The sequence below is a fragment of the Cupriavidus sp. FW305-27 genome (assembly GCF_058787995.1).
Genome location: NZ_JBYTAG010000057.1, coordinates 1 through 47,537 on the forward strand (window position 1 = coordinate 1; position 47,537 = coordinate 47,537).

Below are 47,537 nucleotides of genomic sequence, written 5' to 3' on the forward strand. Positions count from 1 at the left end.
GTCCTGCGCTGCCCCGTCCTGCCCTGAATTTCCCCCACCCCCGCAATCCGATGCAACGACTCACCCAACCCGCATCACTCGCTTCAGGAGCCTTCGATGGAATGGTTGCATGAGATTTTCCAGAAGTCGCCCGAATCGGCGCTGTTCCTTGCGCTGTCGGTCGGCTACGCCATCGGCAAGATCACCTTCGGGCGCTTCCAGCTAGGCGGCGTGGCTGGCTCGCTGCTCGCCGCGGTGGTGATCAGCCAGGTCGGCGTCGAGATCGACAACGGCGTCAAGGCCGTGATGTTCGCGGTGTTCATCTACGCGGTGGGCTATGAAAGCGGTCCGCAGTTCTTCAACTCGCTGAACCGCAGCTCGCTGCGCGAGATCGCCATGGCGGTGTTCATGGCGGTGTGCGGCCTGGTCACGGTGGTGGTGCTGGCCAGGCTGTTCCACCTCGACAAGGGCCTGGCCGCTGGCCTGGCCGCCGGCGGCATGACCCAGTCGGCGATCATCGGCACTGCGGGTGATGCCATCACCAAGCTGGGCTTGCCGCCCGACCAGGTCAAGACGCTGCAGGCCAATGTGGCGATCGGCTATGCCGTGACCTATGTGTTCGGCTCGCTGGGCGCGATCATCGTGTGCGTGAATATCCTGCCGCGCTTCATGAAGTCGGACCTGAAGACCGACGCCAAGAAGATCGAAGCCCAGCTCAGCGGCGGCCTGCCGCAGTACGGGCCGGGCCAGCGCGGCGCCCTGCCGCGCCTGGTGGGCCGGATCTTCCGCGTGACGGGTGCGGCCGGCAAGACCGTGTCGCAGATCGAGATCGGCGGCGAGGACCTGGTCACCGTGGAAAAGGTGCAGCGTGGCGGCAAGCCGCTGGACGTCAAGCAGGACCTGGTGCTGCAGGCCGACGACCTGGTGCTGCTGGTGGGCCGGCGCGATGCCATGGTGCCGACTGCCGCGCAAATCGGCGAGGAAGTGGCCGATGCCGAGGGCATGGGCGTGGTGATGCAGTCGCGCAACCTGGTGTTCACGGCCAAGGGCATGAACAACATGACCGTGGCCGAGATCGTCGACACGGTCGGCCGCGACGTGCGCCACGGCGTGTACATCGAGCGTATCGAGCGCTTCGACCATCCGCTGCCGCTGCTGCCGGACCTCAAGCTGCAGCACGGCGACATCATCACGCTCTACGGCACCCCCGCCGACACCAAGCGTGCCGCCGAGATCGCCGGCTATGAGCTGGTGCCCAGCGAGAAGACGGACTTCGTCTACTTCGGCGCCGGCGTGCTGGTGGGCCTGCTGATCGGCCTGCTGGTGTGGCGCGTGGGTGCGATCCCGCTGACGCTCGGCGCCGGCGGCGGCGCGCTGCTGTCGGGCCTGGTGTTTGGCTGGGCGCGGTCCAAGCACAAGATGTACGGAGCGATGCCGACCGCGGCCTGCCAGCTGCTGAAGGACTTCGGCCTGGCCGCGTTCGTGGCCATCGTCGGCATCAACTCCGGCCTGCAGGCGGTGACCACGCTGCGCCAGAGCGGCCTGACCATCTTCCTGCTGGGCGCGGTGGTGACGCTGCTGCCGCTGTTCCTGACCATGCTGTTCGGCCGCTACGTGCTGAAGTACGACAACGCCGCCGTGCTGGCTGGCGCGCTGTCAGGCTCGCGCAGCGCCAACCCGGCCTTCGGCGGCATCCTGGACAAGGCCGAAAGCCCGGTGCCGACGGTGCCGTTCGCCATCACCTATGCCCTGGCCAACGTGCTGCTGACGCTGCTGGGACCACTGGTGGTCGGGCTCGTCTAGCGCGCGTTTCCTTCGATATCCCTCCTGCTGCGCGGGCATTCCCTCTCCACCGGCCCGCCAGCCCTACCGACAAGCGTCCACACAGGAGCAAGCCATGAGCAAGTTCGATATCTCCAAGCTGTCCAGCCTCTCCCCCTTCGAGCTGAAGGACGAGCTGATCAAGCTGGCCAGCAGCGACGCGGAACGCCTGATGCTGAACGCCGGCCGCGGCAATCCCAACTTCCTCGCCACCGTGCCGCGCCACGGCTTCTGGCAACTGGGCCTGTTTGCCATGCGCGAGTCCGAGCGCTCGTTCTCCTACATGCCCGAGGGCGTGGGCGGTTTCCCACGCCGCGAAGGCATCGAGGAACGCTTCAACCTGTTTGCGCGCGAGTTTGCCGACACCCCGGGGGTGAAGTTCCTCGCCGGAGCGGTGTCGTATGTGCGCGACCAGCTCGGCCTGAGCGCGGGTGATTTCCTCTATGAAATGTGCGAAGGCATCCTGGCCTGCAACTACCCGGTGCCGGACCGCATGCTGAAGCTGTCTGAGGTCGTGGTCGGCCAGTACATCCGCAAGGAAATGATCGGCGACCATCCGTTCATCGGCGATTTCGATCTGTTCGCGGTTGAAGGCGGCACCGCGGCGATGACCTACCTGTTCAACTCCATTCGCGAGAACCACCTGCTCACGGCCGGCGACACCATCGCGCTGGGCATGCCGATCTTCACGCCGTATATCGAGATCCCGGAACTGAACGACTACCAGCTGGTGGAAGTGTCGGTCAATGCCGATCCCGAGTCGCACTGGCAGTATTCGAAGAAGGAGCTCGACAAGCTGCGCGACCCCAAGGTCAAGGCCTTCTTCCTGGTCAACCCGAGCAACCCGCCCTCAGTGCGCATGAGCGACGAAAGCCTGGAGTACCTGGCCTCGATCGTCAAGGAGCGCCCGGACCTGATCATCCTGACCGACGACGTCTACGGCACCTTTGCCGACAACTTCGTCTCGCTGTTCGCGATGTGCCCGAAGAACACCATCCTGGTGTACTCGTTCTCCAAGTACTTCGGCGCGACCGGCTGGCGCCTGGGCGTGATCGCCACGCACCGCGACAATATCTTCGACCTGCAGATCGGCAAGCTGCCCGACGTGCAACGCCAGCAGCTGAACCAGCGCTACAGCTCGATCACCACCGAGCCGCAGAAGCTCAAGTTCATCGACCGCCTGGTGGCCGACAGCCGCACGGTGGCGCTGAACCACACGGCCGGCCTGTCGACCCCGCAGCAGGTGCAGATGGTGCTGTTCTCGCTGTTCTCGCTGATGGATACGCCGGACAACTACAAGAACGCGATGAAGCGGCTGATCCGCAGCCGCAAGGCCGCGCTGTACCGCGAGATCGGCATCGCGCCGGAAAGCGACGACCCGAATGCCGTGGACTACTACACGCTGCTCGATATCGAGCAGCTGGGCGGCAAGGCGATCGGTCCGGACTTCGTCAAATGGGTGATGAACTCGGTCGAGCCGAACGAATTGCTGTTCCAGCTGGCCGATGAGGCAGGCGTGGTGCTGCTGCCGGGCCGCGGCTTCGGCACGCGCCACCCGTCAGGGCGGGTGTCGCTGGCCAACCTGAATGAAGCTGACTATGCCAAGATCGGGCGCTCGATCCGCAAGTTGTTCGAAGCGTATGTGGAGAAGTACAACGCGGCGACGGGGAGCAAGGCCGACAAGAATGTCGTGAAGAAATAGGCCTTCGCTGGCGTGGCTCGCAGCCCGGCTTCAGGCCGGGCTTTTTTGTTCAGTGTTGCGTTATGCCGGGGCCGAGATGCGATCAAACCCTCAAGCGGATCCTGCGCCCGATGACACCGCAACGTTTTCCAGAATCCCCAAGCGATAACCTGAGGTAAATCGGAGATTCGATCATTTGATTAGAAGCATATTCCAGCCATTGCTATAGTTGTCTCCACTTTCCTGCGCGCAGGCCATTGGCTCTACAGCAGGCTCAAGCCGCATTCTGGTTGCGCGGCGCCGCCAATTACCCATTCCAATAAGATCACCGCCCTTTGAAAGGGCGGATGGAGACATTCGGTCATGCAAGCTGCTGTCCCACTCAGTTCAGGCGTATCACACGCGGCGCCGTTGCTGGCCGCCGCAACCGCCATCTAGCTGCGCCCGTCCCGCCAGACAAGGGTGGCGGCACAACACCGGCCACAGCGTGTCGCCAGCACGCGGGCGATCCCGGTATAGCGAAACCTCGCCACCGCTATCCACCCTCTGTCCCATTCAAAGGAATTCTTCGCGCATCAGGAGATCGGAAATGCCACCTGCGCTTCCCGCGGCCGTGCGCTGGATATTGCCGCTCGGCCTCACGCTTTGCCTCTGCATTCTCGGCGCGCGGGCCGCGCCCGGCTGGCCCGCGCAATGGCTGAGCCGCCCGATTTCCGGTACCGCCGCCGCGCACCACGTCGTGCCCTGGGTAGCCTGGCATGGGCGCCTGATGGTGCTCAGCTGGGGACTATTGCTGCCGCTCGGCATCCTGGTCGCCCGCTTCTTCAAGGTGACGCCGTCGCAAGCCTGGCCTGCCGTGCTCGATCGCAAGACCTGGTGGCGCGCCCACTTGTGGATGCAGGGCAGCGGCGTTGCGCTGATGTCGGTGGGCGTGCTGCTGGTCCTGGGCCACGGCGGCGGCATGCCCGATACGCTGGCGCGCTGGCACCACCTCGGCGGCTGGGCACTGGTAGCCTGCGCCGCGCTGCAGGTAGGCGGCGGGCTGTTGCGCGGCAGCAAGGGCGGGCCCACCAGCAACTGCCTGCGCGGCGACCACTACGACATGAGCGCGCGCCGGGTGGTGTTCGAGTGGCTGCACAAAGTCATTGGCTGGAGTTCGCTGCCGCTTGCCATCGCAACCATCGGCATCGGCCTCGCGCTGGCCGATGCGCCGCGCTGGATGCCGCTGCTGCTGGGCGCCTGGTGGCTGACGCTGGCGGCGCTCGCGCTGGCATTGCAGCGCGCGGGCTTCTGCATCGACACGTATCAGGCGATCTGGGGCCCCGATCCCAGGCACCCGGGCAATCGACGACGGCCCATCGGCTGGGGCATCACCAGCTTTCCCTCACAGCCGGCATCGTCGTCCGGCACGCACCGGCCGCAGGCGTGGCCGGCTGAACACAAGGATTAGACGTGGCAATACTGATATTCGGCGGTGCGGCAGCGATCCTGCTGTTGCTCGCCCCGATCCTGATCGCAAAGCTGCACCCCTTCCTGGCACTGATCCTGGTGGCCACGGGCGTCGCCGTCGTGGCCGGCGTACCGGTGAGCCAGATTGCCGATGCGGTCGAAGGCGGCCTGGGCAAGACCCTGGGCCATGTCGCCGTGATCATCGCCTTCGGCGCGATGATCGGACGCATGATTGAATTGTCGGGCGGCGCGCAGGTGCTGGCCAACCGGTTGATCGAGCGCTTCGGCGACAAACGCGTGCCGCTGGCCATGGCCTGTACCGCATTCGGCGTCGGCATTCCGGTGTTCTTTGAAGTCGGCGTCATGATGCTGATGCCGCTGGTCTACGGGCTCACGCGCACCCGCGGCATTCCGCTGGTGGTGATTGGCCTGCCGGTGTGCGCCGTGTTGCTGGTGGTGCATGCCCTGCTGCCGCCGCACCCGGGCATGGTGGCAGTGGCCGGGGAACTCGGCATCGAGATCGGCCGCCTGATGCTGATCGGCCTGCCGGTCGCGCTGGTCACTGGCCTGGTGACTTTCCTGGCATCGCGGCGACTGACCAGGCGGCCGTTCCATATGGCAGCCGATATCGCCGCCGAAGTGGGCCAGGCCACAGGCAGCGCCCCAAAGGTCCACGCGGCATCCGCCAGCCTGGGCAGCGGTGCGCCGCCGGGCGCCCGTCTCGTCGCCGGGCTGATCGCGCTGCCGATCGTGCTGATCCTGGCCGGGACGCTGGCCCAGGTGCTGTTGCCGCAAGGCTTCTTCGGGCGCTCGGCGCTGATGTTTCTCGGCATCCCGTACGTCGCGCTGTTGCTGGGCCTGATGCTCTGTGCCTACCTGCTGGGCACCCGTCGCGGCGCGCCGCTGGCGACGGTGTCCGAAGTGGCCGGCGCCGCCATCCCGACCGTATCGGTGGTGATCCTGATCACCGGCGCCGGCGGCGCTTTCGCCAAGATCCTGGTGTCGACCGGAATCGGCCCCGCGCTGGCGACGTCGCTGCAGTCTTCGGGTCTGCCGCTGGCCGTCCTCGCGTTCCTGCTGGCGATGCTGTTGCGCGCGGCACAGGGGCCCACCACCGTGGCGCTGATGACCACGGCCGGCATCATCGCCCCGCTGGTCGCGCAGGCTTCGCCCGGTCCCAACCATCTGGCCCTGATCGGCCTGGCGATGGGCGCGGGCGGCATGGCGGTCTCCCACGTCAACGATGCGGGCTTCTGGATCGTGACCCGGATGCTGGGCCTGAGCGTCGGCGATGGACTAAGGAGCTGGACGGTGCTGACGACGCTTGCCGGTATCGCAGCCCTTGGCCTGATCCTCTTGCTGTGGCAGTTCGTGTAAAGACCGCTTGGGTGTCTTTGCAACGGGATAAAGGAAGACCATGGATACAGTCCGGATATTCGATGAGCGCGCACGCGAGCTGCCGCTTGCAGGCGAACGGCTCGAGCGGCTGGCATGCAGGGCAACCTGGAGCGAGGGGCCGGTGTGGTTGCCCGACGAGGATGCGGTGCTGTGGAGCGACATCCCCAACGACCGCATCCTGCGCTGGAGCGCCGCGGATGGCATGTCGGTCTGGCGTACGGGCGCCGGGTTCACCAACGGCCACGCACTGGAGGCGGACGGCTCGCTGCTGCATTGCTCGCACGGAAAGCGGGCCATCGTGCGGACGCATCGCAGCGGTGCCCGCCTTGGCGAGGACGAACTGGTCGTCAGCCACTATCAGGGGCGGCGCCTGAATTCGCCCAATGACATCGTGGTCAAGCGCGATGGCACCTTGTGGTTCACCGATCCGCCGTATGGGATCCTGTCGGACCGCGAAGGCCACCGGGCCGATCCCGAGCTGCGACACAACTATGTGTTTCGCTACGATCCCGTCGTCGGTGCGCTGGAAGTCGCCAGCGACTTGATCGAGGAGCCGAACGGGCTGGCATTCTCGCCCGATGAAGACGTGCTTTATGTCTCCGATACCTCGGCGGCATTGCGCGACGATGGTCATCACCATATCGTCGCCTTCGACGTCGTTGCGGGACGGGTGCTGGCCAACCCGCGGGTCTTCGCCGTCATCGCGCCCGGACTGCCGGACGGATTTCGCGTGGACCGGCGCGGATGGCTCTTTACCAGCAGCGCCAGCGGCGTGCAGGTTTTCCATCCGGACGGGACGCGGCTTGCGCATATTCCCGTGCCGGAGAAGGTCGGCAACCTCGTTTTCGGCGGCGCCGAGGGCGATGCCTTGTTCATCGCCGCCAGCACTTCGCTCTACCGCCTGCGGCTTGGTCAGCGCTTGACGTGAGCTGGCAGCGCTGCGCGGCAGCCATCGTGCCGCGCCAGCGCCTTAGCGCGTTTCGACGAACTCCAGCACCGTCGCCAGCATCCCTCGCAAAGCCGGCTGCAACGCCGCCGCACGCGCCTCGTCGTAGGCGAACGGATACGTCTCGCTCATGTAGGCGATCTGCGACAGCTCGAGCTGCACCGCGTGCACGCCGTCCTGCGGCTTGCCGTATTGGCGCGTGATATAGCCGCCCTTGAAGCGCCCGTTGAGCACCGCGGTATGGCCGGCCACCGCGCCAGCCTGCTCAAGCAGCTGATGCGCAAGCGACGCGTCGCAGCTCTCGCCGTTGGCCGTGCCGAGGTTGAAGTCCGGCAGCCTGCCTTCGAAGAAGCGCGGCAGCACCGAGCGGATCGAATGCGCATCCCACAGCGCGATGGTGCCGTGCTCCGCCTTCAGGCGGGCCAGTTCCGCGGCCAGCGCCTGGTGGTACGGGCGCCAGATCGCATCGCGGCGCGCGGCGATTTCGGCATCGTCGGGGCCGTTGCCGTCGACGTACAGCGGCGTCTTGTCGAAGGTGTCGACCGGGCACAAGCCCGTGGTGTCCTGGCCGGGATACAGGTTGGCGTTATCGGGCGGTCGGTTCAGGTCGACCACGTAGCGCGAATGCGTGGCCACCAGCACCGACGCACCCAGCTCGCGGGCGAAGCTGTAGAGGCGTTCCAGGTGCCAGTCGGTGTCGGGCACGGTGCGCGCTTCGGCCGTCAGGCGCTGCGAGACCGAAGCCGGCAGGTGCGTGCCGACGTGCGGCATCGATACCAGCAACGGGCGCGTGCCGCGATGCAGGGTGAAGGCGGGGGTATCGGTGGAGAAGGACATTGTCTTTGCGATGCAGTGGGCGTGCGCCCGGTTTCAGTCAGTCGGCCAGCAGGCTGGCGCGCGCCGCGATGAACAGGCGCCCCGCATCCGCCTGCAGCGGATGCGCGCCATGCTGCACGCGGCTGCGCCCGGCGGTGCGGACATCCGCTAGTGTCTCATGACCATGACAGGCAAACACATGCGTGGCCAGCGCCTGCGGCCCGTCGAGGCCCGCCAGCGTCGGATGGGCGCCATCCAGCACCACGAAATCGGCCTGCTGGCCTGGCACAAGCCCCGCCACGGCGCGGCCGCTGGCACGCGTGCCGCCAGCCACGGCTTCGAGATACAGCCGGTCAGCCACCTGTGCATGCGTGTCGGAGGCCAGCACATTGCGCCGCTGCAGGCCGAGCCGCTGGCCGTATTCGAACAAGCGCAGCTCCTCGGCCACGCTGACGCTGGCATGGCTGTCGGAGCCGATGCCCCATGCGCCCTGCTGCGCCAGGTAGGGCGCGGCCTCGAACACGCCGTCGCCCAGGTTGGCCTCGGTGGTCGGGCAGATGCCGGCCACCGCGCCGCTGTGCGCCAGGCGCCGGCGCTCGTCCCAGTCCATATGGGTGGCGTGCACCAGGCACCAGCGCGCGTCGACCTCTACATGGTCGAACAGCCAGGTCACCGGGCGCGTGCCCGACCACGCGATGCAATCGTCGACCTCTTTCTGCTGCTCGGCGATATGGATATGGATGGGCGCCTGCGGGTCGATCGCCTGCAGTCCCGCCAGTGCGTGGGCGAGGCTTTCCTCCGGCACCGCGCGCAGCGAGTGCGGTGCCAGCCCCAGCCTCGCGCCGGACTGCGCGCACGCGGGGGCCAGCCGTTCCAGCAGCCGCAGCATCGCGTCGGTGTCGTGCAGGAAGCGGCGCTGCTCGGCCAGCGGCGGCTTGCCGCCAAAGCCGGCGGTCTGGTACAGCACCGGCAGCAGCGTCATGCCGATGCCAGTACGCCGGGCCGCGCGCAGCAGCCGCAGCGACATCTCGGCGGCATCGGCATAGGGCGTGCCGCCGGCATCGTGATGGACGTAGTGGAACTCGCACACGCTGGTGTAGCCCGCACGCAGCATCTCGATATAGAGCTGGGTGGCGATGGCCTCCAGCGTGTCGGGCGAGAGCCGCTGCGCGAAGCGGTACATCAGGGTGCGCCAGCTCCAGAATGAATCGGCACCCGCCGGATCGTCGCCCTGCGGGCGGCTGCGGAATTCCGTCAGGCCGGCAAAGCCGCGCTGGAACGCATGCGAGTGCAGGTTGGGCATGCCGGGCAGCACGGGACCGGCCGCATGCGGCACGCCTGCGGCTGGCTCCGTGCCGGGCTGCACGGTGGTGAAGCGGCCCTGCTCATCCCAGGCCAGCAGCACATCGCGCGCCCAGCCGGCCGGCAGCAGCGCAAACGGAGCGAAGAGTTGCGAGCCACTCATGCCGAGGCTCCTTCGTGCGCATGCACACGCCCTTGCCGCACCACCGTCGCGACCGGGTTGCGGCCGAACCAGTACGCCAGCTCGGCGGGCGAATCGATGCGCCACAGCGCGAAGTCGGCCACGCGCCCTGCTTCCAGCCGCCCGTGGCGATCCGATGCGCCCAGCGCACGCGCGGCGTGCACGGTCACGCCGGCAAGCGCTTCGGGCACGGTCAGGCGGAACAGGGTGCAGGCCATATTCATCATCAGCAGCAGCGAAGTGACCGGCGACGTACCCGGATTGTGATCGGTCGAGATTGCCATCGGCACGCCGTACTGGCGTAGCAGCGCGATCGGCGGCAGGTTGGTGTCGCGCAGGAAGTAGTAGGCGCCGGGCAGCAGCACCGCCACCGTGCCGGCCTCCGCCATCGCCGCGACGCCGGCCTCGTCGAGATGCTCGAGGTGATCGGCGGACAAGGCGCGGTGGCGAGCGGCGAGCGCGGCGCCGCCGAGGTTGCTCAGTTGCTCGGCATGCAGCTTGACGCGCACGCCATGGCGCGCCGCCGCCTCGAACACGCGCCCGGTCTGTGCAATCGAGAAACCGATCGATTCGCAGAAGGCATCGACGGCGTCGACCAGTCCTTCCCCGGCCAGTGCCGGCAGCATGGTGTTGCAGACCAGGTCGATATAGTCGTCGGCACGGCCCGCGTACTCCGGCGGCAATGCGTGCGCGCCCAGGAAGGTCGTGTAGACCGAAATCCCGAAGTGCTCGCCAAGCCGGCGCGCCACGCGCAGCTGCTTGCGCTCGGCTTCCAGGCTCAGCCCGTAGCCCGACTTGATCTCGATGGCGGTGACGCCCTCGGCCAGCAGCGGCTGCAGGCGCGCGGCGGCCTGGGCAAACAGCGTGTCTTCATCTGCGGCACGCGTGGCGCGCACGGTCGAGACGATGCCGCCGCCGGCGCGCGCAATCTCTTCGTAGCCGGCGCCGGCCAGCCGCATCGCGAACTCGTCGGCGCGCTGGCCGCCGTAGACCAGGTGCGTATGGCAGTCGACCAGCCCGGGCGTGATCCATGCCCCGTGAGCATCATGGCGCGCCGCGCCGCGATAGGCATCCGGCAGGTCCGCCGTGGCACCCAGCCAGGCGATGCACCCATGCTCCACCACCAGCGCGGCATCGCGGATCGCGTGCGCCGGATCGGCATCGGGCAGCAGGTGGCAGTTGTGCCAGACGCCGTCCGCGCTGGGCGCGGACGATACAGAGGGCAGCGTCATTGACCGGGCTCCGTCTCAAGGGTGACGCACAGGCACAGGGCCGCGTCACCCACAGGTTCAAACGATGGCGTGGATGGGGGTTCCGCAGCGCCGCAGAGCGCTCCTTCGCCCGCTTGCAGCAGCAGGCCGGCATCCTGCGCCTGCCATGCGCCGCTGACGGCCAGCAGGCAGACGGCATGGCCGCCGGTGCTAGGCACGAACCCCTGCCGGAACACCTCGACGCGCGCGCGGCAGTGGCCGCGCCGCGTCATCACGTTGAAGTCGCGCGTGACGCCGTCGATCAGCGTCGCCTGCAGGCTGGTATCGCCGGAGAAGGCGAACGGCTCGCCGATATGGTCAAGGCGATGGCTGAAGCTGGCGTCGTCCGCACGCAGCGTCACGCCGGCGCCCTCCAGCAGCACGATCTGGCGATCGATGCCGGGAAACGCCGAGAACGGCCCGTCCTGCCCGATATCGGCCACGCTCAGGCGCCACATGAAGTCATCCATGCCGGCGCCCGGCGGCCACACCGCGATCTCGCGCGTGTTGCCGCCGCCGTTCTTCCAGCGCGTGGGCGCGATCTCGGCCAGCGCGAACCGTTGAAATAGCGTCAGGCTCATGCGCCCTTCACCATCGGCAGGTTCAGGCCCTTCTCGTGCGCGCATTCGATGGCGATGTCATAGCCCGCGTCCGCATGGCGCATCACGCCGGTGGCCGGGTCGTTCCACAGCACGCGCTCGATGCGCCTGGCCGCGGCATCGGTGCCGTCGCACACGATCACCACGCCCGAATGCTGCGAGAAGCCCATGCCGACGCCGCCGCCGTGGTGCAGGCTGACCCAGGTGGCGCCGCCCGCGGTGTTCAGCAGCGCGTTGAGCAGCGGCCAGTCCGACACCGCATCCGAGCCGTCGCGCATGGCCTCGGTCTCGCGGTTGGGCGAAGCCACCGAGCCGCAGTCCAGGTGATCGCGGCCGATCACCACCGGCGCCTTCAGCTCGCCCGACTTGACCATCTCGTTGAAGGCCAGGCCGGCGCGGTGGCGTTCATCCAGCCCCACCCAGCAGATGCGCGCGGGCAGGCCCTGGAAGGCGATGCGGTCGTGCGCCATGTCGAGCCAGCGGTGCAGGTGCTTGTCCTCGGGGAACAGCTCCTTCATCTTGGCATCGGTCTTGTAGATATCTTCCGGATCGCCCGACAGCGCGACCCAGCGGAACGGGCCCTTGCCGCGGCAGAACAGCGGACGGATATAGGCCGGCACGAAGCCCGGGAAATCAAAGGCGTTCTTCACGCCCTCGTCGAACGCGACCTGGCGGATATTGTTGCCATAGTCGACCGTCGGCACGCCCATCTTCTGGAAGTCGAGCATGGCCTGCACGTGCTTGACGATGGACGGGCGCGCGGCGGCTTCCACCGACTTGGGATCCTGCGTGCGCGCCGCTTCCCATTGAGCGACGGTCCAACCGGCCGGCAGGTAGCCGTTGACCAGGTCGTGCGCCGAGGTCTGGTCGGTGACGATGTCCGGGCGCATGCCGCCGGCCTGCGCGCGCTTGACCAGTTCCGGCAGGATCTCGGCGGCGTTGCCGAGCAGGCCGACCGAGATCGCTTCCTTCTTCTGCGTGGCCTCGGCGATCATCGCCAGCGCTTCATCCAGCGTGGTGGCCTTCTTGTCGACATAACGCGTGCGCAGGCGGAAATCGATGCGCGACTCCTGGCACTCGATCGCCAGCACGCAGGCGCCGGCGAGCACGCCCGCCAGCGGCTGCGCGCCGCCCATGCCGCCCAGGCCGGCGGTCAGGATCCACTTGCCCGACAGGTCGCCGTTGTAGTGCTGGCGGCCGGCCTCGACAAAGGTCTCGTAGGTGCCCTGCACGATGCCCTGCGTGCCGATGTAGATCCACGAGCCCGCCGTCATCTGGCCGTACATCATCAGGCCGGCGCGGTCCAGCTCGTTGAACTTGTCCCAGTTGGCCCAGTGCGGCACCAGGTTGGAGTTGGCGATCAGCACGCGCGGCGCATCGGCATGGGTGCGGAACACGCCCACCGGCTTGCCCGACTGCACCAGCAGCGACTCGTCCTCACCCAGGCGGCGCAGGCTGTCCAGGATGGCGTCGAAGCACTCCCAGTTGCGCGCCGCCTTGCCAATACCGCCGTAGACCACCAGGTCCTGCGGACGCTCGGCCACGTCCGGGTCGAGGTTGTTCTGGATCATGCGGTAGGCGGCTTCGATCAGCCAGTTCTTGCAGTGCAGCTGGCTGCCGCGCGGGGCGCGGATTTCGCGCTGGCCGCGCTGGATGAATTGGTTTTCGTTGGCGTTCATGTCTTGTTCTCCTGCTGCGGGTCTGGTCTGGCAGTGTCGGCGCGGGGCGCGTTACGACAGGTTGGTCGGCAGGATCGCGCGCACGGCATCGGGCCAGCCGGCGCCGGCATCGCCCTGCACCACCCATTGCTTCATCGCTTCGATATCCGGTGCCAGGTAGCGGTCCTCTTCGACAAAGGCCACGCGCGCACGGATGCGGGCCAGTTCCTGCTCCACCAGCGGCGACGACTTCAGCGGGCGGTGGAACTCGATGCCCTGCGCCGCGGCCATGGCCTCGATGCCGACCACGACTGCGGTGTTGGCGGCCATCTCGCCCAGGCGGCGCGCACCGTAGGTGGCCATCGACACATGGTCTTCCTGGTTGGCCGAGGTCGGCAGGCTGTCGACGCTGGACGGATGCGCCAGCGCCTTGTTCTCGGAGGCCAGCGCGGCCGCGGTTACCTGCGCAATCATGAAGCCCGAGTTCAGGCCGCCGTCGCGCACCAGGAACGGCGGCAGGCCCGACAGCCCGGTATCGAGCAGCAGCGCCAGGCGGCGTTCGGAAATCGCGCCGATCTCGGCAATCGCCAGCGCGATGATGTCGGCGGCAAATGCCACCGGCTCGGCGTGGAAGTTGCCGCCCGAGACCACGTCGCCCTGCGCGGAGAACACCAGCGGGTTGTCCGAGGCGGCGTTGGACTCGATCTGCAGGATGCGCGCGGCGTGCTGCAGGTTGTCCAGGCACGCGCCCATCACCTGCGGCTGGCAGCGGATCGAGTACGGGTCCTGCACGCGGCCGCAGGTCTTGTGCGAGTCGACGATCTCGCTGCCGTCCAGCAGCGCGCGCACGGCGCCGGCCACGGCGATCTGGCCGGCCTGGCCGCGCGCCTCATGGATGCGGGCGTCGAACGGCTTGACCGAGCCCTTGATCGCTTCCAGCGACAGCGCGCCCGCCACCAGTCCGGCGGCAAAGGCGTCTTCGGCGGCGAACAGGCCGGCCAGCGCCAGCGCGGTCGACACCTGGGTGCCGTTGAGCAGCGCCAGGCCTTCCTTGGGGCCCAGCTCGAAGGCCTGCAGGCCGGCGTGCGCCAGGCCCTCGGCGGCGGGCACGCGCTTGCCGTCGACCAGCACGTCGCCCACGCCGATCAGCGTGCACGACATATGCGCCAGCGGCGCCAGGTCGCCCGAGGCGCCGACCGACCCCTTGGCCGGGATGCACGGCGTCACGCCGTGGTTGGCCAGCGCCAGCAGCGCCTCGATCAGTTCCGGGCGCACACCCGAATGGCCGCGCGCCAGGCTCACGGCCTTGATCGCCAGGATCAGGCGCACCGTGTCTTCGGCCAGGTCCGGGCCGGTGCCGACGCTGTGCGACAGCACCAGGTTGCGCTGCAGCTGCGCCAGCTTGTCATTGGGGATGCGGGTCTGCGCCAGCTTGCCGAAGCCGGTATTGATGCCGTAGACCACGGCATCGGCGTCGATGATGTCCTGCACCGTGGCCTGCGCGGCGCGCACGCCGGCCCAGGCCGATTCGGCCATGGCCAGGCGCACTTCGCCGCGGTAGATGCGGCGCAGGTCGGCCAGGGTGACTTGGCCCGGCTGCAGGGTCAGCAGCGGGCGGGAAGCTTGGTCGTCGTGTTGGCTGGCGCTCATTTGTATGTTCCTGTCTATACAGCTTAGAGTAAAAAGTTGAACCATGCGGCCGGATCCTGTGGATTCAGCCGAAAGCAGGGTTGCCGTCGGCGCGGAAGCGGCTGCCGAGGCGGTAGCGGTTGCCCGGATGCAGGCAGCGCACAAAGGTCACCGGCACGCCGTTGGTCCAGGTGCGGCGCGTCAGCATCAGGCAAGGTTGCGTGGGCGGCATTTCCAGTTGCGCGGCCTGCTCCGGCGTCGCGGCAATGGCATCGACCACGTGCTCTACCTGATCGTAGGGCACATGGCGCAGCAGGTATTCGCCGGGCTGGGTCTCGCTGAAGTCCTGGCTGATGAAGTCCGGCGCCACGCGCGCATTGACGTAGCGGTCCTCCAGCTGCACCGGCACGCCGTCCTCGCGATGCACGCAGACCGAGTGGTACACCGACTCGCCGGTGCGCAGCTCCAGCGCGGCGGCCACCTCGATCGATGCCGACACACGCTCCACCAGGATCACGTCGCAGGCATAGTCATGGCCGCGCATGCGGATCTCGTCCTGCAGGTTGACCACGGACAGCAGCGTCGACTGCGGCTTGTGCTCCGCCACGAAGGTGCCCACGCCGGCAACCCGCACCACCCGGCCCTGCTCCTGCAGCTCGCGCAGCGCCCGGTTGACGGTCATGCGCGAGACGCCGAAGCGGTTCACCAGCTCCTGCTCCGACGGCACCCGGTCGCCCGGCTGCCACGCGCCGCTCTGGATCTGGCGGGCAATGTACTCCTTCACCTGCTGGTAGAGCGCGGTGGGAGAGGCAGAAGCGGAAGAGGCGGTGCCGGCGGCGTGGTTCATGGCGTTGGTTGGATGCCTAGTGCTCGGCCGAGGCCATGGCCTCGGCGCGGATCTCCTCGGTCAGCCGCGCCTTGAGCGCGGAGAACTCCGGAGTGGTCTTGACGGTGTAATGGCGCGGATGCGGGAAATCCACCGCGATCTCGCTCTTGATCCGACCCGGCCTGGCAGAAAACACCGCCACCCGGTTGGCCATGAAAATGGCCTCGTCGATATCATGGGTCACGAATAATACCGTCTTGCGCGACGCCTCCCATATTCCCAGCAGCAACTCCTGCATCAGCACGCGGGTCTGGTTGTCGAGCGCGCCGAAGGGTTCGTCGAGCAGCAGGATCTTGGGATCGTTGGCCAGCGCGCGCGCAATCGCGGTGCGCTGCTGCATGCCGCCCGACAGCTGCTTGGGGAAATGGTGCTCGAAGCCGCGCAGTCCCACACGCTGGATAAAGAAGTCGCTGCGCTCCTTCTGCTCGGCGGCGCTCATGCCGCGCTCGCGCAAGCCGAAGCGCACGTTCTGCTCGATCGTCAGCCACGGGAACAGCGTGTACGACTGGAACACCATGCCGCGGTCCGCGCCGGGGGCGGACACCGGCTGGCCGTCCAGCAGCACGCGGCCGCTGGAGGGCGTATCCAGCCCCGCGACGATGCGCAGCAGCGTGGACTTGCCGCAGCCCGAAGGCCCGAGGATGGTGACGAAGTCATTGTCGCGGACCTCGAAGTCGACCGGCTGCAGCGCCAGGGTCTGGCCGCCGCGCGGGTTGGAGAAGGTGCGCGAGACCTGCTGGATGGACAGTGCGCTCATTGGATCGAACTCCACGGGAACAGGCGCTGGTTGGCGCGCTTGAAGACAAGGTCCGAGACCAGGCCGATGCAGCCGATCACGATGATGCCGAAGATGATCTGCCCGGTATTGAGCAGCGCCTGGCTGTCGGTGATCATGTGCCCGATGCCCGACGACGAGCCGATCAGCTCGGCCACGATCACGTAGGTCCAGGCCCAGCCCAGCACCAGCCGCAGGATCTCGGCAATCTCGGGCGCGGCGCCGGGGATCAGCACGCGCCGCACGATGCCGGCGCTGTTGGCGCCCAGCGTGTAGGCCGCCTCCACCAGGTCCTTGCGCGCGCCGCCGACGGCCACCGCCACCATCAGCACGATCTGAAAGAACGAGCCGATGAAGATCACCAGCAGCTTCTGGGTCTCGCCGATGCCGGCCCACAGGATCAGCAGCGGGATAAAGGCCGACGCGGGCAGGTAGCGGCAGAACGACACGAAGGGCTCGAAGAACGCCTCGGCCGCCTTGTACGCGCCCATGAAGATGCCCAGCGGCACCGCCAGCACCGCCGCCAGCACGAAGCCGCCGACCACGCGCCATACGGTCATGCCGATGTCGCCGATGAAGTTGTGCTCGGTGAACAGGATGAAGCCCTCTTTGGCCATCGTCATCGGATCGGCCAGGAACGTGCGCGGCACGAAGCCGCCCAGCGTTACCACGGCCCAGATGCCGAAGAACAGCACGAAGAAGGACAGGCCCAGCATCCAGCGCGTGTTGGGCGCCACCGGCACCAGCGGGGCCAGCCACGGGTGGCGCCGGCGCACCGGCGCCGCCGCTGCGGCAGGGACCGCCGCGGCAGCGGCCGGGGCGGGTGTTCCAAGTCTGGCTTGCGTCATGACGTCACGCCTCCTGAAGACTGTCGGTTACTTGAGGAAACGCGCGTCATACAGCGCCGTCACGTCCGGCACCTGGCGGATCACGCCGATTTCCAGCAGCACCGCCGCAGCTTCCTTGCTGAAGCTGGCAAGCTCGCCGGCAAAGAACTTGCGGTTGGCCTCGCGGTCCTGCCAGCGCAGGTAGGCGGAGGACTTGGCGAACTGCTCGCCGGTCTGCTTGACCGCAGCGCCCATGATGTCGTTGGCCTTGGCCGGCTCCTTCCGGATCATCTCCAGGGCCTCGAAGTAGCTGTCGACCAGCGCCTGCGCGGCCTTGGGATTCTCTTTAAGCCACTTCGGCGCGCAGCCCAGCGTATCGGTCACCATCGGGTAGTCGAGCGTGGTCGCCAGGATCTTGCCCTTGTCCGGGTTCTGGCGCACCGTCGACAGATACGGCTCATAGGTCATGGCGCCGTCGTTCTGGCCGGCCACGAAGGCCTGCGCGGCCGCCTGCGGCGACAGCGTGGTGGTCTTGATGTCCTTGAGCGTCATGCCGTTCTTCTTCAGCATCCAGGCCAGGCCGAAATACGGCGCGGTGCCCGGCGCATCGACGCCGATGGTCTTGCCCTTCAGGTCGGCAAAGCTCTTGACGTCGCTGCGCACGGCCAGGCCGTCGGCGCCGTAGGACTTGTCGAGCTGCACGATCTGGGTGATGGGCACGCCGTTGGCGTTCCAGGCCACATGCGTTTCCACCGTGGTGGCCGCGCACTGGATCGCGCCCGAGGCCAGCGCCAGGTGGCGGTCCTTCTGCGGGATCATCTTGATGTCGACGTCCACGCCATGCTTCTTGAAGATGCCGGCCTTGTCGGCCAGCGTCAGCGGCGCGAAACCGGTCCAGCCGCTCATGCCCAGCGTGACCTGGGTATTCTGCGCCTGGGCCGCACCGGCCCCCAATGCCGCAACCAGCACCGCGGCCTGCACTGCCATCCGACCGCGAATCCTGCTGTGATTCCTCATCTGTACGCTCCTTTGGTGTGTCCGTCGACGGCAGGCCATGCGTGTGGCCGCGCTCGTTTTCGGACATTAAACAGTACCTGTATATACAAGTCAACGTAGGGCTTCCACCAAGCATCCAGGCGGATAAACACCTTGAAAGGCGCTTTCCAGAGCGGGGAGTCCTCAACAGGCCTCGCACCACCCCGGTTCACGGATTGCAGTGTCGGCACCAGGCCGGGGCGATGGAAGTGCTGCTGTATAGACAGGACAAAAACGACGCAAAGGCACAGCAAACCCCGTGCCAGCCGCACTGGGACGCGCCGGCAAGGCGGTCAGGTGTCGAAGAAGGAGGTGACAGTCGGGTAACGCAGGCGCAGGCGCAGCTCGCGTTTCAAGCGGCGGTTGTCGAGGCGGCGCGATTCGCTCATGAAACTCAGCAGCGTCTTGTCGATCACTTCATGCGCCTGCCCGCGCGTGATGCGCGGCGGGCGCGGCAGGCCGCGGCGGTCCGCGACCAGGTCGAAGTAATCGGCCATGCGCAGCTCGGTGTCGTCGCTGGCATGGACCACGCGCTGCGCGCGGCCGCGGAACAGCGCCGCGACCATGGTGCGCGCCAGGTCGTCGGCATGGATATGGCTGGTGTAGACATCGTCCTGCGGCACCAGCGCGGGCGTGCCGCGGTGCAGGCGCGCCAGCGGCAGGCGGTCTTCGGCATAAATGCCGGGGATGCGCACGATGCTGGCACGCCAGCCGGCATCGCGGCCGAAGCCGCGCACTGCCTGCTCGGCGGCCACGCGGCGGCGCGCGCGGGCGGTCTGGGGCCGCACGGCGTGGAATTCCGAGACCCGGGCGCCCTGCCGGTCGCCGTACACGCCCGACGTGCTGGCGTAGACAAACGCAGCGCGGGGCCTGCCCCGGTCGGGTAGAATGGCGGGCTCGCCGGGAAGCATGCCGGCCGACGTCCTGGTCTTGCGCCAGGCCGCCCGGCGCAAGACGGCGAGCAAGGCACGCGTGCGCGGATCGCCTTCGCCCTGCCCGGGCGGCGGCGCCAGGTCCAGCACCTGCGTGGCCAGCCCATGCAGCCGTGCCAGCGTGGCCGGCCGGTCCAGGTCCGCCACCAGCGGCACCGCGCCGGCGGCGCGCAGTTCAGCCCGGCGCGCCGGCTGTGAGGTCACGGCAAAGACACGCATGCGCGACGACAGGATTCGCAGGCAGCGCGTCCCCACATCCCCGCAGCCGACGATCAACAGGCGCGGGCGGCCCAGCCCGCGCGAAGGCGCCGGCAGCCGCGGGACTTGTGGGAGGCGCGAGGGCTGCAGCTTCGACAGAATTTGGCTCATAGACCGATTATGGCTTATCAAGTAACCGTCATGCCCAGCGGCCACAAGTTTGAAGTGGCCGCGGACGAAACCATCCTCGGCGCGGCCCTGCGCCACAGCATCGGGCTGCCCTACGGCTGCAAGAACGGCGCCTGCGGCTCGTGCAAGGGCCGCGTGCTCGAAGGCACCATCGTGCAGGGCGACCACGCCCCGGCGGCACTGACCGCGCAGGAGAAAACCGAGGGCCGCGCCCTGTTCTGCTGCGCGAACGCCGCCTCGGACGTCACCATCGAGTGCCGCGAAGTCCACGGCGCGGGCGACATCCCGATCAAGAAGGTGCCGTGCCGCGTGACCGCGATCGAGCGCCTGGCCGACGACGTGATCGCCATCAGGCTGCAGCTGCCGGCGACCGAGCGCATGCAGTACCTGGCCGGCCAGTACGTGGAGTTCCTGCTGCGGGACGGCAAGCGCCGCAGCTATTCAATCGCCACGCCGCCGCATGAAGACGGCCCGATCGAGCTGCATATCCGCCATATGCCGGGCGGCGCCTTCACCGACTACGTGTTCGGCGCCAAGGAAGGCCAGCCGGCCATGAAGGAGCGCGACATCCTGCGCTTCGAGGGCCCGCTGGGCAGCTTCTTCCTGCGCGAGGAATCCGAGGCCCCGATCATCCTGCTGGCTTCCGGCACCGGCTTCGCGCCGATCAAGGCCATCGTCGAGCACGCCGCCTACACCGGCATCCAGCGCCCGATGACCCTGTACTGGGGCGGCCGCCGGCCCAAGGACCTGTACATGCACGCACTGTGCGAGCAGTGGGCGCGCGAGCTGCCCAACTTCCGCTACGTGCCGGTGATCTCCGACGCGCTGCCTGAAGACAACTGGCAGGGCCGCACCGGCTTTGTCCACCAGGCCGTGATCGCCGACCATCCCGACCTGTCGGGCCACGAGGTCTATGCCTGCGGCGCCCCGGTGATGATCAATGCCGCGCGCGGCGACTTCACCCGCCAGTGCAAGCTGCACGAGGACGCGTTCTTCGCCGACTCGTTCACCTCCGAGGCCGACATGCACCCGGCCACTCCCGCGGCCTGAGGCCGCCCGAGAGCCGTTCCCTCAGCGCAACAATGCCCGGGCCAGCCAAAATTCGTTTTGACACCCGGGCGCATGCGCCTTATATTTGCCCGCATGCACATGACCTTCAACCGACGCCGCAGCTTCCGTACGTCGCTCCCCGCTGGGGTGCCGCGCGGCTGACCGTCGACTGCGTCTGTTCATGTCAACGAGCCACGGGCAACCCCCGTGGCTTTTTGTTTTTGTCCCGGTTGTTACGCCCGTCCGTCCATCGTTTAAAGCCGACCCCTGGAGTCCGCCATGGCATTTGCTGAGTATCCCGTCCAATCCCTGATGTACATCACCAACCGGCCCGAGCTCGTGTTCACCGAGGGCAAGGGCTCCTGGCTGACGGATCACAACGGCAAGCGATACCTGGACTTCGTGCAGGGCTGGGCAGTGAACTGTCTGGGCCATTCCAACCAGGGCATGATCGACGCGCTGGTGGCCCAGTCGCACCGGCTGATCAACCCGAGCCCGGCCTTCTACAACGAGCCGATGCTCAAGCTGGCCCGGCAGCTGACCGACCACAGCTGCTTCGACAAGGTCTTCTTCGCCAACAGCGGCGCCGAGGCCAACGAAGGCGCGATCAAGCTGGCGCGCAAATGGGGCCGCAAGCACAAGGACGGCGCCTTCGAGATCATCACCATGGACCACAGCTTCCATGGCCGCACGCTCGCCACCATGAGCGCGTCGGGCAAGGCCGGCTGGGACACCATCTTTGCGCCGCAGGTGCCGGGCTTCCCGCGCGCCGATCTCAACGACCTGGCCTCGGTGGAGAAGCTGATCACCGACAAGACCGTCGGCATCATGCTGGAACCGGTGCAGGGCGAAGGCGGCGTGATCCCCGCCACGCGCGAGTTCATGCAGGGCCTGCGCGCGCTGGCCGACAAGCACAGGCTGCTGCTGATCGTCGATGAAGTGCAAACCGGCTGCGGCCGCTGCGGCACCCTGTTCGCCTACGAGCTGGCAGGCGTGGAGCCGGACATCATGACGCTGGGCAAGGGCATCGGCGGCGGCGTGCCGCTGTCGGCGCTGCTGTGCAAGGCCGAGGTCGCCAGCTTCGAGGCCGGCGACCAGGGCGGCACCTACAACGGCAACCCGCTGATGACCGCGGTGGGCAGCGCCGTGATCGAGCAGCTGACCGCGCCGGGCTTCCTCGACGACGTCAAGGCCAAGGGCGAATACCTGCGGGAACAGCTGCTGGCGCTGTCCGCCGAGTTCGGCCTGGCCGGCGAACGCGGCGACGGCCTGCTGCGCGCGCTGATGCTGGGCAAGGACATCGGCCCGCAACTGGTGGAAGAAGCCCGCGACATGGTGCCGCAAGGCCTGCTGCTGAACGCACCGCGCGCCAACCTGCTGCGCTTCATGCCCGCGCTGAACGTGACGCGTGAAGAGATCGACCAGATGATCGGCATGCTGCGCACGCTGCTGAAGAAGCTGGCCTGAGTCCTGGTCATTCGCCAGACGGAAAAAAAGCCTCGCGCGCGCGAGGCTTTTTTCTTTGTGGTGCCGCAGAGGAGTGAGGGAGAGAGCCAGCGCCGCAGAACCCGCGCACACCAGCCTGAGCAGGCGTTGCGCGGGGCCCCGCGGCAAGGGGAAAGGCCTTGCGCCTGCGTGCGCCTGCCCTCTCCCTCACCCCTCTTGCGGCGGGGTGGGAGGCGGCAGCGCGCGCCTTACTCGCCCAGGTAGGCGGCCCGCACCTTGGGATCGTCGAGCATCTGCTTGGCGTCCCCGCTCATGGTGATCAGGCCCGACTCCATCACGTAGCCGCGGTGGGCAGCCTGCAGCGCCAGGCGCGCGTTCTGCTCCACCAGCAGCACGGTCACGCCCTGTGCCGAGATGTCGCGCACGACCTCGAAGATCTTCTCGACCATGATCGGCGACAGGCCCATCGACGGCTCGTCCAGCAGCAGCACCTTGGGCTGGCTCATCAGCGCGCGCGCCATTGCCAGCATCTGCTGCTCGCCGCCGGACATGGTGCCCGCCAGCTGGTTGGCGCGCTCCTTCAGGCGCGGGAAGATGCCGAACATGCGCTCGACGTCGGCCTTGATGCCGGCGTCGTCGTTGCGCGTGTAGGCGCCCATCTGCAGGTTCTCGGTGATGGTCATGCGCGCGAACACGCCGCGGCCTTCCGGCACCATCGCCAGGCCCTGCTTGAGCAGCGCGTAGCTGGGCACGCCCTTGATCGACTTGCCCATGTATTCCACGTCGCCGCTGGCCCAGCCCTGCAGGCCGGTGATGGCCTTCATGGTGGTGGTCTTGCCGGCGCCGTTGGCGCCGATCAGTGTCACCAGCTCGCCGTCCCGGATTTCCAGGTCAATGCCCTTGACGGCCTGGATGCCGCCGTACGCGACCTTGAGGCCGGAGATCTTCAGTACTGTCTGTGTCATTGCTTGTCCTCCGGCCATCAGTGTGCCGATGCGCCGAGGTAGGCCTCGATCACCGCGGGGTTGTTCTGCACTTCGTGCGGCAGGCCCTGGGCAATCACCTTGCCGTAGTCCAGCACCGTCATGCGGTTGCACAGGCCCATCACCAGCTTCACGTCGTGCTCGATCAGCAGGATGGTCTTGCCATCGTTGCGGATCTTGTCGAGCAGTCCGCGCAGCTCCACCTTCTCGGTCGCGTTCATGCCCGCGGCCGGTTCGTCCAGTGCCAGCAGCTTGGGCTCGGTCGCCAGCGCCCGCGCGATCTCGAGCCGGCGCTGGTGGCCGTAGGAGAGGTTGCGCGCGGTGAAGTTGGCGTACTTGCCGATGCCGACATAGTCGAGCAGGTCGTGCGCCATGTCCTCGATGCCCTCTTCCTCGCGGCGCACCGCGGGCGGGCGGAAGATCGCGCCGAACACGCCGGCCTTGGAGCGCACGTGGCGCCCCACCATCACGTTCTCGAGCGCAGTCATCTCGCCGAACAGGCGGATGTTCTGGAACGTGCGCGCGATGCCGGCCCTGGCGACCTCATGCACGGCGGTCGGCTGGTAGGGCTTGCCGCCCAGCACGAACTCGCCTGAATCCGGCGTGTACAGGCCGGTGATCACGTTGAAGAAGGTGGTCTTGCCGGCGCCGTTGGGGCCGATCAGCCCGTAGATCTCGCCCGGCTTGATCTGCAGGCCCACCTCGGACAGTGCCTGCAGGCCGCCGAAACGCTTGTTGACCCCCTGTACCGACAGGAGGAAATCGTTGTTGCTCATGTTGTCCTCCTGGTCAGAAACGGCCCACGCTGCCCGCACGGCGCACCACCGGGCGGTCTTCCTTGCGCGGCGACGGCCAGATGCCCGCCGGGCGATACAGCATGACGCCGACCAGGGCCAGGCCGAACAGCAGCTGGCGCAGCACTTCGGCATCGACGATGACATGGCCGAACAAACCGGTCTGCATCGGCTCCGCCACCACGCGCAGCAACTCCTGGAAGCCCACCAGCAGGACGCCGCCCAGGATCACGCCCGGGATATGGCCCATGCCGCCAAGCACCACGATGGCCAGCACGTAGATCGATTCCCACAGCGTGAACGATTCCGGCGACACGAAGCCCTGGAACGCGCCGAACACCGCGCCCGAGGCGCCGCCGAACGAAGCGCCCATGGCAAAGGCCAGCAGCTTGATGTTGCGGGTGTTGATGCCCATCGCCTTGGCGGCGATCTCGTCTTCGCGGATGGCCACGAAAGCGCGGCCGATACGCGAGGTCTGCAGCCGCAGGCTCACGAACACGATCACGATGACCAGGAACACCAGCAGGTAGTAGTACATGAACACCGGCGTGAACTTGAGTCCGAAGATCTCGTGCGACTTCGAGAAGTCGAAGCCGAAGATATGGACCGGGTCCACCGCGGTGATGCCCTTGGGCCCGTTGGTGATGTTGACCGGGCGGTCAAGGTTGTTCATGAAGATGCGGACGATCTCGCCGAAGCCCAGCGTCACGATGGCGAGGTAGTCGCCGCGCAGCTTCAGCGTTGGCGCCCCGAGCAGCACGCCGAAGGTGGCGGCTACCAGGATCGCGATCGGCAACACGAACCACATCGACAGGTGGATGCCGGTGGGGAACAGTTGCTGGATCCACTCGAACTGGTTCGCCAGGTGGGGCGAGCCCAGCAGCGCCATCAGGTAGGCGCCGACCGCGTAGAACGCGATATAGCCCAGGTCAAGCAGGCCGGCAAAGCCCACCACGATGTTCAGGCCCAGCGCCAGCATGATGTACAGCAGCGCGAAGTCCAGCACGCGGACCCAGTAGTTGCCGCCCAGGGTCTGGACGAAGAACGGTGCGCACAGGGCGATCACCAGGAAGCCAATCAGTGCGGCCAGGGTCTTGGCCGGCACCTTGGTGGGCGCCGCGACGGCTGCCGTGGATGGAATCGGAGTATTCATGGATTCGCTCTCCTCAGGCGCGATCCGCCACGCGTTCGCCCATGATGCCGGACGGACGGAAGACGAGCACGGTGATCAGCACGATAAAGGCAAAGACGTCCTGGTAGTTCGAACCGAACACGCCGTTGGTCAGGTCGCCGATATAGCCGGCGCCGAGCGCTTCGATCAGGCCCAGCAGCATGCCGCCGACCATGGCGCCAGCCAGGTTGCCGATGCCGCCCAGCACCGCGGCGGTAAACGCCTTCAGGCCGGGGATGAAGCCCATGTAGAAGTGGGCATTGCCGTAGTTGGTGGCCATCATCACGCCGGCCAGCGCGGCCAGCGTGGCGCCGATCATGAAGGTGGCGGAAATGACGAAATTGGGGTTCACGCCCATCAGGCCGGCCACCTTCTGGTTCTCGGCGGTGGCGCGCATGGCGCGGCCGAGCTTGGTGCGGTTGACCAGGGCCAGCAGGCCGGACATCACCATCACGGCCATGCCGATGATGACCATTTCCTTGCCGGTGATGGTGGCGCCGGTCGTGCCGATGTCGATCGGCTCGGACGGCAGCAGCTGCGGGAAGGTCAGCGGGTTGCGCGACCAGATCAGCATGCCCATCGTCTGCAGGATGATGGAGACGCCGATGGCGGTGATCAGCGGGGCCAGCCGTGGCGCATTGCGCAAGGGCCGGTAGGCGATCCGCTCGATCGAATAGGACAGGATCGCGCAGACTGGCATCGCGACCAGCGTGGCGATCACCAGCGTCAGCCATTCAGGCAGGCCGGGGGCGAACTTCTGCAATCCGAGGATGGCTGACAGGGCGGTCAGCGCGCCGATCATCAGCACATCGCCGTGGGCGAAGTTGATGATGCCGAGAATACCGTAGACCATGGTGTAGCCCAGTGCGATCAGCGCATAGATGCTGCCGAGCACCAGACCGTTCACGATCTGCTGGATAAGGATATCCATGAAAACTCCTGCTTCAGTCCCGGACCTTGCGGCATGGTGTGGATGCCGGGGGCGGGACCATGGTGTGTAATGGGTAACGTTGCGGTGGTTGGTTTGCTGGTAAGCGACCTGCCCTGCTCCATCCATGGTAAGGATGCTTCTACATTAGGCGAGGCTAAAAAGAACGGCACCGCAAAATACTCACGGTGCCGTTCGGATGGGCCGGTAAGCCCAGATTACATCTTCACGACGTCGAGGACGGACTTCTTCTTGTCCTTGTACTCGTACAGCGTGATGGTGCCTTCCTTCATGTCGCCCTTCTCGTCGAAGGCGATATTGCCGATCACGCCCTTGTAGTTGGTCTTGGGCATTTCGGCCAGGATGGCAGCCGGTTCGGTCGAGTTGGCGCGCTTCATGGCGTCGACGACGACCATCACGGCGTCATACGTGAACGGTGCATAGATCTGCACCGGGGCGTTGAAGCGAGCCTGGTAGCGCTTGGAGAAGTCCGCGCCCTGCTCCATCTTCGACAGGGCCAGGCCGGCCTCGGAGCAGATGATGTTGGTCACGGCGTCGCCCGCCAGTTCGGCCACCTTGTCGGTACAGACGCCGTCGCCGCCGACGATCTTGGCACCGATGCCCAGTTCCTTGGCCTGCTTGGCGAACGGGCCGCCGGTGGCGTCCATGCCGCCGTACATGATCACGTCAGGCTTCTTGCCCTTGATCTTGGTGAGAATGGCCTTGAAGTCGGTGGCCTTGTCGTTGGTGGCCTCGCGCGCCACCACGTTCACGCCGGCCGCCTTGGCGGTCTTCTCGAACTCGTCGGCCAGGCCCTTGCCGTAGGCGGTGGCGTCGTCGACGATCGCCACGCTCTTGGCATGGAGCGTCTTGCTGGCATAGTTGGCCAGTGCCGGGCCCTGCTGGGCATCGGTGGCCACCACGCGGTAGGTGGTCTTGAAGCCCTGCTTGGTGTAGTCCGGGTTGGTGGACGAGGGCGAGATCTGCACGATGCCGGCATCGCTATAGATCTTGGAGGCCGGGATCGACGTGCCCGAGTTCAGGTGGCCGACCACGGCCACCACCTTGGCGTCGACCAGCTTCTGCGCCACGGAGGTGCCCGTCTTGGGGTCGGCGGCATCGTCTTCGCCAACCAGTTCCAGCTTGATCTTCTTGCCACCGATCTCCAGGCCGGTCTTGTTGACTTCTTCCACGGCCAGGCGGGCGCCGTTTTCGTTGTCCTTGCCAAGGTGCGCGATGCCGCCGGTCAGCGGGGCCGCGTGGCCGATCTTGACGACGACTTCACCGCCGCCCGCTGCAGGAGCGGCTGCCGCCGGCGCCGAAGGCGCCGCATCAGCCGGCTTCTCTTCCTTCTTGCCGCAAGCGGCTACCAGCGCCACTGCGGCCGCAATCGGCAGAATCTTGGCAAACGTGATTTGCATGAGTGATCTCCTAGGATTCACGAAGACAGGGATTTTCAACGCCTCCCGGACGTTTCCCTGGACCGCCTTTGTTTAGTTTCAATTTGAAACGCGCGCATTGTATCCCCTTTCTTAGTCGATGCAATACGCGACGCAACATCCTTAACCATTTACCGGTCAAATGAGCTAGGGAATTTCCCCAATGCACAGATTGCGGCAATTCCCACTCACATGACGCGGCCGCCTCACCTACTTACAAGAATCGTGCCTGCGCCGCCCGGTGGCGCGGATAAGCATCGCCGGCACCACCTATAATGCGCCTTTATTAATTAGGTGTTTCATTTAAATTCAGCTGCACCGTTCTCTAATGTGCAGAATGTAGCGCCGCACCATAATAGGGAAAACCCCAAACCGGGGGATTACCCTGATTTGTCTGATCAGCAGGACAGCCATGTATTACCTGCACCATCGCCGTGCATTATTCGCGCCGGCCGGCTGCAAATCGGGCGTACCAAAGACAAAGGGCGCCGCATCAAGCGGCGCCCTTGTAAAAGGCGGGGCTGGCAGGCGGGCACGGCCCGCACCGGGTCACGCGGCGGCGCTGGCCGGCAGCAGCCCACGCGGCAGCGGGAAGGCCATGTTCTCTTCGATGCCGTCAAGCGGGCGCACCTGGCTCGCGCCAAGCTCACGCAGGCGCTCGACGATGGACTGGGCTAGCGCCTCGGGCGCCGAAGCGCCGGCGGTCAGGCCGATGCGGCGCTTGCCGGCGATCCATTCGGGGCGCACCTGCTCGGGGGCGTCCACCATATAGGCCGGCACGCCCAGGCGCTCGGCCAGCTCGCGCAGGCGGTTGGAGTTGGAGCTGTTGGGGCTGCCCACCACGATCACCACCTCCACCTGCGGCGCCATGAACTTCACCGCGTCCTGGCGGTTCTGCGTGGCATAGCAGATGTCCTGCTTCTTGGGCTCGCGGATTTGCGGAAAGCGCGCCTTGAGCGCGGCCACGATCTCGCGGGTCTCATCCACCGACAGCGTGGTCTGGGTCACGTAGGCAAGCCGCGACGGGTCGGTAACCTGCAGCGTGGCGACGTCGGCCACCGACTCCACCAGCAGCATGCCGCTGCTGGCCTGGCCCATGGTGCCCTCCACTTCCGGATGGCCGCGATGCCCGATCATCACGATCTCGCAGCCCTCGGCGCGCATCTTGCTCACCTCGACATGCACCTTGGTCACCAGCGGGCAGGTGGCATCGAACACGTGCAGCCCGCGCGCGGCGGCGTCGGCACGCACTTCGCGCGACACGCCATGGGCGCTGAAGATGACGGTGGCGCCCGCGGGCACCTCGTCGAGCTCGCGCACGAACACCGCGCCCTTGCGGCGCAGGCCGGCCACCACATAGGCGTTGTGGACGATCTCGTGGCGCACGTAGATGGGCGCGCCGAAGCGCTCGAGCGCACGCTCGACGATCTCGATGGCACGGTCCACGCCGGCGCAGAAGCCGCGCGGCTGCGCCATCAGGATTTCTGCGTCGGGTGCGGGAGTCAGGTCAGGCATGCTGCGGTATCAGGATGGTTCGGCACACGTGCGGCGCGCTCAGAGAATGCCGATCAGCTGCACGTCGAACAGGATGGTCTGCCCGGCCAGCGGATGGTTGAAGTCAAAGAGCGCGGCGGTCTCGCCGAACTCCTTGAGCACACCGGCGTACTTGCCGCCGCCGGGCGCGTTGAACTCCACCAGGTCGCCAGGGCTGTAGTCCTCTTCGAAGGAACTGTTCTCGCGCAGCGTGGCCAGCGACACCCACTGCAGCAGCTCGGGGTTGCGCGGGCCAAAGGCCTGCTCCGGCGCCAGCCGGTAGGTCATGCGCTCGCCTTCGGGCATGCCGAGCAGCGCCTGCTCCAGCGTCGGCGCGAACTGGCCCTGGCCGAGCAGCAGCGTGGCGGGCTTCTCCTCGAACGTGCTGACGACCTCGGTGCCGTTCTCGAGCGCGATGCTGTAGTGCAGGGTCAGGAAAGAGTCGGCCTGGACAGTCTTGCGGCCAGCCGTGCCGCCGTCGGTTTCCGACGCGAAAGTTTGCAAATTCATGGGTGATCAACCGGTCAACAACCCGTATTGTATTCGACTGGCCCATTGCCCGCCGCCCCCGGACCCGGCCTCACCCTCATCACGGCGTGACTACCCTGGAGTGCTCATGACCATTGCCAACTGGCCCGCCTGCGAGCGGCCCCGCGAGAAACTGATGGAAAGCGGCGCCGCCGCCCTGTCAGACGCCGAGCTGCTGGCCATCCTGCTGCGCGTGGGCGCTGCCGGCAAAAGTGCCGTGGACCTCGCACGCGAGCTGTTGCACCGCTTCGGCTCGCTGACAGCCCTGTTCGCGGCCGAGGGGCGCGCACTGACAAGCGTCCGGGGCATGGGCGAAACCAAGTATGCCCAACTGCAGGCCATTCCGGAGCTGGCACGGCGTGCGCTGGCCGAATCGCTGCGCCTGCCCACCGGCTTCGACGGCCCGGCGGCGGTGCGCAACTACCTGCGCCTGACGCTGGCGCCGCTGCCGCACGAGGTCTTCCTGTGCCTGTTCCTGGATCCGCGCAACCGCATGGTGGCCAGTGAAAAAATGTTCCGCGGCACGCTGACGCGCACCGCCGTCTACCCGCGCGAGGTGGCGCGCCAGGCGCTCGTGCATAATGCGGCCGGCATCATCGTGGCGCACAACCACCCGCGCGGCACCACCGCGCCGAGCCAGAGCGACATCCGCCTGACCCACGAACTGGCGCGCACCCTCGATCTGATCGACGTGCGGCTGCTCGACCATTTCATCGTGGCCGGCCAGGAAATCCGCTCGCTGGCCGACTGCTGCGACCGCCTGCCCGGGCTGTGACGCCAACGCCACGGCACATACAGCGCAGCAACACCGGATAACGCCAAAGCACAGAAGGCATTGATTCGGCGACGGAATCCGGTCTATAATGCCCGTTTTGCTGAAGTCTCAACCGCTGCAGTCCGGGCCCGCGCGCCTTTTGTTGATCTGTTGCGAACATTGTCCACGAATAGAAGATTTAGGAGTGCTTCATGGCACGCGTCTGTCAAGTGACCGGGAAAGCGCCGATGGTCGGCAACAACGTTTCCCACGCAAACAACAAGACCAAGCGCCGTTTTCTGCCCAACCTGCAGAATCGTCGTTTCTTCGTTGAATCCGAAAACCGCTGGGTGAGCCTGCGCGTCTCGAACGCCGGCCTGCGCCTGATCGACAAGAAAGGCATCGACTCCGTGCTCGCCGACCTGCGCGCACGCGGCGAAGTCTAATTAGGAGCACATCATGGCAAGCAAGGGCGGCCGCGACAAGATCAAGCTGGAATCGACCGCAGGTACGGGTCATTTCTACACGACCACCAAGAACAAGCGCACCATGCCGGAAAAGATGGAGATCATGAAGTTCGATCCCGTCGCCCGCAAGCACGTCGCTTACAAGGAAACCAAGATCAAGTAATTGATCCCGGTTCCCGCCAGAAAGCCCCGCCATGCCGCGGGGCTTTTTGTTGCCTGCGCGCCGCGCAGGCCTGCGGGGCGATAAGCGCCCACCCCCACGCGACGCGCTGATGCGCGGGATGGCGCTTCAGGTGTAGACTTTCCCGTTTCCTCCTTTTTGCCTGGCGCCCCCCAGCGCACTCCGCACCATGAATTTCGACGTCGCCATCGTCGGCAGCGGCCTGGCCGGCCTTACGGTCGCGCTGCAACTGGCCGACACCCACCGGGTGGCCATCCTCAGCAAGCGCGCCATGACCCAGGGCGCCAGCGACTGGGCGCAGGGCGGTATTGCCGCCGTGCTGGATTCCGGCGACAGCCATGACGAGCATACGCAGGACACGCTCGTCGCCGGTGCGGGGTTGTGCGACGAAGAGGCCACGCGCTTCATCGTGGAGCATGGGCGCGAGGCCATCCAGTGGCTGATCGACCGCGGCGTGCCATTCACGCGCGACGAACAGGCCGAACTGGGCTTCCACCTGACGCGCGAAGGCGGCCACAGCCGCCGGCGCATCATCCACGCCGCCGACGCCACCGGCCATGCCGTGGTCAGCACGCTGCTGCAGCAGGCCATGCAGCACCCGAACATCACCATCCTGGAAGACCACTTCGCAATCGACCTGATCACCTCGCGCAAGCTGGGGCTGCCGGGCAACCGCTGCTACGGCCTGTACGTACTGGACGACAGCACCGGCGCGGTGCGCACCCTCACCGCCACGCACACCGTGCTGGCCGCGGGCGGTGCCGGCAAGGTCTACCTGTACACCACCAACCCGGATACGGCCACCGGCGACGGCATCGCCATGGCCTGGCGCGCGGGCTGCCGGGTTTCGAACATGGAGTTCATCCAGTTCCACCCGACCTGCCTGTACCACCCCTACGCCAAGTCCTTCCTGATCTCCGAAGCGGTGCGCGGCGAAGGCGGCCTGCTCAAGCTGCCCGATGGCACCCGCTTCATGCCCGAACACGATGCGCGCGCCGAACTGGCGCCGCGCGACGTGGTGGCGCGCGCGATCGACTTCGAGATGAAGAAGCGCGGCCTGGACTGCGTCTACCTGGATATCAGCCACCAGCCCGAATCCTTCCTGAAAGAACACTTCCCGACCATCCACGCGCGCTGCCTGGAGCTCGGCATCGACATCACGCGCGAGCCGATTCCCGTGGTGCCGGCCGCCCACTACACCTGCGGCGGCGTGGTCACCGACACCTCCGGACGCACCGATATCGGCAATCTGTACGCCGTGGGCGAAACCGCCTGCACCGGCCTGCATGGTGCCAACCGGCTGGCCTCCAACTCGCTGCTCGAATGCATGGTGATCGGCCGCGCCGCGGCCGAGGACATCGCTTCCAAGGACAAGGCCGGGCTGCCTGACATCACGCTGCCGGCCTGGGATGAAAGCCGCGTCTCCGATGCCGACGAGGAAGTGGTGGTGTCGCACAACTGGGACGAGCTGCGCCGCATGATGTGGAACTACGTCGGCATCGTGCGCACCAGCAAGCGGCTGGAGCGCGCCCAGCACCGCATCGGCCTGCTGCGCGAGGAAATCGCTGAGTACTACGCCAACTTCCGCGTCACCAGCGACCTGCTGGAGCTGCGCAACCTGGTCGAAGTGGCCTCGCTGATCGTGGACAGCGCCTATTCGCGCCACGAAAGCCGGGGCCTGCACTTCAGCCGGGACTATCCGGATACCCTGCCCAAGGCGCTGCCGACGGTGATTCAGCCGCCAGCCACAAGGAAGCGCTGACGGCTGGCCAGGCAAAGCAAAACGGGGTGGCGCCGCAAGGCCCCACCCCGTTTTTCTGGTATCGCGCGAAGCGTCAGCCGATGATCCGCAGCGAATAGTCCGTCGCCCGCACGTCCTTGGTCAGCGCACCAACCGAGATCCGGTCCACGCCGGTTTCGGCAAAGGTGCGGATAGTATCGGCATTGACGCCGCCCGACACCTCCAGCAGCGCCCTGCCCCGATTGATCCTGACCGCATCCTGCATCATCGGCACGGTGAAGTTATCGATCAGCACCGACTTCGCACCGGCCGCAAGCGCTTCTTCCAGTTCGGCCAGCGTTTCCACCTCGATCTGCACCGACGCCCTGGTATCGAGCGCCAGCGCCGCCTGCATGGCCGCGCTGATGCTGCCAGCCGCGGCGATATGGTTTTCCTTGATCAGGATGCCGTCGTACAGCGCCAGCCGCTGGTTCTCGCCGCCGCCGATGCGGACCGCGTACTTCTGCGCCAGGCGCAGGCCCGGCAGCGTCTTGCGCGTATCCAGCACGCGCGCGCGGGTGCCGGCGATCAGGTCGGCATAGCGGCGCGTGGCGGTGGCCACGCCCGACAGCAGCTGCAGGAAATTCAGCGACGGGCGCTCCGCCGTCAGCAGCGAGCGCGCCGGGCCTGTGATCTCGCAGACCACCGAATCGTGCGCCATGCGGGCACCTTCCTGCTGCAGCCAGTGCACCTCGAGCGCCGGGTCGACCGCGCGCATGCAGGCATCGAACCACGGCTGGCCGCACAGCACTGCGGACTCGCGCACGATCACGCGCGCGCGTGCCGCCTTGGCCGCAGGCACCAGCAGGCCGGTCAGGTCGCCGCTGCCGACATCCTCGTCAATGGCGGCCTGCACATTGGCTTGCAGCGCTGCCTGCAGCGCCGGACCGTAGCTGTCGAAAATCGAATTCACGCTCATGCCGGGCCAATCCCCTTGAACAGCGCCTGTTCCTTGGCCAGGTCTGCCGACGGACGCACATTGCGCTTCTGCGCGGCGGCGAAGTCCAGCATGCGGTTGATGCAGGTCACCGCCTGGCGCCCGATCACCGGGTCGACATGGATCTCGTTGCGGCCGGTTTCCAGCACCTCGGCCAGGTTGGTGAGCGCGTTCATGGCCATCCACGGGCAGTGCGCGCAGCTCTTGCAGGTCGCGCTGTTGCCGGCCGTGGGCGCTTCAATGAAGTGCTTGCCGGGCGCCGCCATGCGCATCTTGTGCAGGATGCCGTTGTCGGTGGCGACGATGAACTCGGTCGCGTCCAGCTTCTGTGCGGCCTCGATCAGCTGCGAGGTCGAGCCGACCACATCGGCCTGCGCCACCACGTTTTCCGGCGACTCAGGGTGCACCAGGATCTTGGCGTTGGGGAATTCGCGGCGCAGCAGGTCCAGCTCGATGCCCTTGAACTCGTCGTGCACCAGGCACGAGCCCTGCCACAGCAGCATGTCGGCACCGGTCTGCTTCTGGATATAGCTGCCCAGGTGCTTGTCCGGCGCCCACAGGATCTTCTTGCCCTGCGCATGCAGGTGCTCGACGATCTTCAGGCCGATGCTGGAGGTCACCATCCAGTCCGCGCGCGCCTTCACGGCGGCGCTGGTGTTGGCGTAGACCACCACGGTGCGGTCCGGGTGCGCATCGCAGAAGGCGGCGAACTCATCGGCCGGGCAACCCAGGTCGAGCGAGCAGGTCGCGTCCAGGTCCGGCATCAGCACGGTCTTCTCGGGGCTCAGGATCTTGGCGGTCTCGCCCATGAAGCGCACGCCCGCCACCACCAGGGTCCGGGCCTCGTGGTCGCGGCCGAAGCGGGCCATTTCCAGGGAGTCGGAGACACAGCCGCCGGTTTCCTCGGCCAGGTCCTGCAGGTCGGCGTCGACGTAATAGTGCGCCACCAGCACCGCATTGCGTTCCTTGAGCAGGCGGCGAATACGCGTCTTCAGGGACTGGCGCTCGTCGGGTGTCAGCACCGGCGGCACCTTGGCCCAGGCATGGGCCACGCAGCTGCTGCCAGTGGCGTTTTCGGCATCCGCCAGGTTCGGCTTTTCGAACTCGACGGTCTTGATCGATTGTGGGGTCATCTCCGGTACTCCTCTAGACCTTCGCCAGCAAGGATGCGGCCCGGCCAGAATATTGGGGAGTTTATCTAAAACAAAAGCCCCGCCATGGGCGGGGCTTTGTCAAACCATACGGCGCGGCCGGATTGTATCAGGCGTAGCGGCGCAGGCGCAGCGAGAAATCTTGCAGCGCCTGGATGCCGCTGGCCTCGGCACGATGGCACCAGGCCTGCAGCTGCTGCAGCAGCTGCTCGCGCGTCAGGTTGGAACGGCCCCAGATGGCGGCCAGTTCACGGCGCATTTCGACGAAGGTCTGCAGCGCCTTGTTCTGTTCAACGATACTTGCCAGCTGTTCGCGCTGCGGCGCGGCCAGCTTGGTTTCCTCGCGGTGGAACCACTTGCTGGCGGGCTTGAAGCTGCGGTACTCGGCCACGCGGCCTTCCTTGAGCTTTTCCAGTTCCTGGCGGAACGCGCCCTTGACGGCCTTGGCGTAGCGCGCCATCACGTCATAGCGGTTGGCGATGATCGCTTCCAGCGTGTTGTGGTCAACCGGGCGGGCTTCCACCAGGCGTGCCTTGGGCGGGGTCTTCTTGACCTTGGCCAGGCCGACTGCCTGCATCGCGCGGATATAGCCCCAGCCCACATCGAACTCATACCACTTGATCGAGAACTTGGCCGAGGTCGGGTACGTGTGGTGGTTGTTGTGCAGCTCTTCGCCACCAATGATCAGGCCCCACGGCGACACGTTGGTCGAGGCGTCCTCGCAATCGTAGTTGCGATAGCCCCACCAGTGGCCCAGGCCATTGATGATGCCGGCGGCATGGATCGGGATCCACAGCATCTGCACGGCCCAAACGGTCATGCCGATCACGCCGAACAGCGCGAGGTCGATGATCAGCATCAGGCCGACACCCTGCCAGCCGAAGCGCGAGTACACGTTGCGCTCGATCCAGTCATTGGGGCAGCCATGGCCAAACTTGGCGATGGTTTCCTTGTTCTTGGATTCGGCACGATACAGCTCCGCTCCCTCCAGCAGCACCTTGCGGATGCCGCGGGTCTGCGGGCTGTGCGGATCTTCTTCGGTTTCGCACTTGGCGTGGTGCTTGCGGTGGATGGCGGTCCACTCGCGCGTGACCATGCCCGTGGTCAGCCAGAGCCAGAAGCGGAAGAAATGCTGGGCGATCGGGTGCAGATCCAGCGACCGGTGCGCCATGCAGCGGTGCAGGAAAATGGTGACACTGGCGATCGTGATATGCGTCATCACGAGCGTGTAGATGACGATCTCCCACCAGGTCCAGTTGGCAAGGCCGTTGGCGGCCCAGTCAAGAATAGTGTCGAACAAACTGTTCTCCGTCGGTTAAACAGGGACTTTCCCGTGCAGCCCGGCGGGGCCGGTGCACGCAACGCGCAGAAAAAAGGCTGCGAATCCAAGTGATTGCGATAGCTTTCTGGCGCCTGCCACGGGACCCGAAGTCATACCGGGCTCCCAGGCACACGAGTCTCGCGCCGGCGCCGGGATGGCCTGCGCTGGCGGGACAAGGTACGAGCCGCTGCAATCTGGCGGCTGTCTGATGTGGGAGCGTGCGCTGCAACCTGAAGCTGCAACCCGCGACAACCCGGCATTCTACCGGATCGCGCGACGCGCAAGCATACGCTATTTCCCGGATTTGGACGGAGCGCCACAGTTTTCGTTCCGTGGGTGGCGCATGCTGCGCCCATCTTGCGGTCTATGCGGCACTCGCCGCATTCGCTGCATCCGCTACCGTCTTAGATGGGGGCAGATCGTTGCCGGGCAAGGGTGCCTCGCCCAGCACGCGGAGTTCACGCTGCGGATAGGGGATGGAAATCCCATGCTCGCGCAGCGTGCGCCAGATCGCGCGGTTCATCGCCGACTGCACCCCCAGCTTGCCGTTCTGCGGATCGGCCACGAAGACCGCAACCTCGTACTCGATGCCGCTATCGGCAAACAGCACCAGGAAAGCGGCGGGCTCCGGGTCGGGCAGCACGCGCGGCAGGTCGCGCACGCATGCGGTCAGCAGCGCGATCACCGTTTCCGGATCGGCGTTGTAGTCTGCCTGCACCCGGGTGGCCACGCGCACATTGGTGTTGGAGAACGAATGGTTCTGCACCGGCTGCGCCACCAGCTGCTCGTTCGGCACCAGGGTTTCGCCATCGCCGTTGCGCACCACCGTATAGCGGGTGCGGATCTGCGACACGATGCCGGTGTACTTGTCCACCGTGATCTGGTCGCCCAGCTTGACCGAGCGGTCCAGCAGGATGATGAAGCCGGAGATGTAGTTGCTGGCGATCTTCTGCAAACCCAGCCCCAGGCCCACGCCCAGCGCGCCGCCGAACACCGACAGCACGGTCAGGTCGATCCCCACCAGCGACAGGCTCAGCAGCAGCGACACCAGCAGTAGCAAGGCCTTGGAGATGCGCGTCAGCACCACCTTCAGGTTGCCGTCGAGGTTGGCCGAGCGCATCAGCCGCTCTTCCAGCCAGGAACCGAACCACAGCGCCACCAGCACCGTCAGCAGGATCCAGACCACCGCCATCAGGGTCTCGGCCAGGCTGATCTTCTGCTTGCCGCCGATCGCAAAGCGCACGCCCTGCATCCACGCCACCACGTCCGCCAGCACGCCCAGCACGTACAGCGCCATGCCGGCCCACACCAGCGTGGTCAGCACCTTCTCCACCAGCAGCAGCATGCCATGCAGCTGGCCACTGCCCGACATCACCCGGCGCAGCACATAGAAGGTGGAATTCAGGAAGGTGATGCCGAACAGCGGCACCAGCGCCAGGCGCAGCACGCTGATCGGGATCAGCGGCTCCAGCGCAAAGCGGGCGATCAGCACCAGCACCCATCCGGCCAGGGGGAACATGGCGCGCTCGAGGCTGGCGGCGGCAAAGCGCACGGAGAAGCTTGAGCCTTGGTAGCGCGCTTCAAGGCGCCGCACCACGAAGCGCGCCAGCGGCCAGGCCACCAGCAGGCAGCCGGCCAGCACCAGCAGCTGCCAGAAGAAGCCCGGCCCGCCTGCGTCGCGGATCAGGTCGTCCAGCATCTTGCCGAACATGGAGTGGGAGGCCTTCAGGTCTTTCAGGCCACCCAGGTCGGACAGGGTCTCACCGTTCATCGAGGAAACTCAGGGTTGGCGCGGCCGCCCGCGCGATCGGCAGGCGGCCCGGCAGGCACCGGCGCTCAGCTGGTGCGTTCCAGCACCGCGGCAAAGAAGCCGTCGGTCTGGTGCAGGTGCGGATACAGGGCAAACATGCCGTTGTCCGGCAGCCCGGTCACTTCGATCTTCTGCTCGGCCAGCACTTCGGCGGCCGGCACCAGGCGGAAGTTGGGGTGCGCAGCCAGGAAGTCGCGCACGATCTGCTCGTTTTCGGCTTCCAGCACGCTGCAGGTCGCGTAGACCACGCGGCCGCCGCCCTTCACCAGCCGCGCGGCCGAATCCAGAATCGCGCTCTGCTTGGCAGTCAGTTCCAGCACCGACTCCGGCGATTGCCGCCATTTCAGGTCGGGGTTGCGGCGCAGCGTGCCCAGGCCGCTGCAGGGCGCGTCGACCAGCACGCGGTCGGCCTTGCCGGCCAGGCGCTTGATCTTGGCGTCGCGCTCGGAGTCGATCAGCACCGGATGGACGTTGGACAGCCCGCTGCGCGCCAGCCGCGGCTTCAGGTTGGCCAGGCGCTTTTCCGATACGTCGAAGGCATAGAGCCGGCCGGTCGAGCGCATCGCCGCGCCCAGCGCCAGGGTCTTGCCGCCCGCGCCGGCACAGAAGTCGACCACCATCTCGCCGCGCCTGGGTGCGACCAGGTTGCACAGCAGCTGGCTGCCCTCGTCCTGCACCTCGACCAGGCCGTTGACGAAGATCGGCAACTGGTTCAGTGCCGGCTTGCCGGCCATGCGGATGCCGGCCGGCGCCATCGGCGTCGGCTCGGCGCCCAGGCCGGCGGCGTGCAGCTCGGCCAGCGCGGCCTCGCGGCTGGTCTTGGCCAGGTTGACGCGCAGGTCCAGCGGCGCCGGGCGCAGCAGCGCGTCGCCCAGGGCTGCGGCGAAGGCCTCGCCGTGGCCGCGCACCAGTTCGTCGTACAGCCACTCGGGCAGGTTGGCGCGCACGCGCGGCGCCAGGCTGGAGCGCTCGATCGTGGTCAGACGGTCCAGCCACTCGGCTTCTTCGGGATGCAGGAACGGCGTCAGCGTGTCGCGGCCCAGGGTCGCGGCCAGGCCCAGCAGCGCCAGCCGGCGCGAGGTCGCGCCCGTGCCGCTTTCGGCAAACTGGGCAAATTCGACGCGCCGGCGCAGCACCGCGTAGATGGCCTCGGCGATGATGCCGCGCTCGCGGTGGCCAAGCTTGCTGTTCTCGCGGAAGTAATAGCTCACCACGGCATCGGCCGGGCGCGCAAACAGCATGACCTTGCCCAGCAGGCGGTCGATATGCTGGATATGGGTGGCATGGAGGCCGCCATGCGAGCGGACCGGGGCACCGTTGGCATTGGGCGACTTGCGGATGGGGCTGCCCTTGCCCTTGCCCTTGCTGCGCGCGGGGGCATGTCCTTCGCTGCGCGGGGATCGGGTTCCTGCCTGGGTGCGACTCATGCCTTGACTCCTCCCGCCGGGGTATCGGCGGAGATGGCCATCAGCAATTGCGATTCGGCCGGGTTGATAACGTTGACTACGCCGTCCTGAAGTTGCAGGCGGTCCTCTACGAACCATTGCACGGCGCGGGGATAGATCACGTGCTCGCATTCGAGCAGGCGCGCGGCCAGGCTCTCGGGCGTGTCCGCCGGCCGCACATCAAGTGCAGCCTGAATCACGATCGGGCCATGGTCGAGTTCTGGGGTGACAAAGTGCACGGTGGCGCCATGCAGCTTGACGCCGGCGTCGAGCGCCTGCTTGTGGGTGTTCAGGCCCGGGAAGCATGGCAGCAGCGACGGATGGATATTCAGCAGCCGGCCCGCATAGCGGTCGACGAAGCCGGGCGTGAGTATACGCATGAAACCGGCCAATACCACCAGGTCGGGCGCGTGGGCGTCGATGGCCTCGGCCAAAGCCGCATCAAAAGCGGCACGGTCAGGGTGCTGGCGATGGTCGACCACGCCGGTTTCGATGCCATGCTGCTGCGCGAATTGCAGCCCGGCGGCGTCCGGCCGGTTCGACAGTACTGCCGCCACCCGGGCGGGCCAGCCGCCACCCGCGCAGGCACGGACGATGGCTTCCATATTGGAGCCTCGTCCGGAAATCAAGATGACAATTTTTTTCATCGCGCAATTCTACCAAGGCAAGGCGCTAAACTCTGGTAAAGCCAACGCATTACGTGCTTAATTCACGAGAATCGGACAGGGCGCGATGTCTCTAACATGTGACGGCATGCCCGTATACCCCCGATTGATGGATTGTGACGCTTCGCCCCCTCTGCTAGAGTGGGCGCTACGTCCACGCGCCAACCCTGTGCATGACACAGTGCTCGCCAAGAGCTGGTGACAACAAGGACGAAACGGGAATTTGAACGGGAATTCGCATGTCGAACGCTGCACCGACGTTGTTGGTGGTCGATGATCATCCTATGGCTTTGTCAGGCACTACGGCTTTCCTCGCCGAAGTCATGCCGGATGTGGCAGTCCATGCCGCCGGCAGTGCCCGCGAAGCCCTGACAAGCCTGCAGCAGGGTCTGCGCCCCGATATCGTGCTGCTCGATATCTGGCTGAACGATGGCACCGGCTTCGATGCCATGCAGTCGTTCAAGACCGTCATCCCCGGCGCACGCTTCATCTTCATGTCCGCCGAGGCCACCCCCGAGATCGTCGGCCGCGCCCGCGCGCTGTCGGCCTGCGGCTTCGTCGGCAAGCACCTTGATGCCAATGCCTTCACCGCCGCGGTGCGCAAGGTGCTGGCAGGCGACACCTCCTTCCCCACCGATGAGGCCCTGAACGGCCGCGCGCAGTCGTTCGGGCCCGCCCACGGCATTCCGGTCACGCCGGCCGAGCTCGGCCTGACGCCGCGCCAGGGCTCGGTGCTGGCGCTGGTGCTGGAAGGCCTGCCGAACAAGGTGATCGCGCGCCGCCTGGGGCTGACCGAGAACACCGTCAAGGAGCACGTGTCAGCCATCCTGCAGCGCCTGGGCGTGCGCACGCGCATGCAGGTGATGTCGCGCATGGAGCGGTTCCGCCTGCGCCAGTAACGCAGGCCGGTACCCTACGCCGGCCGCAGCCAGCGGCGCAGCAGCAGCCGCAGCGAAGCCGGGTCCACCGGCTTGGGCAGCACGAAATATCCCGCCTCTTCCGCCGCCGCCAGCGCGGCGGATTTCAGGTCGCCGGTCAGCAGCGCGCTGCGCGCCTGCGGCTGCGTGTTCTGCCAGCGCTCGAGCAAATCCAGTCCGTTCTCGCTGCCGGGCAGGCGCAGGTCGCAGAAGATGATGTCCGGGCGCAGGCCCTTGGCAAACAGCTTGTCGGCCTCGGCGCCGTGCGCGGCGCAGGCCACGCGGATGCCCCAGGCCTCCATCAGCGCGATCCAGGCCTTGCGGATCTGGCTGTCGTCGTCGACCACCAGCACCGTGCCCTGCAGGCGGTCGGGCTTGGCCTCTTCCGCCTGCGCCATCGCGCGCATCTCGCGCACGCTGGCCACGGTCTCGGCCGGCACCGTCGCCAGCGCGAACCAGAACACCGAACCCTTGCCCGGCACCGAGCGCACGCCATAGGTGCCGCGCATCAGGCGCACGCATTCCTTGAAGATGGCCAGCCCCAGGCCCAGGCCCTGCGACGGGTCGCGCTGCGGGTTATGGACCTGGTAATACGGCGAAAAGATGTCGGGCAGGTGCTCGGGTGTCACGCCGGCGCCGGTATCCCAGACTTCCAGCCGCACATGCTTGCGGCGCTGGCGCGCGGTCACCAGCACACCGCCGCGCTGGGTGTAGCGCAGCGCGTTCTGCACCAGGTTGAACAGGGCCCGGCGCAACAGCACCGGCTCGGCCATGGCGTAGAGCTCGTCGGGCACGCGCGGGGTCAGGGTCAGGCCGCTTTCGCGCGCATCGGCGGCAAACTGGCTCATCACGTCGCGAATCAGCGCGCCCAGCTCGCATGGCTCCAGCGTCGGCAACACCTTGCGCCCTTCCAGCTTGGACAGGTCCAGCAGCGAACGGAACAGGAGGTCGATGGTCTGGGTGCCCGCCGCCACCTGCTCCACCAGCGGATGCAGCGCCGACGACTGGTTGCGCGCGCGCAGCGCCTCCACCAGCATCACCAGCGCATGCACCGGCTGGCGCAGGTCGTGGCTGGCGGCAGCCAGGAAGCGCGACTTCTCCTCGCTGGCATGCAGCGCGCGCTCCTTTTCCTCCTGGAACTGCTTGGCCAGGCGGCGGCTGTCGCCCTCGAGCTGGATGGCGCGCACCAGCGTGACCTGCAGGTGCAAGGCATGGCGCGACAGCATCAGACCATAGATCACCAGCAGCACCTGCACATAGACGCCATGGCCGGGGAAGGCGAATTCCGCCATCAGGATATTGGGCACCAGGATCGGCACGCCGGCATAGACCAGGTTCGACGGCACCGGCGCCTGCGACACCGCGCCGCCTGCCAGCACCCCAAGGGTCAGCAGGTACAGCACGCTGGAGAACACGGCCGAGCCCGTATACAAATGCAGCAGCGCCGAACTGCCCCAGGTCACGCCGGTCAGGAAGGCAACCGCGCGCATATTGTTCCACCACTTGCGCGTGTGCGCGGAGCGGCTCATCGAGGCATGGTCGCGCTGGTAGCCGACATAGAACCACAGGCCGCCGACCGTCAGCAGCAGCATCACCGCGCACCAGCCGAGCAAGGCCGCGCGGCTCACGTCGTTCCAGAATCCCAGCGTGGTCAGCGCGGGCAGCAGCACCGAGGCCACGATCGCCGTGGGCGAGTTCTTGTGCACGATGGCCATCAGCTTGGCGCGCGTCTCGACGTCGAGCTGGGCGGTCGCCTGAGGCAGGACTCGGGGCAGGAGCCGGGAAAAGAACCGGTTGGGCAGCGCTTTCAAGTGTGGCTGGCTTGGAATGGGCGGATGTCGGGGGCAGCAGGTGCCAGCGCCGAAGTGAAGCCGAAGTGGGCCATATCATGCCGCCTTTTGCGGCATTGCGCCATGCCGCGAGGGCCGGTTGCGGCACAAAAACAGCAGCGCGGCACCGGCCGCGGGCGGCGGGAGCGGCAAGCGGACCCATTCGCCTTATAATGCTCGCTTTACCTGAAACGTTTCCCGCCGTCCCCGTGAAAGTCTTCCGCGGCCTGCCCAACGCCGAAAGCCGGGCGCCCTGCGCGCTCACCATCGGCAATTTCGACGGTGTGCATCGCGGCCACCAGTCGCTGCTCGCGCGTGCGCGTGCAGCCGCCGACGCACGCGGCCTGCCGCTGTGCGTGATGACCTTCGAGCCGCATCCGCGCGAGTTCTTCACCCCGGACAAGGCCCCCACCCGCATCGCGCTGCTGCGCGACAAGCTGGAAAGCCTGCGCCGCAACGGCGTGGACCGGGTGGTGGTGGAACACTTCAACGCCCACTTTGCCGCCCAGTCGCCGCAGGCGTTCGTTGAGAACGTGCTGTGGCACGGCATGCACGCGCGTTGGGTGCTGGTCGGCGACGACTTCCGCTTCGGCGCCAGGCGCGCCGGCGACTTTACCTACCTGCAGGAAGCCGGGCGCCGCTACGGCTTCGATGTCGAGCAGATGGGATCGGTGTCCGAAGGCGGCATCCGCATCTCCAGCTCTGCCGTGCGCCAGGCGCTGGCCGACGGCGATCTGGAGCATGCCCGGCGCCTGCTCGGCCACGGCTATGCCATCAGCGGCCACGTGATCCACGGCCGCAAGCTGGGCCGCGACCTGGGCTTCCCGACGCTGAACCTGCGCATCTCGCACAAGCGGCCGGCAGTCAGCGGCATCTTCGTGGTGCAGGTGCACGGCATCGCCGACCAGCCCCTGCCGGGCGTGGCCAGCATCGGCGTGCGCCCCACCATCGAGGACGCCGGCCGGGTGCTGCTGGAAGTCCACCTGTTCGATTTCAAAGAGAACCTGTACGGCAAGCTGGTGCGGGTTGAATTCATGAAAAAGCTGCGCGACGAAGCGCGCTTCGACAACCTGGACGAGCTCACCGCCGCCATCGCCAAGGACAGCGCCGATGCGCGCGCCTTCTTCGGCCTGACCGCCCCGGGCGCGGCCGAAGGCAGCGGCGGGCGCGACTTCGCCACCTCCGCCACCGACCGAATTAGGTAGCGGCCGGCGCCCGCCCGCACGCCAGTGGCGCGGGCCCGGCACGCACGCCGCCGCCCCAGTCTTTCCGCGCGCCCGCCGGCCTGCCGCCGCCCGCGCGCCAACCCGAATTGCCCTGAGAATCGAAATGCCTGACGACAAACGCGCCAAGCCCGAGAAAAGCAAATATCCGGTCAACCTGCTCGACACGCCCTTCCCGATGCGTGGCGACCTGCCCAAGCGCGAGCCGCAGTGGGTCAAGCAGTGGCAGGACAAGCAGCTCTACAAGAAGATCCGCGCGGCACGCAAGGGCGCGAAGAAGTTCGTGCTGCACGACGGCCCGCCGTATGCCAACGGCGACATCCATATCGGCCACGCCGTCAACAAGGTGCTCAAGGACATGATCATCAAGGCGCGCGGCCTGACCGGGCTGGACGCCGTCTACGTGCCGGGCTGGGACTGCCACGGCATGCCGATCGAGATCCAGATCGAGAAGAAATTCGGCAAGGGCCTGCCGGTGCAGGAGGTCCAGGCCAAGGCGCGCGCCTACGCCACCGAGCAGATCAAGCGCCAGATGGTGGATTTCGAACGCCTGGGCGTGCTGGGCGACTGGGACCACCCCTACCTGACCATGAACTACAGCAACGAGGCGGATGAACTGCGCGCACTCGGCAAGATCATGGAGAAGGGCTATGTGTTCCGCGGCCTGAAGCCGGTGAACTGGTGTTTCGACTGCGGCTCGGCGCTGGCCGAGGCCGAGGTCGAATACAAGGACAAGGTCGACCTGTCGATCGACGTGGGCTTCCCGTTCGCGCAAGCCGACAAGCTGGCACACGCCTTCAAGGTGCCCTTCGAGCAGCTCGACGGCAAGCCCGGCTGGATCGTGATCTGGACCACCACGCCATGGACCATCCCGAGCAACCAGGCGCTGAACGTGCACCCGGAAGTGGAATACGCGCTGGTCGAAACCCCGCGCGGCTACCTGATCCTGGCCACCGAGCGCGTCGAGGAGCAGCTCAAGGTCTACGGCCTGGAAGGCAAGGTCGTGGCCACCACCACCGGCGCGGCATTGTCGGAAATCCGCTTCCACCACCCGCTGGCCAGGATGGACGCGGGCTATGACCGCCTGTCGCCGGTCTACCTGGGCGACTATGTCACCACCGACACCGGTTCGGGCATCGTGCACTCGGCGCCGGCCTACGGCGTGGAAGACTTCCAGTCGTGCAAGGCGCACGGCATGGCCGATTCCGACATCATCAGCCCGGTGATGGGCAACGGCGTCTATGCCGGCACGCTGCCGCTCTTTGGCGGGCTGTCGATCTGGGACGCCAACCCGAAGATCGTCGAGGTGCTGCAGGCCTCGGGCAACCTGTTCAATTCGCACAAGTACACCCACAGCTACATGCACTGCTGGCGCCACAAGACGCCGATCATCTACCGTGCCACCTCGCAGTGGTTCGCGGGCATGGACGTGGACCCGGCCGACGAGAACGGCAAGACCGGCCCCACCCTGCGCGAGACCGCGCTGGCCGGCATCGACGCCACCGAGTTCTTCCCGGCCTGGGGCAAGCAGCGCCTGCACAACATGATCGCCAACCGGCCGGACTGGACGCTGTCGCGCCAGCGCCAGTGGGGCGTGCCGATGGCCTTCTTCCTGCACAAGGAAACCGGAGCGCTGCACCCGCGCACGCCGCAGTTGCTGGAAGAAGTGGCCAGGCGCGTCGAGCAGCATGGCATCGAGGCCTGGCAGACGCTGGACCCGGCCGAGCTGCTGGGCGACGAGGCCAGCCAGTACGAGAAGAACCGCGACACGCTGGACGTGTGGTTCGACTCCGGCACCACGCACTGGTCCGTGATCCGCGGCTCGCACCGCGACGACCTGTACGATCCGTCCGCCGATGAAGCCGATGGCCGCCTCGCCGACCTGTACCTGGAAGGCTCGGACCAGCACCGCGGCTGGTTCCACTCGTCGCTGCTGACCGCGTCGATGCTGTACGGCAAGCCGCCCTACAAGGCGCTGCTGACGCACGGCTTCACAGTCGACGGCGAAGGCCGCAAGATGTCCAAGTCGATCGGCAACACCGTGTCGCCGCAGGACATCTCGAACAAGATGGGCGCCGAGATCATCCGCCTGTGGGTAGCCTCGACCGACTACTCCGGCGAGCTGTCGATCTCGGACGAGATCCTCAAGCGCGTGGTGGAAGGCTACCGCCGCATCCGCAACACGCTGCGCTTCCTGCTGTCCAACCTGTCCGACTACGACCACGCCAGGCACGCGCTGCCGGCGTCGGAATGGCTGGAGATCGACCGCTACGCAGTGGCGCTGACCGCGCAGCTGCAAAAGGAAGTGCTGTCGCACTATGAGGCGTATGAATTCCACCCGGTGGTGTCCAAGCTGCAGACCTTCTGCTCCGAGGACCTGGGCGGGTTCTACCTCGATGTGCTGAAGGACCGCCTGTACACCACCGCGCCGGACTCCAAGGCCCGCCGCGCGGCGCAGAACGCGCTGTACCACATCACCCAGGCGATGCTGCACTGGATGGCGCCGTTCCTGTCGTTCACCGCCGAGGAAGCGTGGCAGATCTTCGCCCACGGCACCGAGCACACCGACACCATCTTCACCAGCACCTACTACGCGATACCGGAAGTCGACGATGGCGCCGACGACCTGCTGCAGAAGTGGCACACGCTGCGCGAAGTGCGCGCCGAGGTCACCAAGCAGCTGGAAGCGGTGCGCGTGGAAGGCGAGATCGGCTCGTCGCTGCAGGCCGAACTGACCATCCAGGCCGGCGGCCCGGTGCTGGACGCGCTGCAGAGCCTGGGCGACGACCTGCGCTTCGTGCTGCTGACCTCATCGGCCAAGGTAACGCACGCGCCCGAGGCCGGCGACCTGCTGGTCACCGTGACCCCGTCGACCCATGCCAAGTGCGAGCGCTGCTGGCACTACCGCGCCGATGTCGGCCACAACCCGGACCATCCGACCCTCTGCGGGCGCTGCGACAGCAACCTGTTCGGCGCCGGTGAACACAGGAGCCATGCCTGATGGCATCGACCACGTCCCGTTCCGCGCGCCCGGCACGCCGCAACAACAAGGCCGCCAGCACCACCCCGCTGCTGTGGATGGCCTTCGCGCTGCTGGTGGTGGTGCTCGACCAGTTCTTCAAGATCGTCATCGTGCGCACCTTCACCTATGGTGAATCGCGCCCGGTGACCGGCTTCTTCAACCTGATGCTGGTCTACAACAAGGGCGCGGCGTTCAGCTTCCTGGCCGATGCCGGCGGCTGGCAGCGCTGGTTCTTCACCGGGCTGGGCATCGTGGTGGGCGCGTTCATCGTGTGGCTGCTGTATCGCCACACCGGACAGCGGCTGTTCTGCTTTGCGGTGTCGCTGATCCTGGGCGGCGCGGTCGGCAACGTGATCGACCGCGTGGTCTACGGGCACGTGGTCGATTTCCTGGATTTCTATGTGCGCAACTACCACTGGCCGGCCTTCAACGTGGCCGACTGCGCGATCACGGTCGGCGCGGTGCTGCTGATCGTGGACGAGCTGCGCAGGGTGCGGCGCCACTGAGCGCCCTGATTGTGTTCCCCTCTCCCCTCACGGGGAGAGGCCAGGGTGAGGGGCGGTTCAGCAAGGCACCACGCCACCAGAACCGCCCGCCCTCACCCCCGGCCCC

The 47,537-nt window shown here is 66.8% G+C and carries 40 protein-coding genes; 15 read left to right on the forward strand and 25 right to left on the reverse strand.

Annotated elements, in window-relative coordinates; translation table 11 throughout:
* The first annotated feature begins 96 nt into the window (after positions 1 to 96).
* The 5 genes from aspT (at position 97) to AC3WRI_RS24285 (ending at position 7,256) form a co-directional block, all read left to right on the forward strand.
* Positions 97 to 1,782, forward strand: coding sequence for an aspartate-alanine antiporter (aspT, locus tag AC3WRI_RS24265; RefSeq protein WP_010814954.1), 1,686 nt, complete (start codon positions 97 to 99; stop codon positions 1,780 to 1,782).
* A 94-nt stretch (positions 1,783 to 1,876) separates the two neighbouring features.
* Positions 1,877 to 3,502 carry a bifunctional aspartate transaminase/aspartate 4-decarboxylase gene (locus AC3WRI_RS24270; RefSeq protein WP_010814955.1) on the forward strand — a complete coding sequence of 542 codons (1,626 nt, stop codon included), beginning with the start codon at positions 1,877 to 1,879 and terminating at the stop codon, positions 3,500 to 3,502.
* A 568-nt stretch (positions 3,503 to 4,070) separates the two neighbouring features.
* Complete coding sequence (locus AC3WRI_RS24275; protein WP_011615954.1) at positions 4,071 to 4,931, forward strand: cytochrome b561 domain-containing protein; 861 nt, start codon at positions 4,071 to 4,073, stop codon at positions 4,929 to 4,931.
* Between the two features lie 2 nt (positions 4,932 to 4,933).
* Positions 4,934 to 6,307: a GntT/GntP/DsdX family permease gene (locus AC3WRI_RS24280; protein WP_492294239.1), complete on the forward strand. Its 1,374-nt coding sequence runs from the start codon at positions 4,934 to 4,936 to the stop codon at positions 6,305 to 6,307.
* 40 nt (positions 6,308 to 6,347) lie between these two features.
* Entirely contained in the window at positions 6,348 to 7,256 is a 909-nt protein-coding gene (locus tag AC3WRI_RS24285) for an SMP-30/gluconolactonase/LRE family protein (protein ID WP_492294241.1), read from the forward strand.
* 42 nt (positions 7,257 to 7,298) lie between these two features.
* Here AC3WRI_RS24285 and hutG read toward each other — a convergent pair whose 3' ends face one another.
* The 11 genes from hutG to AC3WRI_RS24340 form a co-directional block, all read right to left on the reverse strand.
* Positions 7,299 to 8,111, reverse strand: a complete 813-nt coding sequence (gene hutG / locus AC3WRI_RS24290; protein WP_492294243.1) for an N-formylglutamate deformylase — start codon at positions 8,109 to 8,111, stop codon at positions 7,299 to 7,301.
* A gap of 37 nt (positions 8,112 to 8,148) precedes the next feature.
* Positions 8,149 to 9,555 (reverse strand): formimidoylglutamate deiminase, encoded by a 1,407-nt coding sequence (locus AC3WRI_RS24295; RefSeq protein WP_011615956.1) that lies wholly within the window; start codon positions 9,553 to 9,555, stop codon positions 8,149 to 8,151.
* Complete coding sequence (hutI, locus tag AC3WRI_RS24300) at positions 9,552 to 10,805, reverse strand: imidazolonepropionase (RefSeq protein ID WP_010814961.1); 1,254 nt, start codon at positions 10,803 to 10,805, stop codon at positions 9,552 to 9,554. Before hutI ends, AC3WRI_RS24295 begins: the two co-directional genes overlap by 4 nt.
* Positions 10,802 to 11,404 carry a HutD/Ves family protein gene (locus AC3WRI_RS24305; RefSeq protein WP_492294244.1) on the reverse strand — a complete coding sequence of 201 codons (603 nt, stop codon included), beginning with the start codon at positions 11,402 to 11,404 and terminating at the stop codon, positions 10,802 to 10,804. Before AC3WRI_RS24305 ends, hutI begins: the two co-directional genes overlap by 4 nt.
* Positions 11,401 to 13,101: a urocanate hydratase gene (hutU, locus tag AC3WRI_RS24310; protein WP_010814963.1), complete on the reverse strand. Its 1,701-nt coding sequence runs from the start codon at positions 13,099 to 13,101 to the stop codon at positions 11,401 to 11,403. Before hutU ends, AC3WRI_RS24305 begins: the two co-directional genes overlap by 4 nt.
* 51 nt (positions 13,102 to 13,152) lie before the next feature.
* Positions 13,153 to 14,730, reverse strand: a complete 1,578-nt coding sequence (gene hutH, locus AC3WRI_RS24315) for a histidine ammonia-lyase (protein WP_454749646.1) — start codon at positions 14,728 to 14,730, stop codon at positions 13,153 to 13,155.
* Between the two features lie 64 nt (positions 14,731 to 14,794).
* Complete coding sequence (hutC, locus tag AC3WRI_RS24320) at positions 14,795 to 15,556, reverse strand: histidine utilization transcriptional repressor HutC (protein WP_010814965.1); 762 nt, start codon at positions 15,554 to 15,556, stop codon at positions 14,795 to 14,797.
* Positions 15,557 to 15,572: 16 nt separating this feature from the next.
* A complete protein-coding gene (locus AC3WRI_RS24325) occupies positions 15,573 to 16,352 on the reverse strand; it encodes an ABC transporter ATP-binding protein (RefSeq protein ID WP_010814966.1) in 780 nt (259 codons plus the stop codon).
* Positions 16,349 to 17,218, reverse strand: a complete 870-nt coding sequence (locus AC3WRI_RS24330; protein ID WP_010814967.1) for an ABC transporter permease — start codon at positions 17,216 to 17,218, stop codon at positions 16,349 to 16,351. The genes AC3WRI_RS24325 and AC3WRI_RS24330 overlap by 4 nt, the downstream gene beginning before the upstream one ends.
* A gap of 27 nt (positions 17,219 to 17,245) precedes the next feature.
* Positions 17,246 to 18,214 (reverse strand): ABC transporter substrate-binding protein, encoded by a 969-nt coding sequence (locus AC3WRI_RS24335; RefSeq protein WP_011615958.1) that lies wholly within the window; start codon positions 18,212 to 18,214, stop codon positions 17,246 to 17,248.
* A gap of 311 nt (positions 18,215 to 18,525) precedes the next feature.
* On the reverse strand, positions 18,526 to 19,533 hold the full coding sequence (locus tag AC3WRI_RS24340; protein ID WP_492294246.1) for an NAD-dependent epimerase/dehydratase family protein: 1,008 nt from the start codon (positions 19,531 to 19,533) through the stop codon (positions 18,526 to 18,528).
* Positions 19,534 to 19,542: 9 nt separating this feature from the next.
* Between AC3WRI_RS24340 and AC3WRI_RS24345 the strand changes: the two genes are divergently transcribed.
* Together AC3WRI_RS24345 and AC3WRI_RS24350 are read left to right on the forward strand one after the other, a co-directional pair.
* Positions 19,543 to 20,601 carry a CDP-6-deoxy-delta-3,4-glucoseen reductase gene (locus AC3WRI_RS24345; protein ID WP_492294248.1) on the forward strand — a complete coding sequence of 353 codons (1,059 nt, stop codon included), beginning with the start codon at positions 19,543 to 19,545 and terminating at the stop codon, positions 20,599 to 20,601.
* A gap of 279 nt (positions 20,602 to 20,880) precedes the next feature.
* A complete protein-coding gene (locus tag AC3WRI_RS24350; protein ID WP_010814971.1) occupies positions 20,881 to 22,068 on the forward strand; it encodes an acetylornithine transaminase in 1,188 nt (395 codons plus the stop codon).
* A gap of 227 nt (positions 22,069 to 22,295) precedes the next feature.
* Here AC3WRI_RS24350 and AC3WRI_RS24355 read toward each other — a convergent pair whose 3' ends face one another.
* The 7 genes from AC3WRI_RS24355 to AC3WRI_RS24385 all read right to left on the reverse strand — a co-directional run bounded on the left by AC3WRI_RS24355 (position 22,296) and on the right by AC3WRI_RS24385 (position 29,405).
* Positions 22,296 to 23,012 (reverse strand): ABC transporter ATP-binding protein, encoded by a 717-nt coding sequence (locus AC3WRI_RS24355; RefSeq protein WP_010814972.1) that lies wholly within the window; start codon positions 23,010 to 23,012, stop codon positions 22,296 to 22,298.
* A 17-nt stretch (positions 23,013 to 23,029) separates the two neighbouring features.
* Positions 23,030 to 23,806 (reverse strand): ABC transporter ATP-binding protein, encoded by a 777-nt coding sequence (locus tag AC3WRI_RS24360; protein ID WP_010814973.1) that lies wholly within the window; start codon positions 23,804 to 23,806, stop codon positions 23,030 to 23,032.
* 13 nt (positions 23,807 to 23,819) lie between these two features.
* On the reverse strand, positions 23,820 to 24,977 hold the full coding sequence (locus AC3WRI_RS24365; protein WP_010814974.1) for an ABC transporter permease subunit: 1,158 nt from the start codon (positions 24,975 to 24,977) through the stop codon (positions 23,820 to 23,822).
* Positions 24,978 to 24,990: 13 nt separating this feature from the next.
* Positions 24,991 to 25,926, reverse strand: a complete 936-nt coding sequence (locus tag AC3WRI_RS24370; RefSeq protein ID WP_010814975.1) for a branched-chain amino acid ABC transporter permease — start codon at positions 25,924 to 25,926, stop codon at positions 24,991 to 24,993.
* Between the two features lie 215 nt (positions 25,927 to 26,141).
* Positions 26,142 to 27,344, reverse strand: a complete 1,203-nt coding sequence (locus tag AC3WRI_RS24375) for a branched-chain amino acid ABC transporter substrate-binding protein (RefSeq protein WP_010814976.1) — start codon at positions 27,342 to 27,344, stop codon at positions 26,142 to 26,144.
* A 567-nt stretch (positions 27,345 to 27,911) separates the two neighbouring features.
* Entirely contained in the window at positions 27,912 to 28,877 is a 966-nt protein-coding gene (gene ispH, locus AC3WRI_RS24380) for a 4-hydroxy-3-methylbut-2-enyl diphosphate reductase (RefSeq protein ID WP_010814977.1), read from the reverse strand.
* Between the two features lie 39 nt (positions 28,878 to 28,916).
* Entirely contained in the window at positions 28,917 to 29,405 is a 489-nt protein-coding gene (locus tag AC3WRI_RS24385) for an FKBP-type peptidyl-prolyl cis-trans isomerase (protein ID WP_010814978.1), read from the reverse strand.
* Between the two features lie 106 nt (positions 29,406 to 29,511).
* Here AC3WRI_RS24385 and radC point away from each other — a divergent pair, with 106 nt between their 5' ends.
* The 4 genes from radC (at position 29,512) to nadB (ending at position 32,587) form a co-directional block, all read left to right on the forward strand.
* Positions 29,512 to 30,198, forward strand: coding sequence for a RadC family protein (gene radC, locus AC3WRI_RS24390; RefSeq protein WP_492294250.1), 687 nt, complete (start codon positions 29,512 to 29,514; stop codon positions 30,196 to 30,198).
* 191 nt (positions 30,199 to 30,389) lie between these two features.
* Entirely contained in the window at positions 30,390 to 30,623 is a 234-nt protein-coding gene (gene rpmB, locus AC3WRI_RS24395; protein ID WP_006575661.1) for a 50S ribosomal protein L28, read from the forward strand.
* Positions 30,624 to 30,636: 13 nt separating this feature from the next.
* On the forward strand, positions 30,637 to 30,807 hold the full coding sequence (gene rpmG, locus AC3WRI_RS24400) for a 50S ribosomal protein L33 (RefSeq protein WP_010814980.1): 171 nt from the start codon (positions 30,637 to 30,639) through the stop codon (positions 30,805 to 30,807).
* Positions 30,808 to 30,994: 187 nt separating this feature from the next.
* Positions 30,995 to 32,587 carry an L-aspartate oxidase gene (nadB, locus tag AC3WRI_RS24405; RefSeq protein ID WP_010814981.1) on the forward strand — a complete coding sequence of 531 codons (1,593 nt, stop codon included), beginning with the start codon at positions 30,995 to 30,997 and terminating at the stop codon, positions 32,585 to 32,587.
* Between the two features lie 73 nt (positions 32,588 to 32,660).
* On the opposite strand, the gene nadC is transcribed toward nadB, so the two are convergent.
* From nadC to purN, 6 genes are all read right to left on the reverse strand, one after another.
* Complete coding sequence (gene nadC / locus AC3WRI_RS24410; RefSeq protein WP_439668226.1) at positions 32,661 to 33,524, reverse strand: carboxylating nicotinate-nucleotide diphosphorylase; 864 nt, start codon at positions 33,522 to 33,524, stop codon at positions 32,661 to 32,663.
* A complete protein-coding gene (gene nadA / locus AC3WRI_RS24415) occupies positions 33,521 to 34,675 on the reverse strand; it encodes a quinolinate synthase NadA (protein ID WP_010814983.1) in 1,155 nt (384 codons plus the stop codon). The genes nadC and nadA overlap by 4 nt, the downstream gene beginning before the upstream one ends.
* A gap of 127 nt (positions 34,676 to 34,802) precedes the next feature.
* Complete coding sequence (locus AC3WRI_RS24420) at positions 34,803 to 35,993, reverse strand: DesA family fatty acid desaturase (protein ID WP_010814984.1); 1,191 nt, start codon at positions 35,991 to 35,993, stop codon at positions 34,803 to 34,805.
* A gap of 385 nt (positions 35,994 to 36,378) precedes the next feature.
* Positions 36,379 to 37,785 (reverse strand): mechanosensitive ion channel family protein, encoded by a 1,407-nt coding sequence (locus AC3WRI_RS24425; RefSeq protein ID WP_010814985.1) that lies wholly within the window; start codon positions 37,783 to 37,785, stop codon positions 36,379 to 36,381.
* 65 nt (positions 37,786 to 37,850) lie between these two features.
* A complete protein-coding gene (locus AC3WRI_RS24430; protein WP_010814986.1) occupies positions 37,851 to 39,251 on the reverse strand; it encodes an RsmB/NOP family class I SAM-dependent RNA methyltransferase in 1,401 nt (466 codons plus the stop codon).
* Positions 39,248 to 39,916, reverse strand: coding sequence for a phosphoribosylglycinamide formyltransferase (purN, locus tag AC3WRI_RS24435; protein ID WP_037023529.1), 669 nt, complete (start codon positions 39,914 to 39,916; stop codon positions 39,248 to 39,250). The genes AC3WRI_RS24430 and purN overlap by 4 nt, the downstream gene beginning before the upstream one ends.
* A gap of 257 nt (positions 39,917 to 40,173) precedes the next feature.
* On the opposite strand from purN, the gene AC3WRI_RS24440 reads away from it, so the two are divergent.
* The gene (locus tag AC3WRI_RS24440; protein ID WP_011615962.1) at positions 40,174 to 40,833 is read left to right on the forward strand and encodes a response regulator; all 660 of its coding nucleotides are present in this window, start codon (positions 40,174 to 40,176) and stop codon (positions 40,831 to 40,833) included.
* 14 nt (positions 40,834 to 40,847) lie between these two features.
* Here the strand turns inward: AC3WRI_RS24440 and AC3WRI_RS24445 are convergent, their stop codons facing one another.
* Positions 40,848 to 42,662 (reverse strand): hybrid sensor histidine kinase/response regulator, encoded by a 1,815-nt coding sequence (locus AC3WRI_RS24445; protein WP_010814989.1) that lies wholly within the window; start codon positions 42,660 to 42,662, stop codon positions 40,848 to 40,850.
* A 227-nt stretch (positions 42,663 to 42,889) separates the two neighbouring features.
* Between AC3WRI_RS24445 and AC3WRI_RS24450 the strand changes: the two genes are divergently transcribed.
* The 3 genes from AC3WRI_RS24450 (at position 42,890) to lspA (ending at position 47,431) form a co-directional block, all read left to right on the forward strand.
* The gene (locus tag AC3WRI_RS24450) at positions 42,890 to 43,885 is read left to right on the forward strand and encodes a bifunctional riboflavin kinase/FAD synthetase (RefSeq protein WP_492294252.1); all 996 of its coding nucleotides are present in this window, start codon (positions 42,890 to 42,892) and stop codon (positions 43,883 to 43,885) included.
* A gap of 124 nt (positions 43,886 to 44,009) precedes the next feature.
* Positions 44,010 to 46,904, forward strand: a complete 2,895-nt coding sequence (gene ileS, locus AC3WRI_RS24455) for an isoleucine--tRNA ligase (RefSeq protein ID WP_010814991.1) — start codon at positions 44,010 to 44,012, stop codon at positions 46,902 to 46,904.
* Positions 46,904 to 47,431, forward strand: a complete 528-nt coding sequence (lspA, locus tag AC3WRI_RS24460; protein WP_492294254.1) for a signal peptidase II — start codon at positions 46,904 to 46,906, stop codon at positions 47,429 to 47,431. Before ileS ends, lspA begins: the two co-directional genes overlap by 1 nt.
* Positions 47,432 to 47,537: the final 106 nt, after the last annotated feature.

Coding starts and splice junctions, on each gene's coding strand:
- aspT (WP_010814954.1), top strand. CDS start 97: ATGGAATGGTTGCATGAGATTTTCCAGAAGTCGCCCGAATCGGCGCTG.
- AC3WRI_RS24270 (WP_010814955.1), top strand. CDS start 1,877: ATGAGCAAGTTCGATATCTCCAAGCTGTCCAGCCTCTCCCCCTTCGAG.
- AC3WRI_RS24275 (WP_011615954.1), top strand. CDS start 4,071: ATGCCACCTGCGCTTCCCGCGGCCGTGCGCTGGATATTGCCGCTCGGC.
- AC3WRI_RS24285 (WP_492294241.1), top strand. CDS start 6,348: ATGGATACAGTCCGGATATTCGATGAGCGCGCACGCGAGCTGCCGCTT.
- hutG (WP_492294243.1), bottom strand. CDS start 8,111: ATGTCCTTCTCCACCGATACCCCCGCCTTCACCCTGCATCGCGGCACG.
- AC3WRI_RS24295 (WP_011615956.1), bottom strand. CDS start 9,555: ATGAGTGGCTCGCAACTCTTCGCTCCGTTTGCGCTGCTGCCGGCCGGC.
- hutI (WP_010814961.1), bottom strand. CDS start 10,805: ATGACGCTGCCCTCTGTATCGTCCGCGCCCAGCGCGGACGGCGTCTGG.
- AC3WRI_RS24305 (WP_492294244.1), bottom strand. CDS start 11,404: ATGAGCCTGACGCTATTTCAACGGTTCGCGCTGGCCGAGATCGCGCCC.
- hutU (WP_010814963.1), bottom strand. CDS start 13,101: ATGAACGCCAACGAAAACCAATTCATCCAGCGCGGCCAGCGCGAAATC.
- hutH (WP_454749646.1), bottom strand. CDS start 14,730: ATGAGCGCCAGCCAACACGACGACCAAGCTTCCCGCCCGCTGCTGACC.
- hutC (WP_010814965.1), bottom strand. CDS start 15,556: ATGAACCACGCCGCCGGCACCGCCTCTTCCGCTTCTGCCTCTCCCACC.
- AC3WRI_RS24325 (WP_010814966.1), bottom strand. CDS start 16,352: ATGAGCGCACTGTCCATCCAGCAGGTCTCGCGCACCTTCTCCAACCCG.
- AC3WRI_RS24330 (WP_010814967.1), bottom strand. CDS start 17,218: ATGACGCAAGCCAGACTTGGAACACCCGCCCCGGCCGCTGCCGCGGCG.
- AC3WRI_RS24335 (WP_011615958.1), bottom strand. CDS start 18,214: ATGAGGAATCACAGCAGGATTCGCGGTCGGATGGCAGTGCAGGCCGCG.
- AC3WRI_RS24340 (WP_492294246.1), bottom strand. CDS start 19,533: ATGAGCCAAATTCTGTCGAAGCTGCAGCCCTCGCGCCTCCCACAAGTC.
- AC3WRI_RS24345 (WP_492294248.1), top strand. CDS start 19,543: ATGGCTTATCAAGTAACCGTCATGCCCAGCGGCCACAAGTTTGAAGTG.
- AC3WRI_RS24350 (WP_010814971.1), top strand. CDS start 20,881: ATGGCATTTGCTGAGTATCCCGTCCAATCCCTGATGTACATCACCAAC.
- AC3WRI_RS24355 (WP_010814972.1), bottom strand. CDS start 23,012: ATGACACAGACAGTACTGAAGATCTCCGGCCTCAAGGTCGCGTACGGC.
- AC3WRI_RS24360 (WP_010814973.1), bottom strand. CDS start 23,806: ATGAGCAACAACGATTTCCTCCTGTCGGTACAGGGGGTCAACAAGCGT.
- AC3WRI_RS24365 (WP_010814974.1), bottom strand. CDS start 24,977: ATGAATACTCCGATTCCATCCACGGCAGCCGTCGCGGCGCCCACCAAG.
- AC3WRI_RS24370 (WP_010814975.1), bottom strand. CDS start 25,926: ATGGATATCCTTATCCAGCAGATCGTGAACGGTCTGGTGCTCGGCAGC.
- AC3WRI_RS24375 (WP_010814976.1), bottom strand. CDS start 27,344: ATGCAAATCACGTTTGCCAAGATTCTGCCGATTGCGGCCGCAGTGGCG.
- ispH (WP_010814977.1), bottom strand. CDS start 28,877: ATGCCTGACCTGACTCCCGCACCCGACGCAGAAATCCTGATGGCGCAG.
- AC3WRI_RS24385 (WP_010814978.1), bottom strand. CDS start 29,405: ATGAATTTGCAAACTTTCGCGTCGGAAACCGACGGCGGCACGGCTGGC.
- radC (WP_492294250.1), top strand. CDS start 29,512: ATGACCATTGCCAACTGGCCCGCCTGCGAGCGGCCCCGCGAGAAACTG.
- rpmB (WP_006575661.1), top strand. CDS start 30,390: ATGGCACGCGTCTGTCAAGTGACCGGGAAAGCGCCGATGGTCGGCAAC.
- rpmG (WP_010814980.1), top strand. CDS start 30,637: ATGGCAAGCAAGGGCGGCCGCGACAAGATCAAGCTGGAATCGACCGCA.
- nadB (WP_010814981.1), top strand. CDS start 30,995: ATGAATTTCGACGTCGCCATCGTCGGCAGCGGCCTGGCCGGCCTTACG.
- nadC (WP_439668226.1), bottom strand. CDS start 33,524: ATGAGCGTGAATTCGATTTTCGACAGCTACGGTCCGGCGCTGCAGGCA.
- nadA (WP_010814983.1), bottom strand. CDS start 34,675: ATGACCCCACAATCGATCAAGACCGTCGAGTTCGAAAAGCCGAACCTG.
- AC3WRI_RS24425 (WP_010814985.1), bottom strand. CDS start 37,785: ATGAACGGTGAGACCCTGTCCGACCTGGGTGGCCTGAAAGACCTGAAG.
- AC3WRI_RS24430 (WP_010814986.1), bottom strand. CDS start 39,251: ATGAGTCGCACCCAGGCAGGAACCCGATCCCCGCGCAGCGAAGGACAT.
- purN (WP_037023529.1), bottom strand. CDS start 39,916: ATGAAAAAAATTGTCATCTTGATTTCCGGACGAGGCTCCAATATGGAA.
- AC3WRI_RS24440 (WP_011615962.1), top strand. CDS start 40,174: ATGTCGAACGCTGCACCGACGTTGTTGGTGGTCGATGATCATCCTATG.
- ileS (WP_010814991.1), top strand. CDS start 44,010: ATGCCTGACGACAAACGCGCCAAGCCCGAGAAAAGCAAATATCCGGTC.
- lspA (WP_492294254.1), top strand. CDS start 46,904: ATGGCATCGACCACGTCCCGTTCCGCGCGCCCGGCACGCCGCAACAAC.